General features: G+C 67.4%; 41 protein-coding genes and 1 riboswitch (2 of these 42 only partly in view). Of the genes, 17 read left to right on the top strand and 24 right to left on the bottom strand.

Going from position 1 to position 57,671, the window contains the following annotated elements; translation table 11 throughout:
• From JUB10_RS05490 to JUB10_RS05420, 15 genes are all read right to left on the bottom strand, one after another.
• A protein-coding gene (locus JUB10_RS05490) for a DEAD/DEAH box helicase (protein ID WP_207454661.1) crosses the window boundary here: on the bottom strand, positions 1-3,533 show its 5' portion. 2,797 nt of this gene lie to the left of the window's left edge; the window shows 3,533 of its 6,330 coding nt (coding positions 1-3,533); its start codon is at positions 3,531-3,533; the stop codon falls past the left edge of the window.
• Positions 3,530-8,170: a class I SAM-dependent DNA methyltransferase gene (locus tag JUB10_RS05485; RefSeq protein ID WP_207454660.1), complete on the bottom strand. Its 4,641-nt coding sequence runs from the start codon at positions 8,168-8,170 to the stop codon at positions 3,530-3,532. The genes JUB10_RS05490 and JUB10_RS05485 overlap by 4 nt, the downstream gene beginning before the upstream one ends.
• Positions 8,157-11,030, bottom strand: coding sequence for a helicase-related protein (locus JUB10_RS05480; protein WP_307859105.1), 2,874 nt, complete (start codon positions 11,028-11,030; stop codon positions 8,157-8,159). The genes JUB10_RS05485 and JUB10_RS05480 overlap by 14 nt, the downstream gene beginning before the upstream one ends.
• 166 nt (positions 11,031-11,196) lie before the next feature.
• Complete coding sequence (locus JUB10_RS05475) at positions 11,197-13,056, bottom strand: DUF262 domain-containing protein (protein ID WP_207454658.1); 1,860 nt, start codon at positions 13,054-13,056, stop codon at positions 11,197-11,199.
• Between the two features lie 163 nt (positions 13,057-13,219).
• On the bottom strand, positions 13,220-18,202 hold the full coding sequence (locus JUB10_RS05470) for a DEAD/DEAH box helicase (protein ID WP_207454657.1): 4,983 nt from the start codon (positions 18,200-18,202) through the stop codon (positions 13,220-13,222).
• Positions 18,199-21,522: a hypothetical protein gene (locus tag JUB10_RS05465; protein ID WP_207454656.1), complete on the bottom strand. Its 3,324-nt coding sequence runs from the start codon at positions 21,520-21,522 to the stop codon at positions 18,199-18,201. Before JUB10_RS05465 ends, JUB10_RS05470 begins: the two co-directional genes overlap by 4 nt.
• Before the next feature lie 148 nt (positions 21,523-21,670).
• Entirely contained in the window at positions 21,671-21,910 is a 240-nt protein-coding gene (locus JUB10_RS05460) for a hypothetical protein (protein ID WP_207454655.1), read from the bottom strand.
• A 213-nt stretch (positions 21,911-22,123) separates the two neighbouring features.
• A complete protein-coding gene (locus tag JUB10_RS05455) occupies positions 22,124-23,413 on the bottom strand; it encodes a thymidine phosphorylase (RefSeq protein ID WP_207454654.1) in 1,290 nt (429 codons plus the stop codon).
• Entirely contained in the window at positions 23,410-23,889 is a 480-nt protein-coding gene (locus JUB10_RS05450; RefSeq protein ID WP_207454653.1) for a cytidine deaminase, read from the bottom strand. Before JUB10_RS05450 ends, JUB10_RS05455 begins: the two co-directional genes overlap by 4 nt.
• Positions 23,886-25,163 (bottom strand): ABC transporter permease, encoded by a 1,278-nt coding sequence (locus JUB10_RS05445; RefSeq protein ID WP_207454652.1) that lies wholly within the window; start codon positions 25,161-25,163, stop codon positions 23,886-23,888. The genes JUB10_RS05450 and JUB10_RS05445 overlap by 4 nt, the downstream gene beginning before the upstream one ends.
• Complete coding sequence (locus JUB10_RS05440; RefSeq protein WP_207454651.1) at positions 25,160-26,473, bottom strand: ABC transporter permease; 1,314 nt, start codon at positions 26,471-26,473, stop codon at positions 25,160-25,162. The genes JUB10_RS05445 and JUB10_RS05440 overlap by 4 nt, the downstream gene beginning before the upstream one ends.
• Positions 26,470-27,990 (bottom strand): ABC transporter ATP-binding protein, encoded by a 1,521-nt coding sequence (locus JUB10_RS05435; protein ID WP_207454650.1) that lies wholly within the window; start codon positions 27,988-27,990, stop codon positions 26,470-26,472. The genes JUB10_RS05440 and JUB10_RS05435 overlap by 4 nt, the downstream gene beginning before the upstream one ends.
• 112 nt (positions 27,991-28,102) lie before the next feature.
• Positions 28,103-29,185 carry a BMP family lipoprotein gene (locus JUB10_RS05430; RefSeq protein WP_207454649.1) on the bottom strand — a complete coding sequence of 361 codons (1,083 nt, stop codon included), beginning with the start codon at positions 29,183-29,185 and terminating at the stop codon, positions 28,103-28,105.
• A 440-nt stretch (positions 29,186-29,625) separates the two neighbouring features.
• Positions 29,626-30,684, bottom strand: a complete 1,059-nt coding sequence (locus tag JUB10_RS05425) for a BMP family lipoprotein (RefSeq protein ID WP_207454648.1) — start codon at positions 30,682-30,684, stop codon at positions 29,626-29,628.
• 164 nt (positions 30,685-30,848) lie between these two features.
• Entirely contained in the window at positions 30,849-31,970 is a 1,122-nt protein-coding gene (locus tag JUB10_RS05420; protein WP_207454647.1) for a mannose-1-phosphate guanylyltransferase, read from the bottom strand.
• A gap of 103 nt (positions 31,971-32,073) precedes the next feature.
• Here JUB10_RS05420 and JUB10_RS05415 point away from each other — a divergent pair, with 103 nt between their 5' ends.
• The 5 genes from JUB10_RS05415 (at position 32,074) to JUB10_RS05395 (ending at position 36,809) form a co-directional block, all read left to right on the top strand.
• Positions 32,074-33,213 (top strand): glycosyltransferase family 4 protein, encoded by a 1,140-nt coding sequence (locus JUB10_RS05415; protein WP_207454646.1) that lies wholly within the window; start codon positions 32,074-32,076, stop codon positions 33,211-33,213.
• 163 nt (positions 33,214-33,376) lie between these two features.
• On the top strand, positions 33,377-33,784 hold the full coding sequence (gene sdhC / locus JUB10_RS05410) for a succinate dehydrogenase, cytochrome b556 subunit (protein WP_207454926.1): 408 nt from the start codon (positions 33,377-33,379) through the stop codon (positions 33,782-33,784).
• Between the two features lie 5 nt (positions 33,785-33,789).
• The gene (locus JUB10_RS05405) at positions 33,790-34,236 is read left to right on the top strand and encodes a succinate dehydrogenase hydrophobic membrane anchor subunit (protein WP_207454645.1); all 447 of its coding nucleotides are present in this window, start codon (positions 33,790-33,792) and stop codon (positions 34,234-34,236) included.
• A gap of 3 nt (positions 34,237-34,239) precedes the next feature.
• Complete coding sequence (gene sdhA, locus JUB10_RS05400; RefSeq protein ID WP_207454644.1) at positions 34,240-36,060, top strand: succinate dehydrogenase flavoprotein subunit; 1,821 nt, start codon at positions 34,240-34,242, stop codon at positions 36,058-36,060.
• Positions 36,060-36,809 (top strand): succinate dehydrogenase iron-sulfur subunit, encoded by a 750-nt coding sequence (locus tag JUB10_RS05395; protein ID WP_207454643.1) that lies wholly within the window; start codon positions 36,060-36,062, stop codon positions 36,807-36,809. The genes sdhA and JUB10_RS05395 overlap by 1 nt, the downstream gene beginning before the upstream one ends.
• 200 nt (positions 36,810-37,009) lie before the next feature.
• Here JUB10_RS05395 and map read toward each other — a convergent pair whose 3' ends face one another.
• Positions 37,010-37,771, bottom strand: a complete 762-nt coding sequence (gene map / locus JUB10_RS05390; protein ID WP_207454642.1) for a type I methionyl aminopeptidase — start codon at positions 37,769-37,771, stop codon at positions 37,010-37,012.
• Positions 37,772-37,807: 36 nt separating this feature from the next.
• On the opposite strand from map, the gene JUB10_RS05385 reads away from it, so the two are divergent.
• The gene (locus tag JUB10_RS05385; RefSeq protein ID WP_207454641.1) at positions 37,808-38,077 is read left to right on the top strand and encodes a helix-turn-helix domain-containing protein; all 270 of its coding nucleotides are present in this window, start codon (positions 37,808-37,810) and stop codon (positions 38,075-38,077) included.
• 131 nt (positions 38,078-38,208) lie between these two features.
• Here JUB10_RS05385 and ptsP read toward each other — a convergent pair whose 3' ends face one another.
• Complete coding sequence (gene ptsP, locus JUB10_RS05380; RefSeq protein ID WP_207454640.1) at positions 38,209-39,858, bottom strand: phosphoenolpyruvate--protein phosphotransferase; 1,650 nt, start codon at positions 39,856-39,858, stop codon at positions 38,209-38,211.
• 176 nt (positions 39,859-40,034) lie between these two features.
• Between ptsP and JUB10_RS05375 the strand changes: the two genes are divergently transcribed.
• The 4 genes from JUB10_RS05375 to JUB10_RS05360 are packed head-to-tail and all read left to right on the top strand — an operon-like array spanning position 40,035 to position 43,231.
• Positions 40,035-40,880, top strand: a complete 846-nt coding sequence (locus tag JUB10_RS05375; protein WP_207454639.1) for an exodeoxyribonuclease III — start codon at positions 40,035-40,037, stop codon at positions 40,878-40,880.
• A 46-nt stretch (positions 40,881-40,926) separates the two neighbouring features.
• Positions 40,927-41,937: a tryptophan--tRNA ligase gene (trpS, locus tag JUB10_RS05370; protein WP_207454638.1), complete on the top strand. Its 1,011-nt coding sequence runs from the start codon at positions 40,927-40,929 to the stop codon at positions 41,935-41,937.
• The gene (locus tag JUB10_RS05365) at positions 41,937-42,494 is read left to right on the top strand and encodes a GNAT family N-acetyltransferase (protein ID WP_207454637.1); all 558 of its coding nucleotides are present in this window, start codon (positions 41,937-41,939) and stop codon (positions 42,492-42,494) included. The genes trpS and JUB10_RS05365 overlap by 1 nt, the downstream gene beginning before the upstream one ends.
• The gene (locus tag JUB10_RS05360) at positions 42,491-43,231 is read left to right on the top strand and encodes an HAD family hydrolase (protein ID WP_207454636.1); all 741 of its coding nucleotides are present in this window, start codon (positions 42,491-42,493) and stop codon (positions 43,229-43,231) included. The genes JUB10_RS05365 and JUB10_RS05360 overlap by 4 nt, the downstream gene beginning before the upstream one ends.
• A gap of 113 nt (positions 43,232-43,344) precedes the next feature.
• Here the strand turns inward: JUB10_RS05360 and JUB10_RS05355 are convergent, their stop codons facing one another.
• A complete protein-coding gene (locus JUB10_RS05355; RefSeq protein WP_207454635.1) occupies positions 43,345-44,373 on the bottom strand; it encodes a squalene cyclase in 1,029 nt (342 codons plus the stop codon).
• Between the two features lie 109 nt (positions 44,374-44,482).
• Positions 44,483-44,602: riboswitch (FMN riboswitch) on the top strand.
• Between the two features lie 66 nt (positions 44,603-44,668).
• On the opposite strand from JUB10_RS05355, the gene ribD reads away from it, so the two are divergent.
• From ribD to JUB10_RS05330, 5 genes are all read left to right on the top strand, one after another.
• Positions 44,669-45,697: a bifunctional diaminohydroxyphosphoribosylaminopyrimidine deaminase/5-amino-6-(5-phosphoribosylamino)uracil reductase RibD gene (ribD, locus tag JUB10_RS05350; protein WP_207454634.1), complete on the top strand. Its 1,029-nt coding sequence runs from the start codon at positions 44,669-44,671 to the stop codon at positions 45,695-45,697.
• 2 nt (positions 45,698-45,699) lie between these two features.
• The gene (locus tag JUB10_RS05345) at positions 45,700-46,350 is read left to right on the top strand and encodes a riboflavin synthase (RefSeq protein WP_207454633.1); all 651 of its coding nucleotides are present in this window, start codon (positions 45,700-45,702) and stop codon (positions 46,348-46,350) included.
• Complete coding sequence (ribB, locus tag JUB10_RS05340; protein ID WP_207454632.1) at positions 46,347-47,633, top strand: 3,4-dihydroxy-2-butanone-4-phosphate synthase; 1,287 nt, start codon at positions 46,347-46,349, stop codon at positions 47,631-47,633. The genes JUB10_RS05345 and ribB overlap by 4 nt, the downstream gene beginning before the upstream one ends.
• The gene (gene ribH, locus JUB10_RS05335) at positions 47,630-48,094 is read left to right on the top strand and encodes a 6,7-dimethyl-8-ribityllumazine synthase (RefSeq protein WP_207454631.1); all 465 of its coding nucleotides are present in this window, start codon (positions 47,630-47,632) and stop codon (positions 48,092-48,094) included. The genes ribB and ribH overlap by 4 nt, the downstream gene beginning before the upstream one ends.
• Before the next feature lie 178 nt (positions 48,095-48,272).
• Positions 48,273-49,658, top strand: coding sequence for an MFS transporter (locus tag JUB10_RS05330; protein ID WP_207454630.1), 1,386 nt, complete (start codon positions 48,273-48,275; stop codon positions 49,656-49,658).
• A 569-nt stretch (positions 49,659-50,227) separates the two neighbouring features.
• Here JUB10_RS05330 and JUB10_RS05325 read toward each other — a convergent pair.
• The 3 genes from JUB10_RS05325 to JUB10_RS05315 form a co-directional block, all read right to left on the bottom strand.
• Entirely contained in the window at positions 50,228-51,049 is an 822-nt protein-coding gene (locus JUB10_RS05325; RefSeq protein ID WP_307859104.1) for an ABC transporter permease, read from the bottom strand.
• A complete protein-coding gene (locus tag JUB10_RS05320; RefSeq protein ID WP_207454629.1) occupies positions 51,046-51,867 on the bottom strand; it encodes an ABC transporter permease in 822 nt (273 codons plus the stop codon). The genes JUB10_RS05325 and JUB10_RS05320 overlap by 4 nt, the downstream gene beginning before the upstream one ends.
• Positions 51,868-51,982: 115 nt before the next feature.
• Positions 51,983-52,909 carry an ABC transporter ATP-binding protein gene (locus tag JUB10_RS05315; protein ID WP_207454628.1) on the bottom strand — a complete coding sequence of 309 codons (927 nt, stop codon included), beginning with the start codon at positions 52,907-52,909 and terminating at the stop codon, positions 51,983-51,985.
• Between the two features lie 142 nt (positions 52,910-53,051).
• Between JUB10_RS05315 and JUB10_RS05310 the strand changes: the two genes are divergently transcribed.
• Positions 53,052-53,267: an AsnC family protein gene (locus JUB10_RS05310; RefSeq protein ID WP_242682318.1), complete on the top strand. Its 216-nt coding sequence runs from the start codon at positions 53,052-53,054 to the stop codon at positions 53,265-53,267.
• Positions 53,264-55,075: an ABC transporter ATP-binding protein gene (locus JUB10_RS05305; protein ID WP_207454627.1), complete on the top strand. Its 1,812-nt coding sequence runs from the start codon at positions 53,264-53,266 to the stop codon at positions 55,073-55,075. Before JUB10_RS05310 ends, JUB10_RS05305 begins: the two co-directional genes overlap by 4 nt.
• Before the next feature lie 77 nt (positions 55,076-55,152).
• Here the strand turns inward: JUB10_RS05305 and JUB10_RS05300 are convergent, their stop codons facing one another.
• The 3 genes from JUB10_RS05300 to JUB10_RS05290 all read right to left on the bottom strand — a co-directional run.
• Positions 55,153-56,625 carry a hypothetical protein gene (locus tag JUB10_RS05300; protein WP_207454626.1) on the bottom strand — a complete coding sequence of 491 codons (1,473 nt, stop codon included), beginning with the start codon at positions 56,623-56,625 and terminating at the stop codon, positions 55,153-55,155.
• A gap of 340 nt (positions 56,626-56,965) precedes the next feature.
• Positions 56,966-57,118 (bottom strand): hypothetical protein, encoded by a 153-nt coding sequence (locus tag JUB10_RS05295; RefSeq protein ID WP_207454625.1) that lies wholly within the window; start codon positions 57,116-57,118, stop codon positions 56,966-56,968.
• Positions 57,119-57,130: 12 nt separating this feature from the next.
• Positions 57,131-57,671, bottom strand: the 3' end of a protein-coding gene (locus JUB10_RS05290) for a glycosyltransferase family 2 protein (RefSeq protein ID WP_242682166.1). It continues 1,058 nt past the right edge of the window; only the last 541 of its 1,599 coding nucleotides appear in the window; its start codon lies beyond the right edge, outside the window; its stop codon occupies positions 57,131-57,133.

Below are 57,671 nucleotides of genomic sequence, written 5' to 3'. Positions count from 1 at the left end.
TAGCTTCCCGGACTCGTCGACCCGAGCGCCGCCTGAGCGGTGGTCGGGTGATCGAATGCCGCATCCCGCCCGATGTCGTCTGCGACAAACGCCACGAATTGACGCCGCAAAATTTCCTCGGCCGAGAGGTATGTCGCGGGCGGGCGAACGCTGCCGTTGATGACGGAGAGCGGGTCGCCGATCCGCGGCAGTTGCTCGCCGCGGCCGGTGACGTACGTGATGCTCAGCGAGTTGCCGGTGAGGCGGCCGGCACGTCCGATGCGCTGCACATACGAGGCGACCGTCTTGGGGAGCGAAGCAAGGAACACGGCCGAGAGGTCACCGATGTCGATGCCCATCTCGAGTGTTGGCGTTGCTACGAGCACATTGGGGGCGTCGGGGTTGTCAGCGCTCTGCTTGAACGCCGTCTCGTACTCCAGGCGAGTCTTCGACTCGAGCAGACTTGTGTGTTCACGGGCGACAACCCGACGCATGTCCGTGGACGAGTAGAGACTCCGATAGAAGTTCTCTTCCCCACGTCGGCGAACCAGCTGGCCTGGGCAGCGCTGAACGGTGCATGGGCCCTCTGCAAGCTGGTCGATGACCGTCGCACTGCCGGGGACCAGCGCTTCGCACACGTTGCATCGAAGCAGCACCCGCTCACCGTCGAGATCGTTCTCGCTCACAGCGTCGATCACGATCTGATCGCTGCGGAGGAAGTAGACATCCGCGCTGGACGTCGTCTTGACCGACCCGATCACGTCACGGCGCTCAAGCTCGGCGAGCAGCATGCGAGCCAGCTTCGCCCCTTCCCCCGGCGTCACGCCGGGAAGGCACTTCGACGTCCACAGCGCGTACCAGCTCTGCGACGAGGTGACGGTGTCCAGGTTGTCGGACTTCGCCCCGGTCGTCTTGGGACCGACTCGCGGGAAGGCCGGCGCCGGGCGCCCGGAAGGGAATGCCGGGACGCCGATGGCTCGGTTCCGGCCAACCCAAATGCGATAGCGGTTGCCGTCTTCCTTGACATACGAGTCGAGCCACGGGTGCTGAATCGCGCCCTGTTCCCGCATCCGCTCCAGCACGCCCCGAACCCAACGAATCCGCGCTGAGGCGTCAGGGATGGAGGTTTCCGCTCCGGGGAGCACGTCCGACTGGTCGTATGCCTCCCAGACCGCCTGCCCGATTGCGCCGAGCGCGGTTGCCGACCCGGCATCCACCTCGGCGGTGACACTTCCGGTCAGCTCGAGGGTGCGACCGACCCGGGACTGCAGGCCGAACTCCAGCAGGGTGTCGAAGAGCAACCGGGCGCGGACCGCGGCAGCGGCCCTCCGCGCGCTGCTGCCGGTGCTGCCAGGCGACCAGTACTCGCGGAACAATTCGTTGGCGTTGAGGTCGGGCGGGACGAGTCGATACCGGGCGAACGAGTCGCCGCCCGCTTGCCGGATAGCCGAGTCGACGAGCTGGTCGAGGTTCATCGCCCCATCGCCGAGTGCGTTTCGAAGGACCGCGCGGAGCGTAAGCGCATGTGACCGGGACTGGACGAAGCCAGCCCGATGCGCGGCGTCCTGGACGCTGTCGGTGAAGACGAGCGCCTTCTTTTCTTGTGGGTCGAGGTTGGGGTCACCGAACAGCGTCGACAAGGTCACTGACAGCAGCGTCGCGATGGCGCTGCCGAGGAAGCGGATGCCGTCGGGCTTCTGGCACGACGGACAGAGATCGCTCTTCGAGTGCTCCCCCGCGTCCGGCCCGACATGGGTGAGGACGGGCAGGACGTAGCCTGCGTCGAAATCGCGGTCACCGCCGCGTGGGATGTTCGCGGTGAGTTGCCGGTTCCGGGTGTGGAGCCAGAGGAGCCCGTCGATCCGCCGCCCGGCACGATCGAAATACAGGTAGTCGGCTTCCTTCGGCGCGAAGATCAGCGGGCGGAAGCGGTCGTCCCCCAGGAGGTGGCGACGGCGGATGTCGGTGTCGTCGGAGTCGAGATCCGTGCCGGTGGCGCCGAGCACGACGCCCCAGCCGGAACGGCCGCAGTGCCGGCAGTAGATGGCGGGGAACGACTCGTGGGCCCCCGCATCGGACGCGTCGAGCGCTTCGTGACCCAGCACGACGCCGTCGTCCGACCAGCGGAACTGCGGTGTCGCGGCGGCCGCGCGGTCGATGCGCGTCAGCTCCCGTACCCAGAGGTGCACGTCGACGCTGACAGCCTCGCGACCACAGGCCGCGCGCAGGTGGCTCAGCATCGAGAGCAGATTGAGGACACCCTCGACGCGGTCTTCCTGCGGAGCTGCGCCGGCCGGCTGATCCTTGAATACGAGATCCGCGAGGTCGCTCAGCGGTTGCGCTGCGGCGGTGCACTCGACGAACCGCAACACAACGGGATGCCGCCGAGCCCGACCAAGCAGCTCCGCAGAAGTCGCGGCGCTGACGTCCTCGGCCGTCAGGGCGCTGAGAACCGCAACGGCGATCGCACGTCCGTCCGGAGAATCGCCCAGCTCTCGCACCTTCGCGTTCATCTCGGCGAGTGTGCCTGGGTGGAACGCGGCACCCGCTTCCGTGGACTCCTGCGCCCACTCATCCAATGAGAGCCGCGACTCGGTGACGACACTGTCAGCGTCGAAGGCGTCGCCGAAGACGGTTCGCGCGAAGTTCACCATCGCGGTCGGGTCGCCGCCGTCGCCAAGGGTCGCGGAGGTCGCAACCGGCGTTACCATCCCGAGAGGGCGCGAACGATCCTCGTCCGTGACGGGACTGGCGTCGGTCCAGTACGACTTCAGCGTCGCACCGAGCCGGCGCAACAGCATCGCCACGTCGGTGCCCTGCGCGCCGTCGTAGGTGTGGAATTCGTCCAGCACGATGTACTGGAGACTCGTGGCCGAGTCGGCCCACAGTTTCGCATCCTGGTGACGCAGCAGCAGCTGGTCGAGCATCTTGTAGTTGGTGAGCAGGATGTCCGGTGCGCTCTGTCGGATCACCGTCCGGTCTGTGATGAGGCCTTTCACCGAGACACGAGTTCGCTTCTCGATCTGCTCACCGGTGTACAGCGCGGCGGTCACCGCCGAGAGGCGTGAATCCTTGGTCAGCAGTTCGGTGAGACGCTTCGCCTGGTCGTTCGCCAAAGCGTTCATCGGATAGAGGATGAGTGCCTTGACCCCGCCGACGTTCTCGCGCTTCGCGCGGAGCACGTGGTCGATGATCGGGATGAGAAATGCTTCTGTCTTACCGGACCCTGTCCCAGTGGTTACCAGGGTTGGCATCGGTCGCGAATTGACGGAGGGCGTCGAGCTCAACCGCAAGAACGAAGCGGCTTGATGGCCATAGGGAACGAAACTGTCCGGCATCCAATCGAGGGTGCGATCCCAACCGCGGTCGGCTGGGCGAAAAGGCAGGCGCGTCCTGATAAATGGACCACGGAAGAGTCCTTCTCCATCGCGTTCAAGGAATCGCTCGAGCTCCCTCTGTGCGTCTTGGTCTGCAAGCGCAAAGGTCGTCGTTAAGTAGTCGATGAGCGACTCTCGGATGCGTTGAGTGAGCTCGGATGGCAGCAGTTCGCTCATGACCGCTCCTGCATAACCCGCTCAAACCATGCGTAAGCCTGACGCATGTCCGACTCACGGTCCAGCGTTCGAAACGGAGCTTCATATACGTACTCGAACCCGTCCTCGTTGCAGTGCGGATACGAACCTCCTCGGACATCGCGCTTCTCGGTACGCATCTGAGCTAGAACACTCGTGGGCACCAAACGGCCCCGGCGGTCGAAGTAATCGCGAACTCGGTCATACTTCCGAAGAATTGCGAATTGAGTTGCGTACAAGTTACAGAGGTCGTCGATTGACACGTCGAACATCAGAGCGACGAGGCAGTCAATCTCGACTTGCGCTTGTCGCCGATCACTTGCGATCCGGAGTGCGGAGGCAGGTGTCCACTCGCGCTCCACGGCGCCCACAGTTCGGCGGCCGGGATAGTCCAATCCGCCAGTCCATTGGAGCTCCGCCATACGGGGCCGCCAGGCCGCAGCCCAGAGGTCAGCGTATTCGGACGTCACGCAATTGAGACGAAGCACACGTAGAACCAGCTCGTCATCCAGCGGGTGCGAGACCACGAGGGGAAGTCGAGCGATCGTCCCCGATCTAATGGTCGACTTCGGGACTACCCGGACGAGAAAATCACTGAGCATGGACGACAGCTGGCCAGCCGCACTCGCCAGCAGCGTCGCGGGGACATCGCCTCCCATGGAGTAGATGCCGTCAACGTGACCATGTTTAGGCGGAATCAACGCAGGCATCAGCGCCCGCTCGGTTTGTTTGGCGACCATGTTCCGCCAAGCGATGCGGTAGAAGTCCAACGCGCTTCGGCCGCTGAATTTGTCGTAGGCGGCCCGATAGTCCTCCATCGGAATACGAGGTTTGAACGAGGTCACAGGCAGTTCCGTCGGCCCGAGTCGCTCCAAGTCGACGTTCACCCAGTCTCCCTTGCTCTTAAGGGTTTCGCGAGGGTACTTGAATCGGGGGTTCATTCCGCGAATGTGCACGCCTTGCAGGATCACATCGTCCGCAGACTCGGGCCGTCCCCAATCCACATCGAAGCGCCCGCGCCTCTTGTCGTCTCGCTCATGCCAACCAGGCGAGAATTCGAAGTTGCTCGCCTTGAAGCGGGGCAACGTGCTCATCCTCGCCAGCAACCGGCCGAAGACGGCATTCGGTAGGAAAACCATGGGCGTCTCCATGTGGGGAGCGGTGCTCTCGAGCAGGTCGCTCCACGCACGGAGAACATCTGGCGTAATCGTGAGGATTCGCTGCGCATGTGAGCGAAGATCCCAACGATTGTCATCATCCCGCTCGCCCGGTACCGGTCCGTCGCCATTGTGAACCAATGAACCAGCAATAGTTTCCGGCCGAAGGGCGGACGCACTCAGAAAGCTGACCGCCTGCCCCTTACTCCCGTACACATTGACGGCGTACTGGCGTGTCCCACCGATCTCGAACAGGCGTAGGGCGTTCTCGAAGTGCCAATGTCGTCGGAGGCGTTGGTAAGCGTGCGACCTAAGCACGCCCGTCTTAATGTCCGTCAAATGCGAATCGGGGTGTATCAAAGCCACGACACCCTGTGGCGCCATCAGCGACCATGTCCTGGACATGAAAACCCTGTACAGGTCAGTCTGTCCCGAGAGCTCGGGAAAGTTTGACCGGTCTGACATCCAGCTGCTTGTTGCGGCTGTCGCTCCCGTCGATTCCAGCAGCAACGCCCGCACACCGGAATCAGAAAGCGCCTTGTCTTGATGCTCCTTCAGCTCAACCTCAGTACGCTTCCCCGCCAGCTTCCACCATGGGTCCGCCTCAGCCATCAGTAGCTCGGTGTCGGCTTTCGGCCTGACCCACGGCGGGTTCCCAACCTGGAGGTCAAACCCTCCTCGCCTGAAAACGGGGGCGAACTCGACTTCCCAGTGGAAGAAACCGTGCTCCCCAGCCACTCGATCGCAGACTCGAAGCCACGGGTGCATGGTGAGCACGTCTTCGACACTCGTTGCACCCGCGAAGCCGAGATCGAGCCGCTCCTCGTCTTCCAGTGCGGTCCAGTCCGACCCCAGACCAATCATCGTCTGCCCTTGAGCCGCCGCCCGGGCCTTCACCTCGCGATGACGCCCGAGCAGCCGCTGACACGCATCAATCCAATCCTCGAGTGTGGGCGGCGCCACACCATCGGTGGTCGCGCGAGAAAGCGGCCAGAACCACAGTGCGTTCCACGCGTCCATCACTCGACGGAGGCGGCGGTAGGCCCCATCCTCGTCAGCGAGGGACGCCTCGATCTGCTCACGCGTCACGATGCCGGCTTCATCTGCCTCCCGGCCCCAGAGGGGTATCGCGCGCCGAATCTCCCGGTCCGCGATCGCGAGTCGCCGTCGGCTAAGGTCCCACAGCGCCTCAACTCGATGCGCCAGTTCCTGGAGCGCTTCGACTTGCTTCTTCGATTGCCTTGCCGTGATGGACCGGCGCCACGCCTTGAGCGCGGCGACGTCGTCCGGCGCCAGCGTCTTGCCTTCCTTTGCCTCGACTGCCGATCCCCATCCCAAGGCGGGAAGAAGGAAGTGATGGATGGCGCCGTTGATGCCAGCTTCACTGGAGAGCGGGACTTCGCGTGGGGTTGCCGTCAGCCACGACTTGCTGGCCACCTGGTCCCTCGAGTACACGGCTCGTCGAGCACCGACGAGCGAGTTTCCGCGACGTAGGTGAAGGCCGAACCACGGGGCATGCAGGCCCGGTGCCATCGTGTCGAGCCAGAGCGAGATCTCCGCGAGCTCGACGGCCGTCGCATTGAGGTCCACTCCGTAGACCTGGTGCAAGGCGATGTACGCCTTCACCCGCTGCAGCTGGCGCGGGTACTCCTCCGGATCGACTCGCTCGCCGAGCTCTTCCTGCCGCCGGGCGAGGTACTGCTCAGCGAGCTGCCGCGCCGCTTCGATGGCGAAGGCGCCGGAGCCGAGCGCCGGCTCGCAGACGGTCAGTTGGAGGATCTCCTCGGCGCTGGTCCGCTTGCCGTCCTGGTCGAGGAGTTCCTCGAGCGCCTGAGAGACGGTGAACCGAGTGAGGACCTCGGGGGTGTAATAGGACGCCGACTGCTGCCGTTCGCGGCCAGCGAGGCGGAATACGAACTCGCCGCTGTCATAGCGGACAGGAACCTTCGCTCCGGTGATCTCATCCTCGCGGAGCACGAAGTGTGGCTGGATCCACTGCTCCTCGCCATCCGCCGTGGCGTCGACACGCGAAACCGGAACCACCCACGAGCCTTTGCTCGAATCACCGTTCGGGGCGACCTCATACAGCGGCTCGGTGGCGAAGAACCCCGTGTACGACATGAGGCCCTCGTACACCGCACCCAGCTGGTTGATGCCGAGCTCCGCGTACGAGATGAAGCCTCGTTGCTTCCCGGACTGGGCGCGGCTCAACAGCAGCCGGTCGAGCACTTGCTGCATCGCGGCGTTGCCGAGCCCGACCTCGTCGATGAGGGCGGTCGCTTCGGGCTTGAAGAGGTCGGCGCGCAGGGCGTTGAAGGTCAAACCATCCGATTCGGATGCATCACCGGATGTGGGCGAGTGCCCCTTGTCGACGAGGCGGAACAGCACCGCCAAGGACTCATAGAAGTGCGTGCCCGCCTTCGCGCGCGGGGTCTCGATCTTGACCTGCACGAGCTCGCGGAGTCGGTCGAGTGAGTAGCCACGTTCGTAGTCGGCGGCGTTGACCGGTAGCACCTCGAGCTCGGGCGACGCCTCAGCGAAGAGAAGGAACAGGATCCGGTACAGGAACCGAAGGGACTGAATCGCCAGCGGTTGCGCTTGCTCGGCCGGCAGCGGCTCGAGCCCGCGTGCTGCGCGCCGGTTGACGACCTCGTTGGCGATGACCTCAATCGAGTGGCGGATGCCTTCACGGAGGTCCTGCGAGACACCGACAGTGTGTTTCACTGAGTCGTCGAGAGTCTGATCCCACCAGACGGTCCCGTCCGCCTCGGGAACGAACGACTCGGAGTGGATGGCGGCAACGATGGAGTCGACCTCTCCCCCGCGCTTCGTCTCGTTTCGATCGAGCACCAGTTGCAGGTCGACGGCCAGGTACCGCCCTTCCGCCCAGCGGGTTCGCTCGGCCACAAGCGCCCAACGACCGGCGAAGACCAGTGCGTACGCCGGCGCATCCGGGTCGGCGAAAACGGCGGACAGCGCGCGAGCGGGAGCCTGTGCGATCTCCTTGCCATCCTCATCCACCCACGCTTCGGCCAGTCGGCCGGTCTCCTTGCTGAGCAGGTCTTCGATGCTGTCGACCGGAGCTGCGCGCACGAGCGCGACGACATCCTTCTCGATGTCCGTAGCCTGCACGCGGGTGATGGGACCGTCGCGGTGACAGCTGCGGCCGGCGTCCCGGAATCCGAGAGCCGCCTCAAGGAGGTCGGCGGCCTCCGCAGCTGCCGCCCTCCGTGCTTCTTCTGTGGAGTTCTCGTCCGAGGCGCGGATGAGCAGGGCGGTGAGGTCGCCTCGGACCGCCGAGAAGCGGGTGAGTGGGCTCTCCGCGTTCGACTCCTTGCGCCCCTCCCAGTCCTTGCGCCTTTCGATGACGCGCGCCAGGAAGGACTGCTTGGTCGCGTCGGAGGTGAAGTACGCCTCGCTGATCCAGTCCTCGCCGACGAGGAATGCGTCACTGAGCGGCATATGCCGGAACCCCCTGAGGAACGACGACGAGCAGCGGCGTGACGAGCGCGCGCCGAGCGGGGCGCAGTTGCTCGAGCAGCTCCCGTTCCCGGTCGACAGTCGAGCGCCGTTGCCGAACCTGCGCTGTCTGGACGAGGGCGCCGGCGTCGTGCTCCCACGCCTCAACCCGGCGGGCCCAGCTGTCAACCCGCTCATCGGTTGCAGTGAGCGCGGACTCCATGGTCCTCAGCATCCATTGCTCGACCGCGTCGACCGCCGGCGCGATCAGCTCCGAGTACCCGCTCTCATCCGGCACCGGCCCCGGATTGAACGAACCAGGCTGCACGCCGGCACTCGCCAACATCTCCGCGGCGCTTCCGTACGGTGTCTGGGGATGGAAACCACTAGGGCCGGCGGGAAAGTCGACGGCGACGTGGGCGGCGGTGACCGTTTGTCCGCGCTGATTGGTCAGTGTGCCGAGCAGGAGCACCCGGGGCGCATCGACCGCACCGCGGACGACGAAGACGCGGTTGCGGTCCAGCGCCGACAGTGCGCGATCCGCGGCCCAGTCGAGAACCGGGTGCAGCGGGCCGAGGAAGTGCGCCTCCGGCCACGTCGACCCCTGAGTCAGCGCGGCTGACAGGATCTGCTGCGCGCGCTCGACGTTCGTTGCGAGGGTCAGCTTCTCCACCACCCGACGATCGGCGAGGTATGACTGTGGCAGGACCTCGAGGCGCTGCCGAAGATCGGCCGGAGGTGCAAGTTCGACCACCTGATCGTTCGGAAACTCGCGCCAGTCGACACCGCCGGACCGGGCGGGCGATCCGGGAGTGATGAAGGCTTCCTCCAGTGCCTCGCGCAGGAACTCGACGTCGTTGCCGAAGAGGCCCGTGCCGACTTCGGCCTGCTTCGGCCGGTCCGGTGCTGGAGCGTTCGACAGCTGCCCCAACGACGCGAGAAACGCGGCAACCGGGTCATCGTTGAGTGCGCTGGTTACTTCGGGAACGACCTCGTCGAACGAGACCTTCCCGGCGAGCGCTTGACGAATCTTCTCCTCCTCGCGAGCCACGTCGTACTCGCCCATGAGGGCCGCGGAGTCACCCAGCGCAAGTCGCGCTTGCTCCTCCTTGTCGAGGAGGCGGCTGAGCACCCTGAGGTCCCCGCTGAACCGCTCGCTCGATGGGTCGAGAAGAAGTGTGGTGATCTGCGGGCGGTGCTTCTGCCCGTAACGGTCGATGCGGCCGTTGCGCTGCTCGATGCGGATTAGGCTCCACGGGATGTCGTAGTGCACCAGGTGGTGGCACTGCTTGTGGAGGTTGACGCCCTCGGACGCAACGTCACCGGTGACGAGGATGCGGACCGGTGCGGACTCGAGCTTGAACCGCTCAATGACCTGCATCTGCTGCTCGTCGGTGAGGCCACCGTGCAAGATGTCGACCGCCGCCGTCGGCATCTTGAGCTCCTCGGGCAGCGCCTTCGCGAGCCAGTTGAGGGTCGGAAGACGCTCGGCGAAGATCACGACCCGCGTGTCCGATCCCTTGCCCACACCGATCGACTTGAGGTGCGTCGCGAGCGCCGCGAACTTGCCGGCACGGGTGCCGAGTGCAGCCGCTGCCAGGTGGGCGAGGCGTTCGAGGGCGTCCCGCTCCCGTGCCGCTTCCGGGCCGGCGTTCAACTTGATTCGGGAGAGCCGCTCCTTGACGGTTTCAGCGAGCGCCTCGGGCGATGAGAGGAACGCCTTGGCGAGCGTCCAGGGGAAGAGGGCTGAGTTTGCCCCGGAGTATGGCGACGATGTGGTGGGGTGCAGCCAGACCTCGTCCAGCTCTCGCGCGATCGCGTCTTCCTCGGGCGATGGCGGGACGAGGAGATGCTGCGGTGGCATCCGCTCGGCCCAGTCGGCTCCGACAACAGCCTTGACGTCGGGACTCTGGCGGTGACGCCGGATGACCAGGCGGCGCACCTCTTCCTCGATGAGAGACCCGTCGGGTCGCACCGCTGTCGGTTCAAGCAGACGGACCAGCTCGGCGAACGACTCCGGCTTTCCGTTGTGCGGGGTCGCCGACGCGAGGATGAGCGCCTCGGTGTTCGGAGCGAGCACCCGGGCGAGGGCGTTGTTCTGCGTGTTGGTGTTGGTGAGGTTGTGCGACTCGTCGATGACGACCGCATCCCACTTCTGCGTGCGCAGGTGCGCGAGGTACCGCTCGCTCTTGAGCGTGTCGACGGAGATGATGACGCGCTTGTAATAGGTGAACGGGTTCCGGGTCGCCGGCAGCAGCTGGCGGATCCGCTGGATGCCAAGCGAGTCGAGGCGCACAAACGGCAGCGCGAAGCGGGTCCACATCTCCTGCTGCATCTGCTCGAGCACGTGCTTCGGGGTGACGATAAGGATGCGGTCGCCACGTCCGCGTCGCACTAGCTCGGCGAGGATCATGCCGATTTCGAGGGTCTTGCCGAGCCCAACGGCGTCGGCGAGCAGGATGCGGGGGCGCAGATTCTCTGGGCTGAGCGCCTGGCGGACGGCCGCCTGCTGATATCCGAGCGGGTTGGCGAGCATCCGGGTACTCACGGTGGGTTCCGAGTGGCTGAGCGGCAGTGCCGACTTGCGGAGGGTGGACTCGACCCATAGGCGAGCGCGCCGGTATCCCGACGAGTCGTCTGCAACGACCTTCGCCTCTCGAGGGTCAAGTACCTCGATGCCGTCGCCCTCGATGCTCGGGTAGAAGCTCGCCGTGGTGTCGCGGACAAGCTCGCTCAGGCCGTAGACGTGCAGCAGGGGGCCGTCGTCCGTTTCGTCGACGGAGGTGACGAGCCATTCCTCGTCACGCACCACGACGACGGATCCGGGCGCCACGTTCAGGGCGCGGCGGTCCTCATCAATCACGGCAGTCACTCAAGTACCCCCAGCGGCCCCTGGTTCTGGTGGAGCCGTATTCGGACGATGATAGGGAAGTTTTCGATGTCCGAGGGACAACTTAGAGCGGCTCGGCGGGGCGAACGACCCCCAGAAGGAGGACCCGCGAGAGCCTTTATTCTCACAACGCAGGGGATCAACCGTCTTCCTCGGCGACCGCCATCAGGTCGTCGGGGTTCCACACTTTCTTAGCGATCGCGCGGTAAAGCTCACCGCGTTCCACCACGTCAGCTGCCTTGAAGTCGACGAAAGGCTTGAACGGAAGGCCGGTGGACTGCGCGAAAGCGACGAAGCCGGGGTTCTTCTCATATGCCTGGGGGTCGAGGCTTGCGGCGAGGAGGTTCTGACTGAAGTAACGCGGTCGCTTCTGTGAATAGGGATCGTCGTTGTAGCTGGCATTGAATTGCTTGGGCAGCAGAAGAAGGTCCCCGATGCGGTTCCGGTGGCGAGCAAAGTCGGATTCATGACTGAACTCGTCGGTATGACGCTCGAAGTGGTTGGCCCAGATGTGTTCGACCTCGTACTTCACCTTCGCGCCGTTGGTCAGCTCGACATAGTTGGAAGCTTGCCCCGAAGCGACGGTGATGTAATCAGTGATCCGGGCGAGCATTTTGTGCAATGGCCTACGGTTCTGTTGGTGCACGTAGAGGTCGTCGTTGCTGTCGAAGGTCTCCGTGACGTTCGTTAGGTACTTGTGCAGCGCCTCCGCTAGATCCTCGACGCTAAGGCTCCGTATGTCTCGCATCACCGTGAACATCGCGTACTGCATCGTCGAATAGTCCGTCGCGCGGAAATTCCATATGCGCCAGGCGAGCAAGATATCCACGAATCGGCCGACTAGCTCAAGCTTGCGATCGATGGTCGTCGAGCTGTCCCCCACCTGCAACGGAGCAAGCAGCAACTGATCCTGCAGCGTGAAGCGGTGATCCGCGTTGTAACGAACGAACCTCAAGGGACTGGCCACGTCGAGAGCTCGTTGCGAGGCGACGAGGATGCGCTCGTACTGCCGGCTATAGAACTCCAGGTCGACCGCGATGAAGTCGTAATACCTCTGGCGGTTCGTGAGGCCGACGCGCTCGTAATTCGCTCGGAGCCAGCGGTGAAATTCCGTGCCGATCCGGTCCCAGTCTTCCGGTCGGGCGTCCCTCTTTCGCTCACGAATCTTGTCCGCATACTGACTTCGAAGCCAGGTCTTCAGGAAGTCGGAGCTCGCGTCCTCCGCCTTGTCGTCGAGTTCACGCAGGCGCTTCCGCCAGAGCTCATTCGCCTTCGTGCGCGGCATCCCGTCTTGGATGTTGGCGAGCAAGTATCCCTTGAGCATGTCGGCTGGGGTCAGCTTGAGCCCGCGGTCATTCATCGTTTCGAAGATTGCGTAGGCATCATCGTCGGCATAGGCGGTGATCTGCACCAGCTGAACGCGGTCCTTGAGCCAGTCGATGAAGTAAGGCAACGCGGCGTCACGCAGTTCATCTGGGAAGAGCCCGTCGAGCTCCTCATACCGCGCCACAAGCGTGTGCACCGATTCAGGGTCCGCAGAAGTCGGCTCATAACCTCCGCGATCGAAGATCGCCCTCATGCAGTCGACGCGGTCGGCGACGTCAAGGTTGAAGGATTTCTTCCCGAATTTCTCGGAGAAGATCAACGAGTCGACATCGACCCTGTCACTTCTGTCTTGCTGCAGGCGACGAAGAAACGTAAGCAGCAGAGTCAGACTTGTGAGCCGCTGTTGACCATCGACAATGAATGGTTCGCCTCCCTTTTGGGATACGATGATCGACCCGAGGTAGTAACCCGGATACTTCGCGACGTCTTCTCGCTCGTGGTCGGGCTCGTACAGGTCGAGGAACTTGGTGGTTAGGTCGGCAACGAGCTCGGCAATCTGCTTCGACTCCCACTTGTACTCGCGCTGGTAATAGTCGATGGAGTACTTCTGATTCGCCAGCACGGCGGCAACCGTCTTTGCGACGCCCTCGATGCTCCGATCTACGTCACTCATACCACACCTCTCGGATTTGATACGTCACTTGTCCCCTCGCACGCTCGCATATCGATCACGCCGCCGCGGTATCCGGCATTCCCGATTCGTTGACCGCGCCGAACCCTTCTTCGCGTCCGCCGACCCCGCGACAAGAAGCAGTGCGCGACGAAGCTGGCTGGAGTCAGGCAACAGCGACTGCCAGTACCTCGAGCGCATGGTGCTGCACTTCTTCAGCGTTGAAGCCCTCATGCGCCTCGAGGAGCCGCCAGCCATTCGAAACCAACCAGTCGTCCCGCTTTGAGTCAAAATCCGTAGTGACCGCGATGCGCTCGGCAGGCCATGCCCACTCGACCTGCCAGTCATTCTTAGGGCCTACGTCAATTCCCACAATCGGCGGCTGAACGCCCGCTGCACGGAGTACGTTCGCCAGTCCGGCCAAAGCCGGGTCGCCGAGCGTCATGACCGCATCCCAACCAGAAAGTGGCGGCGGGACATCAACGTTGGAGTTTCCGGCGTCGACCACGTTGGTTAGCGACGAAAGCAGCACCCTTCGGAGATAAGCCGCGGCGCTCTCCCGAGACATAAGGTCATGAACACGCTGGTTCGAGAAAGTGCGCAAGCACATGTAACACGTCGTCTCTGGACCGCATTCGCAATCATCTACGACGTCGAGAGCCGCCGCCAGCACCTGGTCGATGGACGATGCGATCAGTCGTGCGTAACCTGCGCCGCCGGGAACTGTATCGATGATGTGGATCTCCGGCGAACCGGCGGCGATGCCGCCGACGGTTCCGTCGATGTTGCTTCGCGAGATTTGGAGCGCGTTGGATGCACCTTGCAGCACGGCATAGAGAAGAGACTGCGCCGTCTGGTCCGGATCTGCACCGTGCCAGGTAGCAGTGAACTGCAGGCGGACGACGTCGGTCTCATACTTGTGGGCCAGCGAAAGCGTGCTGAAGTGACCACTACACGGCTTGCCGTTCAACGGGTTGGTATGCGAGGAGGGTGCCTTCTCGATCCCAGAGAGGCCACGGCCGCACCAGTCACAGACGCGGAATCCTGCATCCCCGATCCCGGTGTTGATCCGCACCATCTTGGCGCGCTCAAGGATGGAACAGGTCACCGCTGAGCTGGCGAACTCGATGACTCGCTCGTCGGCTACTTGACCCGATTCGGCGATCCTTGTTTCACCGCGCCAACTGATCCGTGGCGGTGCATCCCCTGGCTTCTGTTTTCCGCCCTCGCCGACGAAGCCGAACCGCGGCTCGACGTACTTGCGCGGGGTGCCGTCGGGGTAGGTGCCGCAGTCCGGGCAGGCTTCCTCCTCTGGTTCGAGACCTTCCGTGTAAAGGTCGCACTTCTTGCAGATGCGGTAGTACTTCGGCGGAAGCTCGCGTTCCTTTCGCCGTGCCAGGCCGGCCGATTCCCAGAGGTACCCGCCCGCCACCAGCGTGGCGCCAGGCGCGTACTCGAATATCGCCTGGGACAAGTCCCGCGACAGTTCCAGGTCGGCGGCACCGGCCGCCTCACCCCACGGCGTCTTCATCTCAACGGTGTCCACCGGGAAGCCGTACTTCGGAAGGACGTTGTTGTTCGCCAAGAAACCGAGCAGCTCGCGCTCGTTGATCGTCTTGAGAATCCGCTTGTAGAGGTCGCCGAGCCTGCCGTTCCGCGCCGCGAATGCCTCGTCAGTAGCTTTCTCGTAGAAGTTGCTCTCTTCGAGGTACTCCTCGGAGACTTCCAATACCAGCTTTTCCAGCGCGGTCGACCACGTGGTCCACTCCGTTTCGGCGGCCGCCTTCAGTGACTCTGGAAGCACCCCCTGAATCGAAAGCTCGACATCGACCGGCCGGGATTTCACCCATGAGACCAGCCGGTCGGCACCAGAGGTGCCATTGTCCGGGCGCGAGAAGAACGCGTCCGCTGTTCGGTAGACCCTGTTGCTTGCCGTGAACTCCTTCTTGAAGAAGGCGGCAATGGCGATCGAGAAGATGTGCCGCTGTGCAATTCGATCGTTCTCGACGGGCACGACCGGTGCGCGGACGGCCCCGGTGATCAACTGACTCGGGTTGCCGAATATGGACAGATCGTGTGGCCGCCGCTGCGCGTAGGTCAGAACGAGAGCGGCGCTGTCAGTCCGCCGTCCCGCTCGTCCCGCCCGCTGAACATAGTTCGAAACCGTCGGCGGAACGTTCCGAAGGACGACGGATTGCAGGTCGCCCACATCGACACCGAGCTCGAACGTCGTCGAGCACGACAACACGTTCGTTCGGCCGCTGATGAAACTTTGCTGGATCTCAGCCGCCTTATCCGAGTTCCATTGGGCGGTGTGCTCCTTCGCGGTCAACGGAGTCGGTTCACCGGACCGATAGATGGTTCGGTAGTGATCCTCGTCGTCCCCGGCTGGCGGCAGTGCCCAGTCAACGAGTCGGCCGGCACACTTGAACGTCGAGCACACTGCCCGCACATTTAGCGACGTAACCCGTCGGCACACGCTGCATCGCCAGAGCTGGGTTCCGTTGTCCACCACGCGGGCTTGAATCATCGACGGATCAACTTGGTAGACCTGCCCAAGGGTGCCGACGGAGCGTCCGACGAACCAGCCGGGGCCGGCATCGCGAACGAGTGCCCTCCACACGCCGGCGAGCAGTTCGTCGGCCTCCGCCTCAGAGCGGCCGAGCGAGGCGAGAACCTTTTCGAGGAATTCGGACCGCCGGTTCTTTCCGCGGGTGGGTGACCAGCTCACGACCTTCCGGGCGGGATCCGACCCGTTGGGTCGCACATAGAGCGGGCCGAGACGCGGCTCGAACACCTCGTCCCGCAGGTTGACGTGCTCCTGGGCCGCGAGAACCCCCTGCATCCGCAGCGTTCGAACCAGGGTCTGGCAGAGGTCCGCCGCTTCGGCCGCCGTCAAGCCCAGCGCGGTCAAAGGGGCGATGGGAAGCTCACCGACGGCTTCCGACATCCGCCAGGTGACTAGACCGGTCCCCTCCAGCGACATCCGCTCGTCGAGGCCCATCAATTCCAGCTGCAGCCAGGTCTCAACCTCAGTCTGATTTGCCAGCGCGGTCGCCTTCGGATCGAAGAACCTGCTCTCCGTCCCAAGCTTTCGCGCGACTGTGGCGATGTCTGCCACCGGTGCAGGTTCTCCGTCGAACTGCGCCCTCTGGACCGCGGAGTAGAGGATCCGGCGCTGCGCCAGGCGTCCATAGGTCGTCTCGAGATACGGGGCGAAGAACGCTGCCTGTTGCCGGCTGTCGCTGAAGACGAGGAGCTTCCGCCCTCCGCCCTGCAGTAGCGACTCTTCGACGTCGGTGGAACCCGGGATCTCGGGATACAGGGCCGTAGTCAGGACGCTTACGGATGCGTCATTGCCGCTCTCGAAGCGGCGGATGACTCGCGAGCGCGCTGAACCACACTGGACACACTTCTTGATTGACTCCCCAGCCCGGTTGATACGAGTGACGGTGACTGCGCGGCTTCCTCTGCATTCCGGGTTCTTGCAGCTGTCGCCATTCTTCTGGTCCAACCAGCCACACCGAGTACAGAGCGTGATCGCGGCGGTCTCGACCGACTCCTCCTCGTCGAGCACGACGCTGTCTTCGTCATAGTCGTCGGTGGTACCACTCTCGAGGGAAAGCCAAACCGTGCGGGTGGGTTCGGAGTTCTTCGGGGAGAATCGTCTGCCACCGGCTTCGATGACCTCCGAGCCGACGAGGTAGGTTCCGCCGCACGACTGGCACGCGGCAATCTCGAAGCTCGTCCAGTCACACACGGGGCAGGCCTCATGTCGGGCCAGGGTGACGTGAGGACCCGTCGGAGACAGGCAGGAGAAAGCCCCCTCCGTCGCGCGCGCGAAGAGGTGATACTTCGCCGACAGAACGGGCTCACCTGCGGAATCGCGAGTCTGGGCGCTTGCGGTCACAAGCCGTGCCAGGTCCTGTGGGGAAACGGTCTGCCGGTCGCTCAAGAGTGCACTCAGCTCCCCCAGGGTTCGTGCCTTTTCGGAGGCGAGCCGCTTCAGCTCCCGAACGTTCTCCTCCCCAGCCAACACGTCGAAGAGCGTGCTACCTGGCGCGCCGCGCTTCTTCCCGATGTCCAACAGATCGTCCACGCCCGTGGCCAGATCTTCCGCCGCGAACGCGCCCCACGCTTCAGCGCTCCCCTGGGTTGCACGCTTTGCGGTAACGACGTCCTGCGCCGATTCCGAAGAGCCGTGCTCGAACGGCTCACCGAAGAGATCTGTGGCAAAAGCCGCAGCCCTCGTCAAATCGGATCCAACAGTTGCGCTGGTGGCGATGCATTGAATGCTGCTGCCAGAGGCGACTCGCTCCTTTAGGCGCCGGAGCAAGAAACCTACCTCCGCGCCCGTCGCCCCGTCATACACATGCGCCTCGTCCACGACGATGAATCGCCAGGTGTTCCCGCTAGGTGTATCGGAGAACAGGTCGAGGTCGAGTGGGCGGAGGAGAAGGTACTCGAGCATTGCGTAGTTGGTGAGGAGCAGGTTGGGCGGCGCATCGCGCATTTCCTGCCTGCTCAGCAGCTCATTCGGCAACCGCGTTTCACCCGGGTGCTGTGCACGAAAACGTGCCTCGGCATCTGACGGCTTCTCTTTGGTGTCGCCGGTGTAGCGCCCGAACGTGATTTCGGGAGTATCCGCAAGGAGCATTCTGAGCCGCTTGAGTTGATCGTTCGCCAACGCGTTCATCGGATACAGCAACAGTGCGCGAACTCCTGGTCCGAGCGTGTTCGCCATGGCCTCTCGCTGCAACGCATCGAGGATCGGCAGAAGGAAACTCTCTGTCTTACCCGAACCGGTACCGGTTGCCACCACCACGTTGCGGCCGGCACGTACCTTCCGGATCGCTTGCTCCTGATGCCAGTACAGCGGGCGGTCCAAGGGCATTGCTCCGCTAAACCGTTCGAAGCGCTGGCCTAGGACGCCTTCCTCGATGAGCGTGCGTGCACTCGCGCCGGGAAGATACGCAGGCGTAGCTTCTAGATACGGACCCTTTACGATCCCCTCGCCCACGGCCTCGTCAATGGCTCGGGTCAAACCAGATGCGAGACCCGCATCTTTCGGGGCGATGAGTGAGCCCAGATAACGGCGATAAGCATCCGAGACGCGCTCGCTCACCTTCAGCGGATCGATAGTCGTCATTGAGCTCTCCACTTGGTCAGCCACAGTTCAGCGAGGCCGAGATCGCGTTCAACGATAGAGGGGGCCGCGTGCGCGAGGTCGGCGTACTCGGTGCGCGTCGCCAGGTACAGCCGGTTCCCTTCAACGCTTCCCATGGCGGCGAGCCGCGCACACAGACCGAGACCCAGCGAGAGAGCCGGCAGGTCCATCCAGCCGCCTTCGGACGTGCGTGCCGTGAGCGGTTCAAGGGCATGTGACCCCACCTCGCCGGCGAGCAGTTGGCGAATCGCTGTGAGCAGCGGCCGGGATTGTTCGATGAGCGGACGCAGCTCGCGGTCATTGCGGTGGTCGAACAGTTCCTTCGCCGCGCTCGCTCGAGGATCCTTATCGAGAAACCGGCCTGGGAGGGGGCTCGCCGCCGCCCAAACTTCGTTAACTCGTTCCTGGGGCCACATGTGCATCGCCCGCAGGTGAGGGGCGAACTTGCCTACGGATGCGTGGTCGTCTCGACCCTCCATAACGACGGAAACGGCCGCGGACCCAGCGTGCGTGGCGAGAGCGTTGAGAAAGAGGTCTCGCTCTTCCGTCTGCATTTGGTCGCTGTCCGCCAGGATGCCGAGGGCAACACTGTACGTCCACAACAGCGGTTCGGACGCCCACGCTTCCCCGGGCACCGTCACGACCCCACCCTCGACGAAGAGTCGCATCAAGTTGGCTGCAGGCGCGTCGATAGCCAGCACCGCGGAGACGACGGACTCCCGGTTCGGGAATACTGCTCCAGCGATTTCTCGCCTCAGGGTTCGCCGCGGTGCCGCCGGACGGATCTCTCTCAGCAGCGTGTACATCTTCAGAGCAAGAGGCAGTGTCTCGACTGAGCTCGGGCATCTTTCAGTTCGTGCCAACCACGAACGGAACCCGGAGTCGGACTTCGCCGGCACATCGACGACCGGCCCGAACGACACGTCGAACACGTTGGGGTTGTCTGGATCCACGATGCGCGGCCACGGCTCCGGTGCCCACGGATCCTCGACCCGCAGCATGACTTTCGCGGTGCCCTCGCGAATCACGCTGTCCTCCAACGGCGCCGAGATCCCATCCTCAAGCGGGACGACGTAGGGCTTCAGCCACGGAGCGAAGGCCGGGTAGATTGCACAGGCGATGTCGGCGCCTGCAAGCGCGCCATTGACCCGCAGGCAACGCTGCTCGTCGATCGCAACAGAGAGAGCGAGCCGCTTTGGGCGCACGATGGCAACGGGCATAGACCTTCCCTCAGCCCGCAGCAAAAGGCTCGCACTTCCCGCTTGCGTCGCCGTTTCGCTCAATTGCGCCAGATTGAAGGTTCGGGTTCCTCGGCTGTCGGCAGCGGAGCCCCGGACTGTCTGGCGTATCTCACCCTCCGAAACGAGGTATAGCTCCGCCTCTCGATTCGGCAGGCAGCCCACTAGGAGCTCCGTAGACCCAAGGTCCTCGAGATTGATTGACAGCGGCCGAATCGACGGGGACTGGCTGACCGGGCCGTGTGATTCCACCGTCATGTGCGGGAGCGTCACAGTTACTGCCATCGTGTCGCCGCCAGCCGTCACGATGGCGTCGATGGTTCGATCAGACGGGGAGAGCGTGATGTCCGGGACTGTCGTCGCCATAATTTCGGATAGCGAACGGAGCCGCACGGTTGCCGGCACCAGGCCGGTGCCGTCTTGAGCCATTTCCCTGAATTGCGTTGACGCGCTGACCTGAAGACCCTCGGCAATTGCCACGCGAGTCGAGAGTCCGCGCCCAAGCGGCCCCCGAACTGTCACTGTGAACTCGCCGAGCAAAGCTTCCTCGTCGCGCCAAGGGTCGACTGTTCGACTGCTCGTGAAAGCCTCGAACGACTGCGACCAGGCCTTGTTCGGGTTGCTTACCGACGCCACCGTGACGACCCAGCTGACAGCAGCCGTTGTTTCACTTGCTGCGTTGTAGGCGCTCGGCAGAACGACCTTGGGTCGGGTGGAGGATACGCGCTGTCCACTCGCCGTCGTAAGGAACGGAATCGGCGAAAACTCGGTCACCGTCGGGCGAACGGTCGTGGAAACGTAGCGCCACCGCTCCGTCCCGCGGTAACGAAGTCGAGACAGCGAGCTTGTAGCGATTTCCGCGAAGGACCACCCGCGCCATCCGTACGGTGTATCCGCGATACCGAGCACCTGGATGTCATCGTCCGCTTCGATCACCTGACCGGGCGGCAAACCGCCCTGATTCGCAAACGCGACCCAAACACTCCCTCTCGGAAGGTCGCTTCTCGGCGGAACAAGGTGCCCGGTCTCCGCGTCAAAGACCACCACGGGGTCTTCAACGTCGATGAGCTCGAGGTTCCACGTCTGGTTCCCGGGCATCACGGTCACGCTCACCTGTTTGGCAGGGTGCCCGACGGACGAGGAGCGCGGTTTCACCGGATCTCCGGGCCATGGCGCGGGCACTTCGATGAAGTTCGTGCGACCCTCCGCCGAAATTCGCCACGTGACGTCGGTTTCGCTGATGTGTTCCAGGGCCGGCAGCTCGACGAAGACACCGTCGCGCGCGCGGAAACGAAGCCGCGGATACAACGCTTCGCCGCTTGCCTTCGCCGTCGGGCGCACCCTCACCTGGTCAAACGAGCCGGTGTCCAGCAGCCGGCCGAGCTCTGCGACCACTGCAGCGGGGAGACTCTCCGCCGAGTTGTTGTCGACGTCCGAGACCGCTGCTCCCTCCAAGACGGCAAGACATCGGTCGGCGAAGTCTTCCGCGATCTCGCCCCCCTCAGAGAGGAACCGCCATGTCGGAGCATCGATCCCGTAGGCAGCTGCAGCACCTTGATTGAGAGTCCGGACCCATGCAACGAATAGCCGCCCGTCTAGTCCGGCGGTGACGGCGCTACGCCGCTGCAGCAATCGAGCGAGCGATTCGAGGCTCGCTATGGGAACCCCAGCGTGCATAAGAATCTCGCCGATATTGCGCAACGGCGTGGTGAAGCGAGAGAGTCCGAAGTAGTCCAGGGCAGCACGAAATGCAGTCGAGATTTCGCCCTGATCTGTTTGCGCAAGAGGCCGCCCGAACGCCCTCGCTACGTCGGGCCAGAATGAGCCGTCACCGTAACTCTTCGCTCCAACTGCGCACAGTCCCACCGCGAGTGCGCCCCTGTACCGCTCAAGCAGAGCCACGCGTTGCTGGCGCGTCCGCAGTAGACCGTAGTTGTGCCCGAGAACAGCAAAGGCTCGGGCAGCATAGGCAGGGTCGGCGTTTGCTTCGATTACGAGCGAGCGTCCAGTAAGACGATCTCTCCAATGACGCTCAAGATCGTCAAACTCCTGTTGAGTTCGCATATTTCCTCTCGCACGCCCGTGTGGAACTTCGCACAATACACGGAGTTCCGCGCATCGCTTATGCTCAAGTTGCAAGCGCCGGTCCCGGCCTCGGTTCGCGCTCCTCCAGACGCCGATGGCACCACACGGTACGCCGTTCGAACGGGCGCTACTCGAGAGAACCAAAGGTCGCGCGCAGAGCCGCGATCAACTCCCGCGCCATGTCGGCGTCCAGCTGGATTGTCTGGCTCGGCTTCGGCTCAGAAACACGCTCGTCCGATCCGAACGTGGTGAGCTGAAATAGCACTCCCGAGGAGGAGTCGCTAACAACGCTCCACTCTCCATCCACGCGAGTGGGATGCAATCGGAACTTCTTGGTGCCTTGCCTCAGGCTTCGCAGAACGGCCACGGGCGAATACTAGCCATTGAAGAGATTCGACGGAGCAGCGAAAGGGCATTTCTACGACTTGCCCGAACAAGCCCAAGTTCCACAGATTGAGCGGAAGTTGACGCAGGAGGGCCGCGCGCGCTGAGGCAAAACAGCGCTAGTGCGAGCGGGGGCGGTGGTTACCTCCGGTAAGTGCGGAAGGGCCACAGCTTTTGTGTATCCCGGGTGAGCCGCTCAGCCGATGGTGTCGACCACGATCGGGCCACGCTTCGGCGCTGCATCAGCCACGCTCCACGCCCCCTCGACCGCCTCGAGCGCCCGCTCGAACCGCGCCGCGTCGTCCGCGAGCAGCGTGAACACCGGCTGGCCCTCCGTCACCTGGTCGCCGGGCTTCACGTGCAGGTCGATGCCCGCCGCGTGCACCACCGGGTCCTGCGCACGGGCGCGGCCGGCGCCGAGGCGCCACGCGGCGATGCCGAAGGGCAGCGCCTCCATCGTGGCGACCACGCCCGAGCGCGGCGCCGTGACCGTGTGCGTCTCGCGAGGCTGCGGCAGCGCGGCATCCGGGTCGCCGTCCTGGGCGATCACGAACTTGCGCCAGGTGTCCATCGCCTGGCCGTTCTTGAGGGCGGCTTCGACGTCGGCGTCGGGCTGACCGGCCAGCGCGAGCATCTCGCGGGCCAGCGCGACCGTCAGCTCGACGACATCCGCGGGGCCGCCGCCGGCGAGCACCTCGACCGACTCGCGCACCTCGTTGGCGTTGCCGATGGTCAGGCCGAGCGGCACGTTCATGTCGGTCAGCAGGGCGCGCGTGCGCACGCTCGCGTCGTTGCCGAGGTCGACCATCGTCTGCGCCAACTCGCGGCTCAGCGCCGGGTCCTGCATGAAGGCGCCCGAGCCGAACTTCACGTCGAGCACGAGCGACTCGGTGCCCTCGGCGATCTTCTTCGACATGATGCTCGACGCGATCAGCGGGATCGCCTCGACCGTGCCGGTGATGTCGCGCAGCGCGTAGAGCTTCTTGTCCGCCGGGGCGAGGCCGCTGCCGGCCGCGCAGATCACCCCGCCGACGTCACGCAGCTGCGCGAAGAGCTCCTCGTTCGACAGTGCCGCGCGCCAGCCGGGGATGCTCTCGAGCTTGTCGAGGGTGCCGCCGGTGTGACCGAGCCCGCGGCCGGAGAGCTGCGGCACCGCGACGCCGAACGACGCGACGAGCGGCATCAGGGGGAGGGTGATCTTGTCGCCCACTCCCCCGGTCGAGTGCTTGTCGACGGTCGGCTTGCCGAGCCCGTCGAAGTTCATCCGCTCGCCGGAGGCGATCATCGCGAGGGTGAGGTCGCGGATCTCGCGGCGCTCCATGCCGTTCAGCAGGATGGCCATCGTCAGCGCCGACATCTGCGCGTCCTCGACGTAGCCGCGGGTGTACGCGTCGACGAGCCAATCGATCTGCTCGGTCGAGAGCACGCCCTTGTCGCGCTTGACGCGGATGAGGTCGACGGCGTCGAAGGCTTCGACAGAGCTCACGAGTGGTACTCCTGCAGGGTGCGCGGGCCGAAGGCATCCGGGATCACTTCGTCGATCGTGCGGATGCCGGAGATGGTGTCGAGCAGCATGCCCTCGGCGGAGTGCTCGAACAGCAGCTGACGGCAGCGCCCGCACGGCATGAGCGCCCCGCCGTTGCCGTCGACGCAGGTGAACGCCGTGAGCTTGCCGCCCCCGGTCATCATGAGCGTCGAGACGAGCGTGCACTCCGCGCACAGGGTGAGCCCATACGAGGCGTTCTCGACGTTGCATCCGCTGATCACGCGGCCGTCGTCGGTGATCGCCGCGACTCCGACGGGGAACTTCGAGTAGGGCACGTACGCCTTCTGCATCGCGTCGACGGCGGCGGCGCGCAGGGCGAGCCAGTCGACGTCGGCGTGCTTGATGACGGATGCCTCGGCGTCGGCCGACACGGGGTCGATCGGACGGGCGGCGGCGGTATCTGCTGCTGTCGTCATGACTTGATGTAGGGCTTTCCGCTCGCGGCGGGTCCGCGGGCGTGACCCACGAGACCGGCGACCGCGAAGATCGTGAGGACGTACGGGAGCATGAGCATGAACTCGCTCGGCACCGGCGAACCGATCGCGCTGAGCACGTTCTGCAGGTTCTGCGCGAAGCCGAAGAGCAGCGCCGCGAGGGTCGCGCGGATCGGGTCCCAGCGGCCGAAGATGACGGCCGCGAGGGCGATGAAGCCCGCGCCCGCGGTCATCTCCTTGGTGAACGTGCCGACCGAGCCGAGGGTGAAGTAGGCGCCACCGAGACCGGCGATCGCGCCGGCGATCGACACGTTGATGAACCGGGTGCGGTTCACCTTGATGCCGACCGTGTCCGCGGCGGTCGGGTGCTCGCCGACGCTGCGCAGCCGGAGGCCCCAGCGGGTCTTGAACAGCGCGAACCACACCACCGCGACCGCGATGTACATGAGGTAGACGATGATCGTCTGCTGGAACAGCGCGGGCCCGATGACGGGGATCTGGCTGAGGATCGGGATCGGGATCGTCGAGAAGCGCTCCGGCGAGTTGAGCGTTGCGGCGTCCTCGGTGAGCACCTGCGAGTACAGGAAGCTCGTGAGCCCGGTGACGAGCACGTTGAGCACGACGCCGACGATCACCTGGTCGACGATGTACTTGATCGCGAACGCGGCGAGCACGAACGAGACGAGCACGCCCGCGACCATGGCGGCGACGAGGCCGAGCAGCGGCTGGTTCGTGACGGATGCCACGACGGCCGACGTGAACGCGCCCGCCAGCAGCTGACCCTCGATGGCGACGTTGACGACGCCGACGCGCTCCGAGATCACGCCGCCGAGGGCGCCGAAGATCAGGGGCGCGGCCAGCGCGATCGTGCCGACGAAGAGGCCGTACACCGGCAGCGAGGCATCCGCGGCGGTCCAGGTGAGGAAGCCGACCATGAACACGATCGCGAACGCGGTGATGAGCCACAGCGGGGTGCGCACGTAGCGGCTGGTGAGCCAGGCGCTGAACGCCGTGATGCCGACGAGGATCAGCGAGACGACGACGCCGGTGGCGAGCGTCGGCAGGGTGATCTCGGGCAGCTGCAGCAGGTCGGCACCGCGGGAGAGGCGGAAGCCGGTCTGGTCGCCGCGGCGGAGCGCGACGAACAGCAGGATCGCGATCAGGGAGAAGACGGCCAGGATGACCGGCGTCTTCCAGCTGCGGATGCGGGCGGCATCAACCGGAACGGCGGCGGCCTGCGGGGCAACGGCGGTCATCGGGTCACCACGGCCTTCCGGTGCTTGTCGGATTTCTGGGGCTTGACGGGCTTCTTCTGCCCCGGCGTTGGGAGGCGGAACACCGTGCGCACGAGCGGCGGCGCGGCGATCAGCAGCACGATGAGCGACTGCAGCACGAGCACGATGTCGATCGGCACGCCGGCGGCGGCCTGCATCGCGAAGCCACCGGCCTTCAGTGCGCCGAACAGCACGCCCGCGAGGAACACGCCCAGCGGACGCGAGCGGCCGAGCAGCGCCACGGTGATCGCGTCGAAGCCGATGCCCGCGTCGATCGACGAGGAGAAGCCCGTCGTGATCGTGCCGAGCACCTGCTGCGACCCGGCGAGACCGATCAGCGCGCCGGAGATGAGCATCGCGTACACGTAGGTGTTCTTGACGTTGATGCCTGCCACGCGCGCGGCATCCGGGTTCTCACCGACCGCACGGAACCGGAAGCCCAGGCTCGAGCGGCTGAAGAGGTACCAGACGAACACTGTCGCGGCGATGACGAGGATGAAGCCGAGGTTCAGGTTGTACGCCGAGCCGAACAGGTCGGGCAGCACCGCGGTCGGCAGGGTGTCGGCCGCCTCGGGGTTGTTGCTGCCCGGCGCCTGCAGCAGACCCGGGGTGCGCAGCATGTACGACAGCAGGTAGAAGCCGACGTAGTTGAGCATGATCGTGACGATCACCTCGTGGGCGCCGGTGCGGGCCTTCAGCAGTCCCGCGATGCCCGCGAAGATCGCGCCGCCCGCAATACCCGCGAGGAGCGCGACGATCAGGTGCAGCACCGGGGGCAGCGGCACGTACGCGCCGACGAAGCCCGCGGCCGCCGCCGCGATCAGGATCTGACCGCGACCACCGATGTTGAACAGGCCCACGCGGAACGCGACGGCCACGCCGAGACCGGCCGCGATGAGCGGGGTCGCGTAGTTGAGCGTCTCGGTCAGCGGGCGGATTGCCGTCGCGAACTCCGGCCGGCGGAAGTTGTAGATCGCGCCCTGGAACAGCGCGCTGTACGCGGTGGAGACGGTGCTCCAGATCTCGCGGAACGTGTCTCCCGGGCGGGCGAAGAAGTACGCCGCGGTAGCCTGCACGTCGGGCTCGGTGAGCACGATGAGGATCGCGCCGACGATGAGGGCGAGCACGACCGCGAGGATCGAGACGCCGACGGTGCCGCCGGTGATGTCGCGCGCGGTCTGCGTCCAGCGCGAGCCCGAATCATCCGGCTTCACGTTCGGCTGCTGCCCCGGCTCGGGGCCGCCGAGCTGAGGCTGCCCCTGGGTGGGGACCTGCTGATCCTGGCTGGTCATGCGGCGAGCTCCGTTCCGGCCGGGACCTCGCCCGCCATCATGAGTCCGAGGACGTCGCGCGGGGTGTCGCCCGGCACGATTCCGACGATGCGACCGCGGTACATCACCGCGATGCGGTCCGCGAGCGCGACGACCTCGTCGAGCTCGGTCGAGATGACGACGACCGGGATGCCGGAGTCGCGGGTCTCGACGATGCGGGTGTGCACGAACTCGATCGAACCGACGTCGAGTCCGCGGGTGGGCTGCGCGGCGACGAACAGGCGCAGGTCGCGGCTCAGCTCGCGGGCGAGCACGACCTTCTGCTGGTTGCCGCCGGAGAGCCGGCCGACGTGCGTGTCGATGCCCTGCGCGCGGACGTCGAACTCCTTGACCTTCTCGCGCGCGAAGTCCTCGAGGAACGACAGCTGCAGGGTGCCGCGCTTGACGAACGGCTCCGAGTCGCTGCGGTCGAGCATGAGGTTCTCGGCGATCGTGAACTCGGCGACCAGGCCGTCCTCCTTGCGGTCCTCCGGCACGAAGCCGACGCCCGCGTTGAGGATCGAGTGCACGCTGCGTCCGGTGAGCTCGTTGCCGTCGAGGGTGATGCTGCCGCTGACGCGCGGCTGCAGGCCGAGCAGCGCCTCGGTGAGCTCGGTCTGGCCGTTGCCCTGCACGCCGGCGATCGCGAGGATCTCCCCCGCCTTGACGTCGAAACTCACGTCGTTGACCACCAGGTGGCCGAGGTCGTCGATGACCGAGACGTGGTCGAACACGAGCGCGGGGGCGCCGGGCTTGGCGGCATCCTTCTGCACCGTCAGCTCGACGGCGCGGCCCACCATGAGGCTCGCGAGTTCCGCGTTGGTCGCGGTGGGCTCGGCCTCGCCGACCACCTTGCCGAGGCGGATGACCGTGATGCGGTCGGCCACCTCGCGCACCTCGCGGAGCTTGTGGGTGATGAAGACGATCGCGGTTCCGGATGCCTTGAGCTGGCGCATGATGCCGATGAGCTCGTCGGTCTCCTGCGGTGTCAGCACGGCGGTGGGCTCGTCGAACACGAGCACCTTCGCGTCGCGGCTGAGCGCCTTGATGATCTCGACGCGCTGCTGCACGCCGACGGGAAGGTCTTCGACGAGGGCGTCGGGGTCGATGTCGAACCCGAACCGGGCCGAGATCTCGCGCACCTTCGCGCGAGCGGCGTTCAGGTCGAGGCGTCCGCCGGCCTTCGTCTGCTCGTTGCCGAGCATGACGTTCTCGGCGACCGTGAACACGGGGATGAGCATGAAGTGCTGGTGCACCATGCCGATGCCGGCGGCCATGGCGTCGCCGGGTCCGGCGAAGTGCTGCACCTCGTCATCGAGGAGGATCTCACCTTCGTCGGCCTGGTAGAGGCCGTACAGGGTGTTCATGAGCGTCGACTTGCCTGCACCGTTCTCACCGAGCAGGCAATGGATCTCACCGGGCTCGACGATGAGGTCGATGTGATCGTTGGCGACGAGTGATCCGAAGCGCTTGGTGATGCCGCGGAGTTCGAGCTTCATGGTGCCCAATCTAATCTCTCGGGGCGTCCGGCCCCTCGTGAGGGCGTCCGCCGGGAAACGCCGTCGGGGAGACCAGCATCGCTGGCCTCCCCGACGGGTGGTGGTGGAGCTGTTAGCTCAGAGCCGAGGGCGACTCGACCTCGATCTCACCGTCGATGATCTGCTGGCGCAGGTCCTCGAGCGTGGCCTCGAGCTCGGGGTCGACGGCGTCCTCGAAGTCGTGGAACGGCGCGATGCCGACGCCGTCGTTCTCGAGCGTGCCGACGTAGGGCTCGGCCGAGTACTCGTCGTTGCCGGCCGCCGTGACGACGTCCTCGACACCGGCGGCGACACCCTTCAGCACCGAGGTGAGGAAGAGGTCGGACAGCTCGGGAGCGGACTCGTACGCGTCGGAGTCGACACCGATCAGCGCGATCTCACGACCGGCGTCGCGGATGGCCTCACCGGCGCTGAGGAAGATCGGGCCACCGACGGGCATGATGACGTCGGCGTTCTGGTCGATCAGCGACTGGGCCACGTTGCGGGCCTCGGTACCGGCGGCGAAGCCACCGGTGAACGAGCCGGTCTGGCCGGCGACGTCCCAGCCGATGGCCTGGACGTTCTCACCGGTCTGCTCGTTGTAGTAGTTCACACCGTCGACGAAGCCGTCCATGAAGATGGTGACCGTCGGGATCTGCATGCCACCGAAGGTGCCGACGACGCCGGTCTCCGAGTAGCTGGCAGCGGCGTAGCCGGCGAGGAACGCGGCCTCCGACGTGTTGAAGGTCAGCGGCTTGACGTTCTCGGCGTCGATCGACGCGTCGTCGACGATCGCGAACTGCGTCTCCGGGTTCGCCTCGGCCGCGGCGGCGGTCGCATCGGCGAGGAGGAAGCCGACCGTCACGATGATGGTGCAGCCCTGGTCGATCAAGTTGTTGATGTTCGACTCGTAGACCGTGTCATCCGCCGACTCGACGGTGATCGGCTCCACGCCGAACTCCTCGGCCGCGGCCGTGAGGCCCTCGAAGCCCGCCTGGTTGAACGACTTGTCGTCGAAGCCACCGGCGTCGGAGACCATGCAGGGCAGGAAGTCGCCGCTGGCCTCGGTGGTGCCGCCGCCCGACTCCTCGGGAGCCGACGCACAGCCGGCGAGCATCGCGATGGCGCTGAGGGTGGCGAGACCGCCGAGGGCGGCCTTACGCGGAGTGGTCCTCAAGTTTTCCTCCAAAGTGCAGCCCGACGGGCATCGTCGGGTCGATTGTTTCCATACGTTACGGGAGGGTCACGGCCGTCTCTGCCCCTTCGGCCCCGCTGTGCCGGAAGCGTTACGAATCCGCGATTGTCGCGAAATCTGTGCGTAATAAGAGGGGTGTGTTGCGTGGGTGCGGGGGCATCGCTTGATGCGCGAGTCATTCGAACCCTTGTCGAGATGTCAGTTGCGGTTGCTGAGGGTGGCGTCGAGCCACCACAAGTGACATCTCGCCGGTCGCCGCAGGCCGAGTCGCCCTCGAGATGTCAGTTCGACGGGTCATTCGGCGGGGGTGGGCCGCGGAACTGACACTTCGATGCGGAAGAGGGGCGGATGCCGCGTGACATCCGCCCCTCTCGCGCGGGTCTCTCGATACGGCGGCTTCGCCGCCTACTCGACCGACGGGGTTACGGCGCGCTCGGGCTCTCGATCACGAGGGTGCCCGCGATGATGTCCTGCTCGAGCTGGTCGAGCTCGGCCTGGAGCTCGGGGCTGACGCGGCTCTCGAGGTCGTGGTACGGCGCGAGGCCGACGCCCTCGTTCTCGAGCGTGCCGACGAACGGCTCATTGGTGAAGTCGCCGTCGACGTCGTCGCCGACGATCTCGATGATCGCGTCGGTCGTGTTCTTGATCACGCTCGTGAGCAGGATCGGGCGGAACGACTCGTCGAGGGTCTCGTACCCGTCGTTGTCGACCCAGATGATGGAGACGTTGCCGGCCTCGAGCGCCGCGGCGGCCGCGCCCTCGCCGACCTGACCGGCGACCGGCAGGATGACGTCGGCGCCCTGGTCGATGAGCGACTGGGTCGTCGTGCGGCCGAGGTTCACGTTCTCGAAGTCGCCGGTGAAGAGGCCGTCCTGGGCGGCCTTGTCCCAGCCGAGGGCGCGCACCTGGGTGCCGTGCGTCTCGTTGTACTTCGCGACGCCGTCGACGAAGCCGTCCATGAAGAGGGTGACGGGCGGCTGGTTGCCGCCGCCGAAGGTCGCGACGACGCCGGTCTGGCTCACGCCCGCGGCGAGGTAGCCGGCGAGAAAGGAGGCCTGAGCAGTGTCGAACACGATCGGCTTGACGTTGTCGGCCTCGACGATCTCGTCGACGATCGCGAAGTGGGTGTCGGGGTTCGCCTCGGCGGCGGCCGCGGTCGAGTCGGCGAGCTCGAAGCCGACGGTGAGCACGAACTGGCATCCGGACTCGACGGCCTGGTCCACGTTGGGCTGGAGGTCGTTCGCGCTGGTGGAAACGAGCACCTCGGCCTCGATGCCGAGGTCCTCCTGCGCCTGCTCGAGGCCGGCCCAGCTCGACTGGTTGAACGAGCGGTCCTCGAGGCCGCCGGAGTTCGTGACCATGCGGGCGCAGTAGTCCGACTCGGAGTTGCTGTTGTCGGCCTCGGGCGCCGAGGCGCAGCCGGTCAGGAACAGGGCGCCGGCGAGGCCGGTGGCGGCGAGAGCGCGGGGAAGCGTAGGCATGCGGCTGAACCTACTGAGCACGCGGCATCCGCTTCTCGGCCGAATCAAGCCCCGGAGGCAGTCGTTACCGTTCCGTTAGCCGGATGACTCGGGCTAGCGCTTGCCGGTGTTAGGCGAACCCGCAGACGGAGACCCGAGGGCTCCCGCTTCGGCGGCTGCGTGGCCTAGAGCACGTCCTCGCGGCCGCTGAGCTTCAGCGCGTCGACGACGCTCTTCACGCGCTGGGCGTGCTCGGTCGTGGTGACGAGCAGCGCGTCATCCGTGTCGACGACGATGATGCCCTCGACACCGACCAGCGAGATGAGGCGGTCGCTCTGGCTGACGACGATGCCACTCGCGGAGTCGGCGAGGATGCGCGCGTTCTCGCCGAGGATCGCGAGGTCGGACTTGCGTCCGCCGGAGTGCAGCTTGGCGATCGAGGCGAAGTCGCCGACGTCGTCCCAGTCGAAGTCGGCGGGGATCACTGCGAGGCGACCCTGCGCGGCGGCGGGCTCGGCGACCGTGTAGTCGATGGCGATCTTCTCGAGGTTCGGCCAGACCTGGTCGACGACGGCGCCGCGGGAGGAGGTGTCCCAGGCGGCGGCGAGCTCGAGGAGCCCGGCGTGCAGTTCGGGCTTCTCCTTCTTCAGCTGGTCGAGCAGCACGTCGGCGCGGGCGATGAACATGCCCGCGTTCCAGAGGTAGTTGCCGTCCTTGACGTACTTCTTCGCGGTCTTGAGGTCGGGCTTCTCGACGAAGCTGTCGGCCTTGATCGCGCTCGGGGCGCCCTGGATGTCGAGGTCGCCGTCGGCCTTGATGTAGCCGAAGCCGATCGCGGGCTCGGTCGGCTCGATGCCGATGGTCGCGATGTAGCCGGCCTTCGCGGCGGCGACGGCCTCGGTGACGGAGCGGCGGAAGCCGCGCACGTCGTTGATCACGTGGTCGGCCGCAAACGAGCCGACCACGACATCCGGCTCCCGCTTGTGCAGGATCGCGGCGGCGAGCCCGATCGCGGCGGTGGAGTCCTTACCCTCGCTCTCGAGCACGACGTTGTGGTCGGCGAGGTCGGGCAGCTGCGCCTCGACCGCGGCGCGGTGGGCGCGACCGGTCACGACCATGATGCGCTGGTCGCCGGCGAGCGGGGCGAGACGGTCCCAGGTGCCGCGCAGCAGCGTGGTGCCGGAGCCGGTCAGGTCGTGGAGGAACTTGGGCGCGTCTGCGCGGGAGAGCGGCCACAGGCGGGAGCCGATCCCTCCGGCGGGGATGATCGCGTAGAAGTCCTCGACGGGCTTGTTGTTCCTCGGCATGCCCGCCACCTTATGACGAGCATCTACGGGTCACTGACCGTTCACTCGCGCGTCATGCCTCTTGCGTAGCGTCGCCCACGACCGCCGCCGAGGGGAGCACCGCATGCGCGTCGCCGTCGTCACCGAGAGTTTCCTTCCCACCGTCAACGGCGTCTCCGGCAGCGTCGTGCAGGTGCTGCGGCACCTCCGCCGCCGCGGCCACGACGCGATCGTGGTGGTGCCGGCCGCCGGGGCGCCCGCGCAGTTCGAGGGCTTCCCCGTGCACGAGGTGCCGGCCATCGCGTACCGGCAGTTCCCGGTCGGGCTGCCGAACCCCGCCGTCTCGCGGCTGCTCGCCGAGTTCAAGCCCGACGTCGTGCACGCCGCCTCCCCCTTTCTCCTGGGGGCGCAGGCCATCGCCGCCGCGAACAAGCTCGGTATCCCGAGCGTCGCGATCTTCCAAACGGATGTCGCGGGCTACGCGCGCCGCAATCGACTGACGGGCGCCGCCGGGCTCGCCTGGAAGGTCGTGCGCTGGATCCACAACGCCGCCGATCTCACCCTCGCGCCGTCGACGGCCTCGATCGAGGACCTCGAGCGGGCGGGCGTGGAGCGCGTGCACCGCTGGGGCCGCGGCGTCGACCTCGAGCGCTACCACCCGCGCAACCGCCTGCGTCCGAGCGCCGTCGCCCTGCGGCAGCAGCTCGCGCCGAACGGGGAGATCGTCGTCGGCTACGTCGGACGCGTCGCCCCCGAGAAGCAGCTCGAGCGCCTGGCGGCGCTACGCGGGCTCCGCGGCATTCGTCTCGCCCTGGTCGGGCACGGCCCGGCACTCCCCTCCGTCGAGCGGGCACTGCACGACATGCCCGTCACCTATCTCGGCAAGCTCACCGGCGACGAGCTCGCCGACGCCTATGCCGCGTTCGACCTCTTCGTGCACACCGGCAACGAGGAGACGTTCGGGCAGACGCTGCAGGAGGCGCACGCCTCGGGCGTTCCGGTCGTCGCGCCGCACGCCGGCGGCCCGATCGACCTCGTCGCGCACGGAGAGGACGGCTTCCTCTTCGATGTTATCGGCGAGGAGCGCATGCGTACGTTCGTCGCACTGCTCACCCACGACCCCGCGCTGCGGGCGCGGATGGGCGAGGCGGGCCGGCGCAAGGTGCGTGAGCGCTCGTGGGAGTCGGTGTGCGACGACCTGCTCGAGTGGTACCGGGTCGCGATGGACGCGCGCACGCCGGCGGGCGTCGGCAGGCAGGGCTGATGGCGCTGGTCGGAGCCGACCCGCGGATGCCTCGAGCCCGCGGCATCCGCCCCCGCCTCACCCCTAGGGAGACGGTGTCTCGACGTCAAGACAGTTAGGGACCCCTAACCAGCGGATGGGGGACGTACCGAATACACTTCTGGGCGTGGTCACAACGACGCCGATGAAGACTGTGACGAAGCGGGAAACGCTTCCTCACCGCGGGCCGCGGGGCACCGTCTACCGCGGTCGCGAAGGCATGTGGTCGTGGGTGCTGCACCGGATCACCGGCGTCGCGATCTACTTCTTCCTGCTCGTGCACATCCTCGACACCGCGCTGGTGCGAGTGAGCCCCGAGGCCTACAACGCGGTCATCAACACCTACAAGACGCCGATCATGGGTCTCGGTGAGGCCGGCCTCGTCGCCGCGATCGGGTTCCACGCCCTGAACGGTCTGCGCATCATCCTGATCGACTTCTGGAGCGTCGGCACCAAGTACCACCGCCTGATGTTCTGGGCCGTGATCGCCCTCTGGGTGGTCCTGCTCGCAGGCTTCCTCCCCCGCCACCTCATGCACGTCTTCGGAGGCTGACGACGATGACCACCGAACAGGTCGAGGCCCCGCGCAGCGCGCGCGTCGCCCGTCGCAGCACCAACTTCGAGAAGTGGGGCTGGATCTACATGCGCGCCTCGGGCGTCGTGCTCGTGGTGCTGATCTTCGGTCACCTCTTCGTGAACCTCGTCGCCGGCGAGGGCGTCAACGCGATCGACTTCGCGTTCGTCGCCGGCAAGTGGGCGAACCCCTTCTTCATCGTGTGGGACACGCTCCTGCTCTGGCTCGCGCTGCTGCACGGCGCGAACGGCATGCGCACCATCACGAACGACTACGCGTACAACCCCACCATCCGCCGCGTGCTGCACTGGGCCAACGGCCTCAGCACCGCGATGCTCCTCCTGCTCGGGACCCTCGTGATCTACACGTTCGACCCGTGCCCGGCCGGCGCCTCGGCAGACCTGCTGCCGTCGTTCTGCGCGGCCCCCTAGAACATGGCTGATAACACCACAGAGAGCACGCTCGTCGACGGCGTGCACTACCACCAGTACGACGTCGTCATCGTTGGAGCGGGCGGCGCCGGCATGCGCGCCGCCATCGAGGCCGGACCGAAGGCGAAGACCGCGGTCATCTCGAAGCTCTACCCCACGCGTTCCCACACGGGCGCGGCGCAGGGCGGCATGGCCGCGGCGCTCGCGAACGTGGAGGAGGACAGCTGGGAGTGGCACACCTTCGACACCGTCAAGGGCGGCGACTACCTCGTCGACCAGGACGCGGCCGAGATCCTGGCGAAGGAGGCGATCGACGCCGTCCTCGACCTCGAGAACATGGGCCTGCCCTTCAACCGCACGCCCGACGGCAAGATCGACCAGCGCCGCTTCGGCGGTCACACGGCCGAGCACGGCAAGAACCCGGTGCGCCGGGCCTGCTACGCCGCCGACCGCACCGGCCACATGATCCTGCAGACGCTGTACCAGAACTGCGTCAAGCACGGCATCAACTTCTTCAACGAGTTCTACGTGCTCGACCTGGTGATGACGGATGTCTCGCCCGGGCCGTTCAAGAAGAAGGTCCCGACCCCCTCGGGCGTGGTCGCCTACGAGCTCGCCACCGGTGAGCTGCACGTCTTCCAGGCCAAGTCGATCGTCTTCGCGACCGGCGGCTTCGGCAAGATCTACAAGACGACCTCGAACGCTCACACCCTCACCGGTGACGGCGTCGGCATCATCTGGCGCAAGGGCCTGCCGCTCGAGGACATGGAGTTCTTCCAGTTCCACCCGACCGGTCTCGCCGGCCTCGGCATCCTCCTCACCGAGGGTGCCCGTGGTGAGGGCGCGATCCTGCGCAACCGCGACGGTGAGCGCTTCATGGAGCGCTACGCCCCGACCATCAAGGACCTCGCCCCGCGCGACATCGTGTCGCGCTGCATGGTGCAGGAGGTCGCCGAGGGCCGCGGCGCCGGGCCGAACCAGGACTACGTGCTCCTCGACTGCACCCACCTCGGTGCCGAGGTGCTCGAGACCAAGCTCCCCGACATCACGGAGTTCGCGCGCACCTACCTCGGCGTCGACCCCGTCGTCGAGCCGGTGCCGGTCATGCCGACCGCGCACTACGCGATGGGCGGCATCCCGACCAACGTCAAGGCCGAGGTGCTCCGCGACAACGACACCGTCGTGCCGGGTCTCTACGCCGCTGGCGAGTGCGCGTGCGTCTCGGTGCACGGCTCGAACCGTCTCGGCACGAACTCACTCCTCGACATCAACGTGTTCGGCAAGCGCGCCGGCAACAACGCCGTGGAGTACGCCAAGACCGTCGACTTCACGCCGCTGCCGAAGAACCCGGCCGGTGCCGTGCGTGACATGGTCGAGCAGCTCCGCAACTCCACCGGCACCGAGCGCGTCTCGGCGATCCGCAAGGAGCTGCAGGACACCATGGACCGCAACGCCCAGGTGTTCCGCACCGACGAGTCGCTGGCCGAGGTCACCCAGGTGATCGCGAACCTGCGTGAGCGGTACCGCAACGTCAGCGTGCAGGACAAGGGCAAGCGGTTCAACACCGACCTGCTCGAGGCCATCGAGCTCGGGTTCCTCCTCGACCTCGCCGAGGTGGTCGTGCTCTCCGCGCGCAACCGCAAGGAGTCCCGCGGTGGTCACATGCGCGACGACTACCCGAAGCGCGACGACGAGAACTACATGCAGCACACGATGGCGTACCTCACGGGCGACCCGCACTCGTCGGTCGCCGAGGACCACATCCGACTCGACTGGAAGCCCGTCGTCATGACTCGCTACCAGCCCATGGAGAGGAAGTACTGATGACTGCCCCCGTCATCGAGGGCCAGGTCGCTCCCCCGAGCGGCGTCGAGTCCTTCACCGTCACGATGATGATCCGCCGGTTCGACCCCGAGAAGGACGCCGAGCCGTACTGGCAGGACTTCGACGTGCAGATGTACGCGACCGATCGCGTGCTCGACGCCCTGCACAAGATCAAGTGGGAGCAGGACGGCACGCTGACGTTCCGCCGCTCGTGCGCCCACGGCATCTGCGGCTCGGACGCCATGCGCATCAACGGCCGCAACCGACTCGCCTGCAAGACGTTGATCAAGGACCTCGACATCTCGAAGCCGATCTACGTCGAGGCGATCAAGGGCCTGCCGCTCGAGAAGGACCTCATCGTCGACATGGAGCCCTTCTTCGAGTCGTACCGCGAGATCCAGCCGTTCCTCATCGCGTCGTCGAAGCCCGAGAAGGAGCGCATCCAGACGGTCGCGCAGCGCGAGCGCTTCGACGACACCACGAAGTGCATCCTCTGCGCCGCGTGCACGTCCTCGTGCCCGGTGTTCTGGACCGACGGGCAGTACTTCGGCCCGGCCGCGATCGTGAACGCGCACCGCTTCATCTTCGACTCGCGCGACGAGGGGTCGCAGGTGCGCCTCGACATCCTCAACGACCGCGAGGGCGTCTGGCGCTGCCGCACGACCTTCAACTGCTCGGAGGCGTGCCCCCGCGGCATCCAGATCACCCAGGCGATCGCCGAGGTCAAGCAGGCGCTCATCCGCGGCTGACCGCACACGACCACCACGGCGAAGGGCCCGCAGCATCCGTGCTGCGGGCCCTTCGTTTCGCTCCGCGGATGACTCGGGGCGCCGCGCTCGCGCGCCACCACCATCCGGGTCGGGTCGCGGTTTCTGCGTTGCGAAGCAAGATTCCGCGACGCAACGCAGAAAGCGGCGCACCTGTTGGCTTCGAGCGGCGCCGCTGCTGGCTATGCCGTGAGGACGAGCGGGCCGTCCTCGGTCACCGCGATCGTGTGCTCGGTGTGCGCCGCGCGGCTGCCGTCGGCCGAGCGAACCGTCCAGCCGTCGCGGTCCATCCGGATGCGCGCGGTCGTCTTCGCCCACCACGGTTCGAGGGCGAACACCATGCCCGGGCGGATGCGGTAGCCGCGACCGGCGCGGCCGTCGTTCGGGATGTGCAGGTCGCCGTGCATCTCGCGGCCGACGCTGTGTCCGCCGAACTCGAGATTCACCGGGTAGCCGTAGCGCTCGGCGACGGCTCCGATCGTGGCGGAGACGTCGCCCATCCGATTGCCGGGCACTGCGGCGGCGATCCCGGCGGCGAGGGCCTCCTCCGTCGAGCGGATGAGACGCACGTCGTCGCGCCTCGGCGTGCCCACGATCACCGTCACCGCGGCATCCGCGACCCAGCCGTCGACCGACACGGCGAAGTCGAGACTCAGCACGTCGCCGTCGCGCAGTACGTAGTCGTGCGGCAGGCCGTGCTGGGCGGCGTCGTTGACCGAGAGGCAGATGACGTTGCGGAAGGGGCCGTTGCCGAACTCCGGAGCGTAGTCCCAGTAGCAGGAGACGGCGCCGCGCTCCTTCACGAGCGCGCGGGCGGCGTGCTCGAGCTCGAGCAGGTTCACCCCGACCGCCGCCTGCGCGGACAGCGTGGCTAGAGTGTCCCGGACGAACGTGCCCGCGGCGCGCATCTGCTCGATCTCGGCCGGCGTGTGCAGTTCGACCATGCCGGTATAGTAATACCGGTCGACGAGAGGATGCCGATGGTCCGCGCTCCGCTCACTCCCGAGCAGCTCGCCGCCGGCCGCCGCCTCGGGGAGACGCTGCGGGGCGCCCGCGGCGCCCGCTCCCAGGCGGAGGTGGCCGCCGAGGCCGGCATCTCGCCCGAGACGCTGCGCAAGATCGAGACCGGGCGCCTGCCGAGCCCTGCGTTCGGCGTGGTCGTCGCACTCGCGGCGGTGCTCGGACTGTCTCTGGACTCGCTCGCCGCGGAGTGGGCCGGGGTGATGGGCGAGGCGGCTCGGACGGCGTAGCGGCGCGAGGGTCGCGATACGCCCGCTGCGCGGGCTACTCGACCGCCGGATCGAGGCTTACGAAGGAGAATCCGCCCGTTCCGGCCGGGTTTGGACCGAGAAGGGCGGATTCTCCTTCGTTGTCTGCAGCGTCAGAGCGCGGCGGCCGCCTCGCGAGCGCCGGCGGCCGTGGTGGCCGCGACCGCGGCGGCGGCCTTGGCCTTCGCCTGGTCGAGCGTGACGGTGGCGAGCTCCGCGCGGACGTCCGCGAGGGCGGCCGGCGTCATCGACAGGGTCGTCGCACCGAGGCCGACGAGCACCACCGCGAGCTGCGGGTCGGCCGCGGCCTCGCCGCAGATGCCGACCGGCTTGCCCGCCAGTGCACCGGCGTCGCCGAGCATCCGCACGAGGCGGAGCACGGCGGGGTGCCACGGGTCCTGGTAGGCGGCGACGCTACCGAGCATCCGGTCGGCGGCGAGCGTGTACTGCGTGAGGTCGTTCGTGCCGATCGAGACGAAGTCCGCGGCGGTGAACACCTGGTCGGCGAGCACCGCGAGCGAGGGCACCTCGGCCATCACACCGACGGTCTTCAGCCCGAGCTCGCGGCCGAGCTCGACGAAGTACTCGGTCTCCTCGGCATCCGCGACCATCGGCGCCATGACCCAGAGGTCGGCCTCGGTGGCCGCCTGCGCATTCGCGAGCGCGGTGAGCTGGTCGCGCAGGATCTGCTCCGACGCGCGGAGGGCGCGCAGGCCGCGGAGCCCGAGCGCGGGGTTCTCCTCGTGCGCGTCGTTGAGGAAGCTCAGCGGCTTGTCGGCGCCGGCGTCGAGCGCGCGCACGACGACCTTCTTGCCCGGGAAGTGCGACAGCAGCTCGGTGTAGCTCGCCTGCTGGCTCTCGACGGTCGGCGCGCTCTTCGCGTCGAGGAAGAGGAACTCTGTGCGGAACAGTCCGACGCCCTCGGCGCCGAGCTGCACGGCGTTCGCCGCCTCGGCAGGGCTGCCGAGGTTGGCGAGCAGCGGCACCTTCGTGCCGTCGGCGAGCGCGCCGTCGGTGATGGGTGCGTCCGCCTGGGCCTTGCGTTCGGCGATGCGGCGCTCCGCCTCGGCGACGACCTCGTCGCTCGGGTCGACCGTGACGCGGCCCGACGCGGCATCCGCGACGATCATCGTGCCGTCGGTCAGCTCGAGCGCGCCGGTCACGCCGACGATCGCGGGGATCGACTTCGAGCGGGCGAGGATCGCTGTGTGCGAGGTCGGGCCGCCCTGGCTCGTGACGAGCGCGAGCACCTTGGTGAGGTCGAGCAGGGCGGTGTCGGCCGGCGCGAGGTCGGGCGCGACCAGGATGAAGGGGGTGTCGCTCTCGGGCACGCCCGGCGCGGGCACGCCGGAGAGGTTCGCGATGATGCGCTGGGCGACGTCGCCGAGGTCGGTCGCACGCTCGGCCATATAGCCGCCGAGACCGATGAGCATGTCCTGGAACTGACGGAACGCGTCGAACACGGCGCGCTCGGCGGTCGAGCCGGAGCCCACGCGGTTGCGCACGTCGTCGAGGAGGGTCGGGTCCTGCGCCATCAGCGCGGCCGCCTCGAGCACCTCCTTGGCCTCGCCGCCGGCCTTCTCACCGCGGGCGTTGTAGTCGGCCGCGACCGCCTCGATCGCGCTCTGCACGCGGGCGAACTCCTCCGCCTCGGTGCGGGTCGAGTCGCGCGGGCCCTCCGCGGGTTCGGGCAGCGGATCCGGCATCCGGAGAATCGGTCCGACAGCCACGCCGCGTCCGACGCCGACACCCGTGAGTTCCATGCTGAGTCCTTTCGAGAAAGCGCGATTCAGCCTATTGCGCACTGGTGCCGCGTTCCCACGGATTCCCTGGGCGAACGGATGCCTCGGGGCCGTCTCTCCCCAGGCGTGTGACGATGCACTCGGGGCCGCTCCCGCAGGCGGCGGCCGTGTCGGAGGCCGCTCCTACGATGGAGCGCATGTCCACGCGCCTCCGCATCGCCTCCGTCAACGTCAACGGCGTCCGCGCCGCCTACCGCAAGGGCATGGGCGAGTGGCTCGAGTCGCGCGACGTCGACATCCTCGCGCTGCAGGAGGTGCGCGCCTCGACAGAGGACCTGCAGGGTCTCCTCGGCGACGAGTGGGACCTGCTGCACGACGCCGCGACCGCGAAGGGCCGCGCGGGCGTCGCGATCGCGAGCCGCCACAAGGCCCACATCCACCGCGTCGCGATCGGCGAAGACGACTTCGACACCGCAGGGCGCTGGCTCGAGGCCGACTACGAGGTCGGCGGCCGCGTCGTCACGATCGTCAGCGCCTACGTGCACTCGGGCGAGGCGGGCACGGAGAAGCAGGTCGCCAAGATGCAGTTCCTCGAGGGGATGCAGCACCGGCTGCCCGAGATCGCGAAGCACTCGGAGCTCGCGGCGGTGATGGGCGACCTCAACGTCGGCCACCGCCAGCTCGACATCCGCAACTGGAAGGGCAACGTCAAGAAGGCGGGGTTCCTGCCCGAGGAGCGGGCGTACTTCGACCGCTGGCTCGCGCCGCAGGGCGAGCAGGTCGAGTGCGCGGACGGCACGACCGGCGTCGGCCTCGGCTGGGTCGACGTCGGCCGCAGGTGGGCCGGCGAGGTCGACGGGCCGTACACGTGGTGGAGCAACCGTGGCAAGGCGTTCGACACCGACACCGGGTGGCGCATCGACTATCAGCTCGCGACGCCCGCGCTGGCCGAGGGCGTGACCGCCTACGCGGTCGACCGGGCCTCGGCGTGGGACACCCGCTGGTCCGACCACGCGCCCGTGGTCGTCGACTACACGGTGTGAGCGCCGGGCGGAAACCGCTGCCCGTGGCATCCGGAACAATAGAGGGATGACCGCCAAGCCCCGCCTCTTCTCAGGTATGCAGCCGAGCGCCGAGAGCCTCCACATCGGCAACTACATCGGGGCGCTGCTGCAGTGGCGGGAGATGCAGGACACCCACGACGCGGTCTTCTGCGTCGTCGACCTGCACGCGATCACCGTGCCGCAGGACCCGAAGCTGCTGCGCGAGCAGACCCGGCGCACCGCCGCTCAATACATCGCGGCGGGCATCGACCCGGAGAAGTCGATCCTCTTCGTGCAGTCGCACGTGCGCGCGCATGCCGAGCTCGCCTGGGTGCTGAACACGATCACGGGGTTCGGCGAGGCCGGCCGGATGACGCAGTTCAAGGACAAGTCGCAGAAGCAGGGCGCCGAGAGCACCTCGGTCGGCCTCTTCACCTACCCGATCCTGCAGGCCGCCGACATCCTGCTCTACGACGCGGCCGTCGTCCCCGTCGGCGAGGACCAGCGCCAGCACATCGAGCTGACCCGCGACCTCGGCAACCGCTTCAACTCGCGCTTCGCGCCGACGTTCACGATCCCCGAGGTGCAGATCCTCAAGGAGACCGCGAAGGTCTACGACCTGCAGGAGCCGAGCGCCAAGATGTCGAAGTCGGCCGCGAACCCGGCCGGCGTCGTGTGGCTGCTCGACGAGCCGGCGAAGACCGCGAAGAAGTTCCGCTCGGCCGTCACCGACACCGAGCGGGAGATCCGCTACGACCCGGTGAACAAGGCGGGCATCTCGAACCTGCTGACGATCTACTCGGTGCTCGGCGAGCGCACGATCCCGGATCTCGAGGCCGAGTACGACGGCCGCGGCTACGGCGACCTCAAGAAGGATCTCGCCGAGGTCGTGACCGGCGTCTTCGGGCCGGTGCGCGAGCGCACCCTCGAGCTGCTCGACGACCCGGCCGAGCTCGACCGGCTGCTCGCCCGCGGAGCGGAGCGGGCGGCCGAGATCGCGGATGCCACCCTGCGCCGCGCCTACGACGCGGTCGGGTTCCTGCCGCTGGCACGCTGATGACCCCCGAGACGCTGACGACGGCGCGGCTGGTGCTCGACCAGCCGACGCTCGACGACGCGGATCTCATCACCGAGTACTGCCAGGACCCGCTGTTCGAGCGGTACATGTCGACGCCGTGGCCGTACGAGCCCAAGCACGCGACCGGCTTCATCACGGGCGTCGTCGAGCCGGGCTGGGCGAGCGACCGCGAGTACACCTGGGCGCTGCGACGCGACGGGGAGTTCCTCGGCGTCATCGGCGTGCGCCGCGAGCAGGAGCCGGGCGCGGCGAACTTCGGCTACTGGATCGGCGGGCCGCACCGCGGCCTCGGGTACATGCGCGAGGCGGTCGACGCCGTCATCCGCTGGTGCTTCGCCCACGGCCTCCGGACGCTGAAGTGGGAGTGCGTCGAGGGCAACCTCGCGTCGATGAGCGTCGCCCGTGGGGCGGGTTTCACCTACGTCGGCTCCGGTCCCGCGGGCATCCCCGCCCGCGACGGCTCGCGCCCCCTCGCGTGGCACGGCGTGCTGCGGGCGACGGATGACCGTGGCGCGAAGGACGGCTGGCCCGCGTGATCCGCGCCGTTCTCTTCGACCTCGACGACACCCTCTTCGACCACCGCGGCGCCGTGGCCGCCGGTATCACGCTGCACCGGCGCACGCTGTCCGGCTGGCAGCGCTTCGACGACGCCGCCGAGGCCCGCCGCTGGTACGAGCTCGAGGAGCGGCACTACCACCGCTACCTCGCCGGCGAGCTCGACTACCAGGGCCAGCGGCGAGCGCGGGCGCTCGACTTCGCCGAACCGTACGGCGAGACGCTCGAGGATCCGGATGCCTGGTTCGACGGCTTCCGCGCGCACTACGAGGCGGCCTGGACGCTGCTGCCCGACGCTCTCACCTGCCTCGACGCCCTCAAGACCGCGCTACCCGGCGTGCGGTTCGCGGTCATCACGAACAGCGTGCTCGACGCGCAGCTGCTGAAGATGCGCCGCACCGCCCTCGACGAGCGCATCGACACCCTCGTCGCGAGCGGCGAGCTCGGCGTCGTGAAGCCCGACCCCGCGATCTTCCTCGAGGGCTGCCGCCGGATCGGAGTCTCCCCCGCCGACGCCGTCTACGTCGGCGACCGCCTGCGCACCGACGCGATCGGTGCCGTCGACGCCGGACTCGGGGGCGGCATCTGGCTCGATCGCGACAACGGCGCCACCGACGAGCAACTCGCCGCCGCCGAGGCATCCGGCGTGCCCGTCATCCGCACGCTCGACGAGCTCACGCCGCTGCTGACGGATGCCGCGCTGCGGCGCCCCGCCTAGGCCGGCCGCTCCGAGGCTGACGGCTGCGGTGGTGCGGCGCCCCGCCTAGCCGGGCGGTCCACTGCTGACGGGTGCCATGGTGCGGCCCCGCCTAGCCGGTCCCTTACTGTCGTCTAGCCCACCGCCGGCTCCGCCCCGCCCCGCAATGCTTCCGCCGCGTCCGCCCCCTGCGGCTGCGCTCCGTCCCACCAGTCGAGCACCCGCGTGCCGATCAGCGTGAGCCACTTCGACGGCTGACCCTCGGCGGCCTCGTCCATCGGGAACCACACCCGCCCTGCGAGCGGACGACCCTGCAGCCACGTGCCGTCGGGCTGTCGGGCGGCGCGCACGAGCGCGACCGCGTCCGCCATCCGCGCATCCGGCGCGCGCCCCTCGTACTGCGCGGCGCCGCGGAAGTGGTCGAGCACCGCGAGCCCGCTGTAGCGGTGGCGGTTGGGGTAGACGAACTCGGCCACGAAGTCGCCCACCGGCTCCCCCGTCGTCGCCCGGTACAGCAGCCGCCGTTCGAGCAGGTACTCCTCCCCGCCGTGCCGGGCGTCGCGCACACTCGCGTCGCCGGTCATCCGCTCGTACGCGAGCAGGCCGATCAGGGCGTTGAGCGTCGAGTGGAACGAGGACCGCGTCGAGCGCCCTTCCTCCGCCTCGCAGTTCCAGCCCCCGTCGGCGAGCCGGTGGGACGGGAACCAGGCGGCGAGCGCGGAGACGTCGGCGCCGAGCCATGCGCCAGTCGCCAGGGTGAACGAGTTGATGCACACGTCGACCTCGCCGCCCCAGTACGGCAGGTCGTCGTACTCCCACCGGCTGTTCGCCGCGAGCTTCTGCACCGTCCCCTCGAGCATGCGCGGCTCGACGCCCCAGTCGCGCAGGTCCTTCAACGACCACGTCGTCGCGACCCAGGGCTGTCCCGGCTCGTCCTGCTCCGCGCTGCCGAAGAAGCCCGCCGGGAAGTACGCCCCGCCTGCCCACTGCCCGTCCGGGTCCTGCTTCGCCAACAGCGCGGCGCCGAACCCCTCCGTGTTCACCCGCGCCCGGCTCGCCTGCCAGACCTCCGGCGGCGCCCCCGCGAGGTCGCGCTCCACCTGCCAGCGCAGCGCGGGATCGGAGTTGAGCAGCCAGTCGAGCACGCGCCGGTCGAGAGCCATGACCGGACGCTACCGCCGGCCACCGGCATCCGGAACCCGGGGCGCTGCGCCATCTTCGGTAACCGGGAATAAAGCGTGGGCCCCCTGCGCTATCGTCGGCAGCAAGCAATACGTGCTCCGGGGTCGGTGAAAGTCCGAGCCGGCGGTTATAGTCCGCGACCCGCGCAAGCGGTTGACCTGGTGGAATTCCGGGACCGACGGTTAAAGTCCGGATGGGAGGAAGCACGGGCGCACGACTGTGCGCTCCACGCCGACCGCGTGCCCCGGGGCCCGTCTCGAAGAGACAGAGGACCGGATGATCAGCACCGCGGAGCGAGACGCCCTCGCCCACGCCCTGTCGCTGGCCGCGCACGGCCCGACCACGGGCGGCAACCCGCAGGTCGGCTGCGTCCTCCTCTCCCCCACCGGCGAGGTGCTCGCCGAGGGCTGGCACCGCGGCGCCGGCACGGCCCACGCCGAAGTCGACGCCCTGTCGAAGCTGCCCGAGGGCGGCGCCCGCGGCGCGACCGCCGTCGTGACCCTCGAGCCCTGCAACCACACCGGACGCACCGGCCCCTGCGCCGAAGCGCTGCTCGCCGCCGGCATCGCCCGCGTCGTCCACGCCGTCGCCGACCCGGGCGAGAACAGCAGCGGCGGGGCGCAGCGCCTGCGCGCCGCGGGCGTCGACGTCGAGCAGGCGGATGCCCCGGAGGCCGAGGCCTTCCTCGCCCCCTGGCTCACCGCCGAGCGCCGGCACCGCCCCTGGGTGACCCTGAAGTGGGCCTCGACCCTCGACGGCCGCACCGCCGCCGCCGACGGCACCAGCCAGTGGATCACCGGCACCGCCGCGCGGCAGCGGGTGCACGAACAGCGCGCCGACAACGACGCGATCCTCGTCGGCACCGGCACCGTGCTCGCCGACGACCCCAGCCTCACCGCCCGCGGTGACGCCGGCGAGCTGCTCGGCCGCCAGCCGCTTCCCGTCGTGATCGGCCGCCGCGAGGTGCCCGCCGACGCGAAGCTGCGGCGGCACCCCCGCCAGTTCCGGCAGTTCGACGGGGGCGACCTCGACGAGAGTCTCCGCGAGCTGTACGACCTCGGCGTCAAGCGCGTCTACGTCGAAGGCGGTCCGACCCTGGCATCCGCCCTCGTCGCCGCGTCACTCGTCGACGAGTACGCCGTCTATCTCGCGCCCGCCCTGCTCGGCGGGCCGCGCCTCGCCCTCGGCGACATCGGCGCGACCAGCATCGGCGATGCCCGCCGACTCCGACTCCACTCCCTCGAGCAGCTCGGCAGCGACCTGCTCATCACGGCACGGCCCCTCATCGCGGGCGCAGGAAGGTAGCCATGTTCACCGGAATCATCGAAGAGCTCGGCGAGATCGTCGCGTGGGAACCCGGGGCGGATGCCGCTCGGGTGACCGTGCGCGGTCCGCTCGCGGTCACGGGCGCCAAGCACGGCGACTCGATCGCCGTCGACGGCGTCTGCCTCACGGTCATCGACCAGGGCGACGACTGGTTCACCGCCGACGTCATGGCCGAGACCATCAGGATGTCGACGCTCGACGCCGTGACCCCCGGCCGCAAGGTCAACCTCGAGCGCGCCGCGCAGGTGGGCGACCGCCTCGGCGGGCACATCGTGCAGGGCCACGTGGACGGCACCGCCGAGGTGCTGTCGCTGCATGAGGGCGGCGCCTGGCGCGTCGTGCGGATGAGCCTCGACCCCGAGCACGCCCCGCTCGTCGCGAGCAAGGGCTCCATCGCGGTCGACGGCATCTCGCTCACCGTCAGCGCCGTCGGCGACGACTGGTTCGAGGTGTCACTGATCCCCGAGACCCTCGCCGCCACGACGCTCGGCGCCAAGGTGCCGGGCGACCGGGTCAACATCGAGACCGACATCCTCGCCCGACACGTCGAGCGGATGCTGCGCTTCTCCACCCGCGACCTCGCGGCCCCCGAGACCGAGCGCTACAGCGTCGGACAGGAGGCACTGTCATGAGCCTGAGCGACATCCCCACCGCCGTCGAGCACCTGCGCCAGGGCCGGCCGGTCATCGTCGTCGACGACGAGAGCCGCGAGAACGAGGGCGACGTCGTGCTCGCCGCCCAGCTCGCCTCTCCCGAGTGGATCGCGTGGACCATCCGCAACTCGTCCGGGTTCATCTGCGCCCCGATGACCAACGCGATCGCCGACCGGCTCGAGCTGCCGCTCATGGTGCTCGACAACGAGGACCCGCGCACCACGGCGTACACGGTGACGGTCGACGCGGCCGAGAACATCAGCACCGGCATCAGCGCCGCGGACCGCTCCCGCACGCTGCGGGTGCTCGGCGACCCGGCATCCGCCCCGGAGGGCCTCCGCCGGCCCGGGCACATCCTGCCGCTGCGCGCCGTCGACGGCGGAGTGCGCGAGCGGTCGGGCCACACCGAGGCATCCGTCGACCTCATGAAGCTCGCGGGGCTCAATCCTGTCGCTGTCATCAGCGAGGTCATGGACGAGCGCGGCGAGATGATGCGTCTGCCCGCGCTGCTGAAGTTCGGCGAGGCGGAGGGCGTGCCCGTCGTCACGATCGAGCAGCTCATCGCCTACCTGCAGGAGTGGCACTGCGACACCCCGGTGCCGGCGCCCGTCGAGGCCACCGAGTCGCCGCGCGTGCGCTTCGAGGTCTCGACCACCGTGCCGACGACGCACGGGTCGTACGAGATACGCGCCTACCGCGACCTCTCCACCGGCGCGGACCACGTCGCCATCGTGAAGGGGCGGCCGCAGGACGGCGCACTCGTGCGGCTGCACAGCGAGTGCCTGACCGGCGAGGCGTTCGGCTCGCTCAAGTGCGAATGCGGCCCGCAGCTCGACGCCGCCCTCGACGCGATCGAGCGCGAGGGCTCCGGCGTCGTCGTATACCTGCGCGGACACGAGGGACGCGCGATCGGCCTTGTGAACAAGCTGCGCGCCTACCGGCTGCAGGAGGACGGCCTCGACACCCTCGAGGCGAACCTCGCGCTCGGCCTGCCCGCCGACGCCCGCGACTACGGCGCGGCGAGCGCGATGCTCGCCGACCTCGGCCTGTCGCACGTGCGCCTGCTCAGCAACAACCCCGAGAAGCGCCGGCAGCTCGAGCAGAGCGGCATCACCGTCGACTCGCTCGTGCCGCTCGTCGTCGGCGTCAACGCCATCAACGAGGGCTACCTCGACACCAAGCGGGACCGCATGGGTCACCGCCTCCCCGACCACCAGACGCTCGACGCCGCGCGCGTCGACAAGGAAGGACGCATCGCATGAGCGGCGCCGGATCACCCGACCTCGAGATCGACGGCCGTGGCCTGAAGGTCACCATCGTCTACGGCAGCTGGCACGACCGGATCACCGACGGGCTGCTCGAGGGCGCCCGCCGCACGCTGCGCGAGGCCGGGGCCGAGTTCGACGAGGTGAAGGTGCCGGGCAGCTTCGAGTTGCCCGTCGTCGCCAAGCGGGTGCTCGAAGGCCCCGCGCACGCGGTGGTCGCGCTCGGCGTGATCATCCGCGGCGGCACCCCGCACTTCGAGTACGTGTCGGATGCCGCGACGAGCGGCCTCCTGCGGGCGTCGCTCGACACGGGCAAGCCCGTCGGGTTCGGCGTACTCACCCTCGACGACGAGCAGCAGGGCCTCGACCGGGCGGGACTGCCGGGATCCAAGGAGGACAAGGGTGCGGAGGCCGCGACCGCGGCGCTCGCGACCGCGCGGGTGCTCGCCGCGCTCTGACAGCCGTTCCCGGGGAATTAACAGGGGAAGCGCCGGGCGGCGTACGCTGTAACACGGTCGTCACAAACGACCTTCTCTCAGCGCCACCCGGCGCTTCCCCTTTCTTGCGATGGCGCACCGCTGTGAACCACGGCCGTGCGCTTTCGCCTTTCCGTCATCCCCCCGTCTCCGGAGCACCATGTCTGCGCCCGCCGCAACCCCCACCTCCGACGCCGTCGCCACGAATCCGCGGTCGCGCGTCATCATCGCGAGCCTCATCGGCACGTCGATCGAGTTCTACGACTTCTACGCCTACGCGACCGCCGCGGTCCTCGTCTTCCCCGTGCTGTTCTTCGCGAACCCCGACCCGACCGTCGCGCTGCTCGCGTCGTTCGCCGTGTTCGGCGTCGCGTTCATCGCGCGCCCCATCGGCGCCTTCCTCTTCGGCCACTTCGGTGACCGCATCGGCCGCAAGGGCACGCTCGTCGGCTCGCTGCTGACGATGGGTATCGCCACGATCGTGATCGGCCTCATCCCCGCCGCGACGACGCCGGGCTGGGCCATCGCCGCGCCGGCGATCCTCGTCGCCTGCCGCTTCGCCCAGGGCCTCGGTCTCGGCGGCGAGTGGAGCGGTGCTGCGCTGCTCGCGACCGAGAACGCTCCCGCCGGCAAGCGCGCGATCTACGGCACGTTCCCGCAGCTCGGTGCGCCGATCGGCTTCATCATCGCCAACGGCGTCTTCCTGATCCTGAACCTGTCGATGAGCCCCGAGGCGTTCCTCGCGTGGGGTTGGCGCATCCCGTTCCTCGCGAGCACGGTGCTCGTCATCATCGGTCTCTACGTGCGCTTCAAGCTCGTCGAGACGCCCGCGTTCCAGCGCGTCGTCGAGAAGAACGAGGTCGTCCGCGTGCCGCTCGGCCGCGTCTTCGCCACCAGCTGGAAGCCGCTCATCCTCGGCACGTTCATCATGCTGGCGACCTACACGCTGTTCTACCTGATGACGACCTTCACGCTGACCTACGGCACCACCCCGGCGAGCGTCGCGACGGCGCAGGCCGCCGCCGAGGCCGCGGGGCGCCCGTTCAACGCCGCGACCTTCGTCGCGGGTCTCGGATACAGCCGCAACGACTTCCTGCTGATGCTGATCTTCGGCGTGGTGTTCTTCGGCATCTTCACGCTCGTCGCGGGTCCGCTGGCCGAGCGCTTCGGCCGCCGCAAGATGCTCATCGCGGTCACCGCGGGCATCTTCGTGTTCGGCCTGCTGTTCGTGCCGCTGTTCTCGGCCGGGTTCGTCGGCGTGCTGGGCCTGCTCGTGATCGGGTTCACCCTCATGGGTCTCACCTTCGGGCCGATGGGCGCCGTGCTGCCCGAGCTGTTCCCCGCCAACGTGCGGTACACCGGCTCGGCGGTCAGCTACAACGTCGCGTCGATCCTCGGCGCGGCCGTCGCCCCGTTCATCGCGGTCGCCCTGTGGGGCGCCGCCGGGGGCAGCACCTTCCTCGTCGGGCTCTACCTGAGCTCGATGGCGCTGATCACCCTCGTCGCGCTGTTCCTCTCGAAGGAGACGAAGAACGTCGAGTACTGACGCTTCGTGACGCGAAGGGCCCCGTCCGGTTTGGGACGGGGCCCTTTTGTGTTTCCGGATGACGCGGGGCTGGGTGCTCGGCGGTCCGCCAGCCTCAGTTGATCGCCGATCTGCGTGAGTTGTGCACTTGTTGCTGAGCGGCGCAGTAATAGGCGCGCAGCTCGACAAGAACCGCGCACCACGACGACGGGGCGCGGGGCGGGGTCGGAGCGATCGTCGTTCGCGAGTGGAGCACGCGTCGCTGAGTGGCGCGGAAACGGCCGCGCCACTCGGTCAGAAGCACGCCACTCACTCGCGCAGGGTGCTCAACACGGTCGAAAGCGCGCCACTCGTCCTGAAGCGCACCCGTCAGTCATGGGCGCGCCACTCGTCCTTGATCGCGCCACTCGTCACGGGCGCGCCACTCGTGTTCGACCGCGCCATTCGTCAGGGCCGCGCCACGCGTCTTGGGGCGCGCCACTCGTCACGCGCGCCAGTCAGTCAGGGGCCCGCGAGCCAGTCAGGCGCGCGCCGGTCGTTCAGGCGCGCCAGCGAGTGAGGAGTCCGCGGCCCCCGCGGCATCCGTCGCCCTAGTCGAGGAACACGTGGCGCAGACGCCGGGTCGTGACGACGAGCCCGACGGCGATCATCACGACGTAGTAGAGCGCGTGCCCCAACAGCGCGGTGCTGAGGGCGCCGGTGGTGAGCCCGCGGACGAGTTCCACGCCGTGCCAGAGCGGCAGCGCCTGCACGATCCATTGGATCGGCTCCGGGTAGACCGTGATCGGGTAGAACGTCGCCGAGAACAGAAACATCGGCAGCATGAAGAAGTTGATCCAGTCCATCTGCTGGAACGTCTTCAGGTACGACGTGATCGCCATGCCCACCGCGGCGAAGCCGAACGCGATGAGCACGACGGCCGGCAGGGCGAGGATCGCACTCCAGGCGAGGTTGAGCCCGAGCGCCTGCATGACGGCCATGAAGCCCGCCGCGTAGAGGGCGCCGCGGGCGAGCGCGAGCGAGATCTCGCCGAGGGCCACGTCGAGCGGGCCGAGCGAGGTCGCGAGCATGCCCTCGTAGAGCTTCGCGTAGTTCATCTTGAAGAAGACGTTCCACGTGGAGTCGTAGACGGCGCCGTTCATGGCGCTCACCGCGAGCAGCGCGGGCGCGATGAACGCGGCGTACGGCACCTCCTGCCCGGTCGTCGTGGCGACGGTGCCGACGAGCGCGCCGAGGCCGATGCCCATCGAGAGCAGGTAGAACACCGGCTCGAAGAAGCCGCTGACGATCACCAGGTAGGTGTTCGTCTTGGTCGCGGTGTAGCCGCGCCACATGACGCTCTTCGCATTGCGGGCGTAGAGGTCGCCGAGCACCTTCGAGGATGCCGCGGCGGGCTGCGCTGCGACGCTCACTTGTCGAGCCTCCTCGTGATGATGCGCTGCGCGGCGACGAGGCCGAACACCGCGAGGGCGAGCGGGTAGACCACGTGGATGACTGTGAGCCAGATCGGCTCCTCGTAGCCGTAGGTGAGCAAGCGACCGAGTTCCGTGCCGTGCCAGAGGGGCGAGATCCAGCCGATCCACTGCAGGTACAGCGGCAGCTGCGTGAGCGGGAAGAACGTGCCGCTGAAGAGGAACAGCGGGGTCACGATGAAGCGCATGATGACCGCCATCTGTCCCTTGTCCTCCTCGACCGTGCACGTGTAGGCCATGATCGCCAGCCCGATGGCCGTGCCGGTGAGCGTCGCGGCGAGGATCGCGAGCCAGCCGATGGGCGAGGGCACCGCGCCGAACGCGAGCATGAAGAGGAAGTAGATGACGCAGGTGACGAGGATGCGCGCGAGCACCGATAGCGCGAGCCCGTTGGCGATCTGCGTGCCGGAGATGGGGGCTGCGTTCATGCCGAAGAAGATTGGGTTCCACTTGAAGCCCATGAGCACCGGGTAGGTGAACTCCTCGGTCGCGACGGTGACCGCCGCGGTCGCGAGCAGCGCCGGGGCGACGAACTGCAGGTAGGTCGCGTCGCCGACTCCGGTCGGCACGAGCGTTGCGAGCCCGACGCCGAGGGCGAAGAGGTAGACGACGGGGTTGCCGATGCTCGTGGCGAGGATCGTCTGCGCGTAGGCGCGCATCGATCGGAGCCGGTGCTCCGCGACGTACCAGGAGCCCCAGCGGCGGGCCTTGGCCGTCGCGACATCCGGAGTCGATCGCCCCTCGTGCACCGCGCTCATTCGATGAGGCTCCGCCCGGCGCGGTGGAGCTCGAAGCGACGGCCATTTCTGGCCGTCGCCGCGACCCCAGCGCCGACGGCCGTCCCGGTCGTCGGCAGTACCGGTAGATACGCGCTCATTCGATGAGGCTCCGCCCCGTGAGACGCAGGAACACGTCCTCGAGGCTCGAGCGTCGCACGAGGCTCGTGATCGGCTTGAGCCCGAGCTGATGGATGCGGCTGAGCTCCGCCTCACCGTCCTGGCTGTAGACGAGGATGCGGTCGGGCAGCACCTCGTGCCGGTCGCCGATGCCGCCGAGCTGGGACGCGACCTCCTCGTTGCGGCCGCCGCCGAAGCGCACCTCGAGCACCTCGCGACTGGAGAACCGGCGGATGAGGTCGGCGGGCGACCCCTCCGCCATGATGCTGCCCTTGTCGACGACGACGAGCCGGTCGCAGAGCTGCTCGGCCTCGTCCATGTAGTGGGTCGTGAGCACGAGGGTGGTGCCCTGCTCCTTGAGCCGGAACAAGCGGTCCCACAGGATGTGGCGGGCCTGCGGGTCGAGGCCCGTCGTCGGCTCGTCGAGCAGCAGGATCTTGGGGTCGTTGATCAGCGCGCGGGCGATCGTGAGCCGGCGCTTCATGCCGCCCGAGAGGTCCTCGACGCGGGCCTTCGCCCGGTCGGAGAGCTGCGCGAACCCGAGCAGCTCGTCGGCTCGCGGCGCGATCGTGCGCGTCGGCAGACCGAAGTAGCGGCCGTAGACGATGAGGTTGTCGCGCACCCGGAGGTCGACGTCGAGGTTGTCCTGCTGCGGCACGACGCCGAGCTGGCTCCGCACCTCGGGGCCGTACTTGTCCGGGTCGAGACCGAGGATCTCGAGCTCGCCGCCCGTGCGAGTGGAGACCGCACCGATCATCCGCATCGTCGTCGACTTGCCGGCGCCGTTCGGCCCTAGGAATCCGAAGGATTCGCCGGGCGCGATCTCGAAGTCGATCCCGCCGACCGCCGCGAAGTCCTTGTACTTCTTCACGAGATTCGAGGCTCTGATCACGGGTTGCGGCACGGTTCCCGAGCCTAGCGAAGGGGTGCGACAGCGACACCGCCTCCGCCGCCTCGTCAACCTGGGTTGACACTATCCGCCGGGCGAAGGAGACTGTCAACAAAGGTTGACGATCTTCCGGCGGCCTCGAGAGAGGAGGGGTACTGTGACCTTCGGCGCGATCACGGCCCTCGCAGAAGACGACGGCGACGGCCATCCATTCGCCCAACTCCAGCGCATCGCAGAGTTGCGGAGCGAACTGGATCGACTCGAGGCGGCCACCGTGCGGCGCGCCCGCAACGACGGCATGAGCTGGCAGCTCATCGCGACCGCCCTCGGTGTCAGCAAGCAGGCCGTCCACAAGAAGTACGGGAGACGATGATGACGGATGCCGCTCCGCGCCGGCGACTGGGACGCCGCGCCCCGAAGGAGGAGGGCCCCCGCGCTCGCTTCAGCGCACTCGTGCCGTACCTGCTCGAGCACCGCGGTGTGCTCGCGGTGGTCGTCGTGCTCTCGATCGTCGCGGCCGGCACGACGCTCGCGCAGCCGCTGCTCACGAGTCAGATCATCTCCTCCGTGCAGGCGGGCGAGCCGCTCGGGCCGATCGTGTGGGTGCTGATCGCGCTGCTCGTCGTCAGCGCACTGCTGAGCGCGCTGCAGCACTACCTGCTGCAGCGGACCGGCACCTCGGTCGTGCTCTCCGCGCGGCGGCAGCTCGTGCGTCGCATCCTGCGCCTGCCGATCAGCGAGTTCGACCGGCGCCGCACCGGCGACCTCGTCTCGCGCGTCGGCAGCGACACGACCCTGCTCTACGCCGCGATCACGCAGGGGCTCGTCGACCTCGTCGGCAGCGCCCTCGTCTTCGTCGGCGCGCTCATCGCGATGCTGGTGCTCAACGCGGTGCTGCTCGGCATCACCCTGCTCGTGATCGCGCTCGCGCTCGTGACGGTGGGCGGCCTCGGCACCCGCATCCGCAAGGCCAGCCAGCAGCAGCAGGAGCGCGTCGGCGACCTCGCCGCCGGTGTCGAGCGCGTCGTCGGGGCGATCCGCACGGTGCGCGCTGCGAACGCGACCGAGCGCGAGGGCGCCGTGATCGAGGCGCAGGCGGGCCGGGCCTGGGAGTCCGGAGTCGCGGTCGCCAAGGCATCCGCTCTCGTCGTGCCGATCGCGGGCGTCGCCCTGCAGGGCTCGCTGCTCGCCGTGCTGGGCGTCGGCGGGTACCTCGTCGCGAGCGGCGCGACGACGATCGCCGACCTCGTCGCGTTCATCCTCTTCCTCTTCCTGCTCGTGATGCCGCTCGGCACGGTGTTCGGCGCCGTCACGAGCGTCAGCCAGGCGCTCGGCGCGCTCGGCCGCATCCAGGAGATCCTCGAGCTGCCCACCGAGACGGCGGGCGACACCCGCACCTCCGGGGTGCCTGCCATCTCCTCCGACGAGGCCATCGCCTTCGAGGGCGTCTCCTTCTCCTACCCCGACGACGTGATCGCCGAGGGCGAGGAGGACGTGCACCGCGGCGTGCTGCGCGACGTCTCCTTCGGCGTCGGACGCGGCAAGCGCACCGCGCTCGTCGGCCCGAGCGGCGCGGGCAAGAGCACCATCCTCGCGCTCATCGAGCGCTTCTACGACCCGACCGACGGCGTCGTGCGCCTGGGCGGCGTCGACCTCCGCGGCCTCGACCGCGAGGAGCTGCGGGCGAACATCGGCTACGTGGAGCAGGATGCCCCGGTGCTCGCCGGCACCATCCGCGAGAACCTGTTGCTCGGCGCTCCGGATGCCTCGGAGGACGAGTGCCGCCGCGTGCTGGCATCCGTCAACCTCACCGACGTGCTCGAGCGGAACGAGCTCGGCCTCGACGCGCCGGTCGGCGAGGACGGCGTCATGCTCTCCGGCGGCGAGCGCCAGCGGCTCGCGATCGCGCGCACCCTGCTCGCCGCTCCCCCGATCCTGCTGCTCGACGAGTCGACGTCGAGCCTCGACGGACTCAACGAGCAGCGGCTGCGCGAGGCGATCGACGCCGTCGCGGAGAACCGCACGCTGCTCGTGATCGCGCACCGTCTGTCGACGGTCGTCGACTCCGACCAGATCGTCGTGCTCGAGAAGGGCCGGGTCGTCGGCACCGGCACTCACGAGGAGCTGCTCGAGTCGACGCCGCTGTACCGGGACCTCGCGCGGCATCAGTTGCTCGTCTAGGAACGCGACGAACCCCTCAGGCGGATGCCCGAGGGGTTCGCGCTTTCCGGCCTGTTACCCGCCAGGCCGGGGACCTCCTATCGGTGCTGACGACGCAGTCGGGCGAACCCGAGCGCGAGCACACCGAGAAGCAGGAGCGATCCGCCGATGGCGGCGTCACGCGTCGTGGCCGCGTCGTCCGCGCCGGTGTACGCGAGCACCTCGCGCTCGACGGACCGGTCGACGGCCTTCACCTGCGGGGCCGGGGCCGCCTGCGGCGTCACCGTCACCTGAGGCGCGGGCGGCGTGACGACGGTCTGGACGGTGCAGGGCTCGTCGGTGAAGGTGTGCGCCCAGCTCGTGACCGCCTCGTCACCGAAGACGTAGCCGTCGCGGGCGATGACGGTCACGACCGCCATGCCGTCCTCGAGGTCCGCCTGGTAGTAGAACTCGTCGGTGTCCTCGGGGAGGATCACCTCGTCATCCGCGGTGCCGCACTTGTCGAGGAAGACCGGTGCGAGTGGGTGCTGCGCGATCACGGTCGGCGGCACCTCGCACGCCTCGTTCGTGAATGTGAAGTCGTAGGTCAGCGTCGTCTTGCCACCCTCGAAGACGTACCCGTCCTTCGCCGTGACCGTCACGGAACCCTCGCCGTCCTTGATCACCGGGGTGCCATAGGTGTACTTGTCCGTGTCCGCCGGCACGACGATCTTGTCGTTCGCGGTACCGCACTCGTCGACCTTCGTGGGAACGGTCGGCTTGACCACGGTCGGCGGCACCTCGCACGGCACGTTCGTGAAGGTGAACTCGAAGGTCAGCGTCGTCTTGCCACCTTCGAAGACGTACCCGTCCTTCGCCGTGACCGTCACCGAACCCTTGCCATCCTTGATCACCGGGGCGCCATAGGTGTACTTGTCCGTGTCCGCCGGCACGACGATCTTGTCGTTCGCGGTACCGCACTCGTCGACCTTGGTCGGAACCGTGGGCGTCACCACCGTCGGCGGCACCTCGCACGGCACGTTCGTGAACGTGAAGTCGTAGTTCAGCTGAGTCTTGCCGCCCTCGAAGACGTACCCGTCCTTCGCCGTGACCGTCACGGAGCCCTTGCGATCGGCGTAGACCGGGGCGCTGTAGAAGTACTTGTCGGTGCTGTCCGGGACGTTGATCTTGTCGTTCGCCGTGCCGCATTCATCGACGGGGGTAGGCACCGTCGGAACGATGACAACTGGCTCAACCGGCTTCGGTGCGTATTCGAATGAGTAGTGCGAGATCGCCTTGCCAGAGGGGTGGGTGATCGTCAGCTGGTTGGCTGGAGCGTCGACTGTGACGTAGACCGGACCGTCACCTTGCTGAGCGGAGCCGGCCTTGACGCAGTAGCGCACGATGACCTGACCCTCGGGCGCCTTCAGTACGACCGACTGCGGGTCGCCGGTCGTGTCGATCTTTCCACTGTCGAGGCCACTACAGACCTGGTCACCAGGACCAGTGGCGGCGGCCGGCAGTGCGACGTTGAAGACCGCCGCCCCCGCGAGAAGCAGTGCGGCTGTGCCGCCTGCCAGGAATCTCTTCATGTGGTGCTTCCTTTCGGGTTGGAGGAACCCGAGCCGGAAGGAGCCACATCGGCATGGCTGTGAGGCGCAGCCGAGGGCTGCGCCTCACAGTCGTGTCCGCCTCTTCGGGGAGGCGTCGAGTTCGCTGGTTCGGGTCCGGCGAACTCGTTGGTGCGAGGTGGAACGGAAGTCGGTTCGGGTTCCGACTACTTCCACTTCATCCCCCTAATTAGGGGGTTGCAATAGGGGCACCCGGTGGTTGCGGGTTTTCGCCCCTAAGGCTTGCGGTGTCCCGCAAGTGGGGGCTTCTCGGCCGCGATCCGCGTCGCGCTCGTACCTGCCGGTACGAGCGAACCGTCCGTCAGGCCTCATTCACCCGGCGCTTCGGAACGATGCGCATGATCGCAGTTCCGGCAGCGATCAGGGCGAACGCTGCGAGTCCGAGCCAGATCGAATCGAACCCCGTCGCAGCGAGCACACCTGCTCCAGTAGACGGAATGACGTTGTTGTACATGTTTCACCTCCTCTACCAGTTGCGCTGACGCCCGGTTAGGGCATCGAAGTAGGCCTTGGCGTGTACGAACTGGAGGAAGAGATCGAGGAGCAGCTCGTACATCACGGCTGCGGCGAGCATGTGCCGCCAGCCCCGGTCTCTGACGGTGACGACGCGCTCGACGACGAAGATCAGGCTGACCGCCAGCCAGAAGGGCTGAAGGGTGAAGCTCCCAGTGAGGCCGGCCCATAAGAGCGTGCCGAGGTACACGAACGTGACCAGAACTCCGAGAAGCGTCAGCAGTTGACGACCCCAATAGGGCCACGTCACTCTTGTAAGCCCGTACTGGAAGCAGTTCTCGACTGCTCCACGCTTCCAGCGCAACCGTTGCTTCCAGAGATCGCTCCAGGTCTCCATGACCTCGGTCACCAGGGTGCATCCCGCTGGGCTCAGCACCTCGTATCCCAAGTGCCGGATCGCGAACGTCAACTCGTTGTCCTCCGTGAGCACCGAAGTGTCGTAGACGCCTGCGCGGCGATCCCCTGGCGGCAGCTTCCCCGCGACCCGGGCACTG

Origin of the sequence: Desertivibrio insolitus (assembly GCF_017355965.1) — a bacterium.
Taxonomy (GTDB): domain Bacteria; phylum Actinomycetota; class Actinomycetes; order Actinomycetales; family Microbacteriaceae; genus JAFIQW01.
This window is presented reverse-complemented; position numbering and strand designations above follow the sequence as displayed.

Coding starts and splice junctions, on each gene's coding strand:
- JUB10_RS05320 (WP_207454629.1), bottom strand. CDS start 51,867: ATGAGCGCGGTGCACGAGGGGCGATCGACTCCGGATGTCGCGACGGCC.
- JUB10_RS05355 (WP_207454635.1), bottom strand. CDS start 44,373: ATGGCTCTCGACCGGCGCGTGCTCGACTGGCTGCTCAACTCCGATCCC.
- JUB10_RS05420 (WP_207454647.1), bottom strand. CDS start 31,970: ATGCCGAGGAACAACAAGCCCGTCGAGGACTTCTACGCGATCATCCCC.
- JUB10_RS05470 (WP_207454657.1), bottom strand. CDS start 18,202: ATGACGACTATCGATCCGCTGAAGGTGAGCGAGCGCGTCTCGGATGCT.
- JUB10_RS05395 (WP_207454643.1), top strand. CDS start 36,060: ATGACTGCCCCCGTCATCGAGGGCCAGGTCGCTCCCCCGAGCGGCGTC.
- ptsP (WP_207454640.1), bottom strand. CDS start 39,858: ATGGAACTCACGGGTGTCGGCGTCGGACGCGGCGTGGCTGTCGGACCG.
- JUB10_RS05450 (WP_207454653.1), bottom strand. CDS start 23,889: ATGACGACAGCAGCAGATACCGCCGCCGCCCGTCCGATCGACCCCGTG.
- ribD (WP_207454634.1), top strand. CDS start 44,669: ATGATCAGCACCGCGGAGCGAGACGCCCTCGCCCACGCCCTGTCGCTG.
- JUB10_RS05305 (WP_207454627.1), top strand. CDS start 53,264: ATGATGACGGATGCCGCTCCGCGCCGGCGACTGGGACGCCGCGCCCCG.
- JUB10_RS05435 (WP_207454650.1), bottom strand. CDS start 27,990: ATGAAGCTCGAACTCCGCGGCATCACCAAGCGCTTCGGATCACTCGTC.
- sdhC (WP_207454926.1), top strand. CDS start 33,377: ATGAAGACTGTGACGAAGCGGGAAACGCTTCCTCACCGCGGGCCGCGG.
- JUB10_RS05365 (WP_207454637.1), top strand. CDS start 41,937: ATGACCCCCGAGACGCTGACGACGGCGCGGCTGGTGCTCGACCAGCCG.
- JUB10_RS05440 (WP_207454651.1), bottom strand. CDS start 26,473: ATGACCAGCCAGGATCAGCAGGTCCCCACCCAGGGGCAGCCTCAGCTC.
- ribB (WP_207454632.1), top strand. CDS start 46,347: ATGAGCCTGAGCGACATCCCCACCGCCGTCGAGCACCTGCGCCAGGGC.
- JUB10_RS05330 (WP_207454630.1), top strand. CDS start 48,273: ATGTCTGCGCCCGCCGCAACCCCCACCTCCGACGCCGTCGCCACGAAT.
- JUB10_RS05345 (WP_207454633.1), top strand. CDS start 45,700: ATGTTCACCGGAATCATCGAAGAGCTCGGCGAGATCGTCGCGTGGGAA.
- JUB10_RS05405 (WP_207454645.1), top strand. CDS start 33,790: ATGACCACCGAACAGGTCGAGGCCCCGCGCAGCGCGCGCGTCGCCCGT.
- JUB10_RS05415 (WP_207454646.1), top strand. CDS start 32,074: ATGCGCGTCGCCGTCGTCACCGAGAGTTTCCTTCCCACCGTCAACGGC.
- map (WP_207454642.1), bottom strand. CDS start 37,771: ATGGTCGAACTGCACACGCCGGCCGAGATCGAGCAGATGCGCGCCGCG.
- JUB10_RS05465 (WP_207454656.1), bottom strand. CDS start 21,522: ATGCGAACTCAACAGGAGTTTGACGATCTTGAGCGTCATTGGAGAGAT.
- trpS (WP_207454638.1), top strand. CDS start 40,927: ATGACCGCCAAGCCCCGCCTCTTCTCAGGTATGCAGCCGAGCGCCGAG.
- JUB10_RS05425 (WP_207454648.1), bottom strand. CDS start 30,684: ATGCCTACGCTTCCCCGCGCTCTCGCCGCCACCGGCCTCGCCGGCGCC.
- JUB10_RS05475 (WP_207454658.1), bottom strand. CDS start 13,056: ATGAGTGACGTAGATCGGAGCATCGAGGGCGTCGCAAAGACGGTTGCC.
- JUB10_RS05385 (WP_207454641.1), top strand. CDS start 37,808: ATGGTCCGCGCTCCGCTCACTCCCGAGCAGCTCGCCGCCGGCCGCCGC.
- JUB10_RS05300 (WP_207454626.1), bottom strand. CDS start 56,625: ATGAAGAGATTCCTGGCAGGCGGCACAGCCGCACTGCTTCTCGCGGGG.
- sdhA (WP_207454644.1), top strand. CDS start 34,240: ATGGCTGATAACACCACAGAGAGCACGCTCGTCGACGGCGTGCACTAC.
- JUB10_RS05445 (WP_207454652.1), bottom strand. CDS start 25,163: ATGACCGCCGTTGCCCCGCAGGCCGCCGCCGTTCCGGTTGATGCCGCC.
- JUB10_RS05485 (WP_207454660.1), bottom strand. CDS start 8,170: ATGCCGCTCAGTGACGCATTCCTCGTCGGCGAGGACTGGATCAGCGAG.
- JUB10_RS05375 (WP_207454639.1), top strand. CDS start 40,035: ATGTCCACGCGCCTCCGCATCGCCTCCGTCAACGTCAACGGCGTCCGC.
- JUB10_RS05295 (WP_207454625.1), bottom strand. CDS start 57,118: ATGTACAACAACGTCATTCCGTCTACTGGAGCAGGTGTGCTCGCTGCG.
- ribH (WP_207454631.1), top strand. CDS start 47,630: ATGAGCGGCGCCGGATCACCCGACCTCGAGATCGACGGCCGTGGCCTG.